The 57,671-nt window shown below is 66.3% G+C and carries 47 protein-coding genes and 2 pseudogenes (1 of these 49 running past the window's edge); 19 read left to right on the plus strand and 30 right to left on the minus strand.

All coding sequences use genetic code 11. The annotated features are described in order from the left end of the window. Positions 1-91: 91 nt before the first annotated feature. From ABZU25_RS16810 to ABZU25_RS16830, 5 genes and pseudogenes are all read right to left on the minus strand, one after another. Positions 92-984 (minus strand): annotated as a pseudogene (locus ABZU25_RS16810) (IS5 family transposase). Between the two features lie 412 nt (positions 985-1,396). Continuing rightward, positions 1,397-2,281, minus strand: coding sequence for a bifunctional diaminohydroxyphosphoribosylaminopyrimidine deaminase/5-amino-6-(5-phosphoribosylamino)uracil reductase RibD (gene ribD, locus ABZU25_RS16815; protein WP_355030238.1), 885 nt, complete (start codon positions 2,279-2,281; stop codon positions 1,397-1,399). Continuing rightward, positions 2,281-3,432, minus strand: coding sequence for a hypothetical protein (locus tag ABZU25_RS16820; RefSeq protein WP_355030239.1), 1,152 nt, complete (start codon positions 3,430-3,432; stop codon positions 2,281-2,283). Before ABZU25_RS16820 ends, ribD begins: the two co-directional genes overlap by 1 nt. A 380-nt stretch (positions 3,433-3,812) precedes the next feature. After that, positions 3,813-4,007, minus strand: a complete 195-nt coding sequence (locus ABZU25_RS16825; protein ID WP_355030240.1) for a DUF397 domain-containing protein — start codon at positions 4,005-4,007, stop codon at positions 3,813-3,815. Next, positions 4,004-4,930 (minus strand): helix-turn-helix transcriptional regulator, encoded by a 927-nt coding sequence (locus ABZU25_RS16830; RefSeq protein WP_355030241.1) that lies wholly within the window; start codon positions 4,928-4,930, stop codon positions 4,004-4,006. Before ABZU25_RS16830 ends, ABZU25_RS16825 begins: the two co-directional genes overlap by 4 nt. Before the next feature lie 392 nt (positions 4,931-5,322). Between ABZU25_RS16830 and ABZU25_RS16835 the strand changes: the two genes are divergently transcribed. The 7 genes from ABZU25_RS16835 to fxlM all read left to right on the plus strand — a co-directional run bounded on the left by ABZU25_RS16835 (position 5,323) and on the right by fxlM (position 11,078). Beyond that, entirely contained in the window at positions 5,323-5,580 is a 258-nt protein-coding gene (locus ABZU25_RS16835; protein ID WP_355030242.1) for a hypothetical protein, read from the plus strand. After that, positions 5,577-5,852 (plus strand): hypothetical protein, encoded by a 276-nt coding sequence (locus ABZU25_RS16840; protein ID WP_355030243.1) that lies wholly within the window; start codon positions 5,577-5,579, stop codon positions 5,850-5,852. The genes ABZU25_RS16835 and ABZU25_RS16840 overlap by 4 nt, the downstream gene beginning before the upstream one ends. Positions 5,853-6,153: 301 nt before the next feature. Continuing rightward, positions 6,154-6,816, plus strand: coding sequence for a GPP34 family phosphoprotein (locus ABZU25_RS16845; protein ID WP_355030244.1), 663 nt, complete (start codon positions 6,154-6,156; stop codon positions 6,814-6,816). A 38-nt stretch (positions 6,817-6,854) separates the two neighbouring features. Further along, positions 6,855-8,348, plus strand: coding sequence for an APC family permease (locus ABZU25_RS16850; protein WP_355030245.1), 1,494 nt, complete (start codon positions 6,855-6,857; stop codon positions 8,346-8,348). 17 nt (positions 8,349-8,365) lie between these two features. Next, positions 8,366-9,028, plus strand: a complete 663-nt coding sequence (locus ABZU25_RS16855) for a GNAT family N-acetyltransferase (protein WP_355030246.1) — start codon at positions 8,366-8,368, stop codon at positions 9,026-9,028. Between the two features lie 158 nt (positions 9,029-9,186). Beyond that, positions 9,187-9,708, plus strand: coding sequence for a GNAT family N-acetyltransferase (locus tag ABZU25_RS16860; RefSeq protein ID WP_355030247.1), 522 nt, complete (start codon positions 9,187-9,189; stop codon positions 9,706-9,708). A 62-nt stretch (positions 9,709-9,770) separates the two neighbouring features. Next, positions 9,771-11,078 (plus strand): methyltransferase, FxLD system, encoded by a 1,308-nt coding sequence (gene fxlM, locus ABZU25_RS16865; protein WP_355030248.1) that lies wholly within the window; start codon positions 9,771-9,773, stop codon positions 11,076-11,078. A 703-nt stretch (positions 11,079-11,781) separates the two neighbouring features. Here the strand turns inward: fxlM and ABZU25_RS16870 are convergent. From ABZU25_RS16870 to ABZU25_RS16885, 4 genes are all read right to left on the minus strand, one after another. After that, on the minus strand, positions 11,782-12,441 hold the full coding sequence (locus ABZU25_RS16870; protein WP_355030249.1) for a hypothetical protein: 660 nt from the start codon (positions 12,439-12,441) through the stop codon (positions 11,782-11,784). Beyond that, positions 12,423-19,040 (minus strand): polymorphic toxin-type HINT domain-containing protein, encoded by a 6,618-nt coding sequence (locus tag ABZU25_RS16875; RefSeq protein ID WP_355030250.1) that lies wholly within the window; start codon positions 19,038-19,040, stop codon positions 12,423-12,425. Before ABZU25_RS16875 ends, ABZU25_RS16870 begins: the two co-directional genes overlap by 19 nt. Before the next feature lie 563 nt (positions 19,041-19,603). Then, positions 19,604-23,143: a LamG domain-containing protein gene (locus ABZU25_RS16880; protein WP_355030251.1), complete on the minus strand. Its 3,540-nt coding sequence runs from the start codon at positions 23,141-23,143 to the stop codon at positions 19,604-19,606. Between the two features lie 504 nt (positions 23,144-23,647). After that, positions 23,648-24,238 carry a hypothetical protein gene (locus ABZU25_RS16885; RefSeq protein ID WP_355030252.1) on the minus strand — a complete coding sequence of 197 codons (591 nt, stop codon included), beginning with the start codon at positions 24,236-24,238 and terminating at the stop codon, positions 23,648-23,650. Between the two features lie 271 nt (positions 24,239-24,509). Between ABZU25_RS16885 and ABZU25_RS16890 the strand changes: the two are divergent. Then, positions 24,510-24,605 (plus strand): annotated as a pseudogene (locus tag ABZU25_RS16890) (VOC family protein); the annotation flags it as partial. A 51-nt stretch (positions 24,606-24,656) separates the two neighbouring features. Here the strand turns inward: ABZU25_RS16890 and ABZU25_RS16895 are convergent. From ABZU25_RS16895 to ABZU25_RS16910, 4 genes are all read right to left on the minus strand, one after another. Further along, positions 24,657-25,973 (minus strand): hypothetical protein, encoded by a 1,317-nt coding sequence (locus tag ABZU25_RS16895; RefSeq protein ID WP_355030253.1) that lies wholly within the window; start codon positions 25,971-25,973, stop codon positions 24,657-24,659. Beyond that, the gene (locus ABZU25_RS16900) at positions 25,970-26,275 is read right to left on the minus strand and encodes a hypothetical protein (RefSeq protein WP_355030254.1); all 306 of its coding nucleotides are present in this window, start codon (positions 26,273-26,275) and stop codon (positions 25,970-25,972) included. Before ABZU25_RS16900 ends, ABZU25_RS16895 begins: the two co-directional genes overlap by 4 nt. A gap of 9 nt (positions 26,276-26,284) precedes the next feature. Next, positions 26,285-26,854, minus strand: coding sequence for a hypothetical protein (locus ABZU25_RS16905; protein ID WP_355030255.1), 570 nt, complete (start codon positions 26,852-26,854; stop codon positions 26,285-26,287). Positions 26,855-27,321: 467 nt separating this feature from the next. Continuing rightward, positions 27,322-28,383 carry a S8 family serine peptidase gene (locus tag ABZU25_RS16910; RefSeq protein ID WP_355030323.1) on the minus strand — a complete coding sequence of 354 codons (1,062 nt, stop codon included), beginning with the start codon at positions 28,381-28,383 and terminating at the stop codon, positions 27,322-27,324. Here ABZU25_RS16910 and ABZU25_RS16915 point away from each other — a divergent pair. Further along, positions 28,273-28,521, plus strand: a complete 249-nt coding sequence (locus ABZU25_RS16915) for a hypothetical protein (RefSeq protein WP_355030328.1) — start codon at positions 28,273-28,275, stop codon at positions 28,519-28,521. The two genes, ABZU25_RS16910 and ABZU25_RS16915, sit on opposite strands and share 111 nt — an antisense overlap. Before the next feature lie 52 nt (positions 28,522-28,573). Here the strand turns inward: ABZU25_RS16915 and ABZU25_RS16920 are convergent, their stop codons facing one another. From ABZU25_RS16920 to ABZU25_RS16940, 5 genes are all read right to left on the minus strand, one after another. Then, a complete protein-coding gene (locus ABZU25_RS16920; RefSeq protein ID WP_355030256.1) occupies positions 28,574-30,040 on the minus strand; it encodes a hypothetical protein in 1,467 nt (488 codons plus the stop codon). A gap of 221 nt (positions 30,041-30,261) precedes the next feature. Beyond that, positions 30,262-31,398 carry a hypothetical protein gene (locus tag ABZU25_RS16925; protein WP_355030257.1) on the minus strand — a complete coding sequence of 379 codons (1,137 nt, stop codon included), beginning with the start codon at positions 31,396-31,398 and terminating at the stop codon, positions 30,262-30,264. A 230-nt stretch (positions 31,399-31,628) separates the two neighbouring features. Then, positions 31,629-32,045, minus strand: coding sequence for a hypothetical protein (locus ABZU25_RS16930; RefSeq protein ID WP_355030258.1), 417 nt, complete (start codon positions 32,043-32,045; stop codon positions 31,629-31,631). 59 nt (positions 32,046-32,104) lie between these two features. Beyond that, a complete protein-coding gene (locus ABZU25_RS16935) occupies positions 32,105-35,458 on the minus strand; it encodes a LysM peptidoglycan-binding domain-containing protein (RefSeq protein ID WP_355030259.1) in 3,354 nt (1,117 codons plus the stop codon). Between the two features lie 86 nt (positions 35,459-35,544). Then, positions 35,545-35,946 carry a TadE/TadG family type IV pilus assembly protein gene (locus ABZU25_RS16940; protein WP_355030260.1) on the minus strand — a complete coding sequence of 134 codons (402 nt, stop codon included), beginning with the start codon at positions 35,944-35,946 and terminating at the stop codon, positions 35,545-35,547. A gap of 195 nt (positions 35,947-36,141) precedes the next feature. On the opposite strand from ABZU25_RS16940, the gene ABZU25_RS16945 reads away from it, so the two are divergent. The 4 genes from ABZU25_RS16945 (at position 36,142) to ABZU25_RS16960 (ending at position 40,407) form a co-directional block, all read left to right on the plus strand. Beyond that, entirely contained in the window at positions 36,142-37,227 is a 1,086-nt protein-coding gene (locus ABZU25_RS16945) for a tyrosine-type recombinase/integrase (protein WP_355030261.1), read from the plus strand. 4 nt (positions 37,228-37,231) lie between these two features. Continuing rightward, positions 37,232-37,573 carry a helix-turn-helix transcriptional regulator gene (locus ABZU25_RS16950; RefSeq protein WP_355030262.1) on the plus strand — a complete coding sequence of 114 codons (342 nt, stop codon included), beginning with the start codon at positions 37,232-37,234 and terminating at the stop codon, positions 37,571-37,573. A 71-nt stretch (positions 37,574-37,644) separates the two neighbouring features. Next, positions 37,645-39,315 carry a hypothetical protein gene (locus ABZU25_RS16955; protein WP_355030324.1) on the plus strand — a complete coding sequence of 557 codons (1,671 nt, stop codon included), beginning with the start codon at positions 37,645-37,647 and terminating at the stop codon, positions 39,313-39,315. Between the two features lie 294 nt (positions 39,316-39,609). Next, on the plus strand, positions 39,610-40,407 hold the full coding sequence (locus ABZU25_RS16960) for a class I SAM-dependent methyltransferase (protein WP_355030263.1): 798 nt from the start codon (positions 39,610-39,612) through the stop codon (positions 40,405-40,407). 148 nt (positions 40,408-40,555) lie between these two features. On the opposite strand, the gene ABZU25_RS16965 is transcribed toward ABZU25_RS16960, so the two are convergent. From ABZU25_RS16965 to ABZU25_RS17010, 10 genes are all read right to left on the minus strand, one after another. Further along, positions 40,556-41,029 carry a TadE/TadG family type IV pilus assembly protein gene (locus ABZU25_RS16965; RefSeq protein ID WP_355030264.1) on the minus strand — a complete coding sequence of 158 codons (474 nt, stop codon included), beginning with the start codon at positions 41,027-41,029 and terminating at the stop codon, positions 40,556-40,558. Beyond that, positions 41,026-41,367 carry a TadE/TadG family type IV pilus assembly protein gene (locus tag ABZU25_RS16970; RefSeq protein ID WP_355030265.1) on the minus strand — a complete coding sequence of 114 codons (342 nt, stop codon included), beginning with the start codon at positions 41,365-41,367 and terminating at the stop codon, positions 41,026-41,028. The genes ABZU25_RS16965 and ABZU25_RS16970 overlap by 4 nt, the downstream gene beginning before the upstream one ends. 83 nt (positions 41,368-41,450) lie before the next feature. Next, positions 41,451-41,651, minus strand: a complete 201-nt coding sequence (locus tag ABZU25_RS16975; RefSeq protein ID WP_355030266.1) for a hypothetical protein — start codon at positions 41,649-41,651, stop codon at positions 41,451-41,453. Positions 41,652-41,682: 31 nt separating this feature from the next. Beyond that, the gene (locus tag ABZU25_RS16980) at positions 41,683-42,540 is read right to left on the minus strand and encodes a type II secretion system F family protein (RefSeq protein WP_355030267.1); all 858 of its coding nucleotides are present in this window, start codon (positions 42,538-42,540) and stop codon (positions 41,683-41,685) included. After that, positions 42,537-43,439, minus strand: coding sequence for a type II secretion system F family protein (locus ABZU25_RS16985; RefSeq protein WP_355030268.1), 903 nt, complete (start codon positions 43,437-43,439; stop codon positions 42,537-42,539). Before ABZU25_RS16985 ends, ABZU25_RS16980 begins: the two co-directional genes overlap by 4 nt. Then, on the minus strand, positions 43,436-44,752 hold the full coding sequence (locus ABZU25_RS16990) for an ATPase, T2SS/T4P/T4SS family (protein ID WP_355030269.1): 1,317 nt from the start codon (positions 44,750-44,752) through the stop codon (positions 43,436-43,438). Before ABZU25_RS16990 ends, ABZU25_RS16985 begins: the two co-directional genes overlap by 4 nt. Positions 44,753-44,957: 205 nt before the next feature. Then, positions 44,958-45,764, minus strand: coding sequence for a ParA family protein (locus tag ABZU25_RS16995; RefSeq protein WP_355030270.1), 807 nt, complete (start codon positions 45,762-45,764; stop codon positions 44,958-44,960). A 1-nt stretch (position 45,765) separates the two neighbouring features. Next, the gene (locus ABZU25_RS17000) at positions 45,766-46,446 is read right to left on the minus strand and encodes an SAF domain-containing protein (protein ID WP_355030271.1); all 681 of its coding nucleotides are present in this window, start codon (positions 46,444-46,446) and stop codon (positions 45,766-45,768) included. After that, complete coding sequence (locus tag ABZU25_RS17005) at positions 46,443-47,327, minus strand: hypothetical protein (RefSeq protein WP_355030272.1); 885 nt, start codon at positions 47,325-47,327, stop codon at positions 46,443-46,445. The genes ABZU25_RS17000 and ABZU25_RS17005 overlap by 4 nt, the downstream gene beginning before the upstream one ends. After that, a complete protein-coding gene (locus ABZU25_RS17010) occupies positions 47,321-47,893 on the minus strand; it encodes a hypothetical protein (RefSeq protein WP_355030273.1) in 573 nt (190 codons plus the stop codon). The genes ABZU25_RS17005 and ABZU25_RS17010 overlap by 7 nt, the downstream gene beginning before the upstream one ends. A 303-nt stretch (positions 47,894-48,196) precedes the next feature. Here ABZU25_RS17010 and ABZU25_RS17015 point away from each other — a divergent pair, with 303 nt between their 5' ends. The 6 genes from ABZU25_RS17015 to ABZU25_RS17040 all read left to right on the plus strand — a co-directional run bounded on the left by ABZU25_RS17015 (position 48,197) and on the right by ABZU25_RS17040 (position 56,179). Beyond that, positions 48,197-48,646 carry a hypothetical protein gene (locus tag ABZU25_RS17015; RefSeq protein WP_355030274.1) on the plus strand — a complete coding sequence of 150 codons (450 nt, stop codon included), beginning with the start codon at positions 48,197-48,199 and terminating at the stop codon, positions 48,644-48,646. Continuing rightward, positions 48,646-49,266 carry a hypothetical protein gene (locus ABZU25_RS17020; RefSeq protein WP_355030275.1) on the plus strand — a complete coding sequence of 207 codons (621 nt, stop codon included), beginning with the start codon at positions 48,646-48,648 and terminating at the stop codon, positions 49,264-49,266. Before ABZU25_RS17015 ends, ABZU25_RS17020 begins: the two co-directional genes overlap by 1 nt. A gap of 84 nt (positions 49,267-49,350) precedes the next feature. Next, on the plus strand, positions 49,351-49,860 hold the full coding sequence (locus tag ABZU25_RS17025) for a hypothetical protein (RefSeq protein ID WP_355030276.1): 510 nt from the start codon (positions 49,351-49,353) through the stop codon (positions 49,858-49,860). 23 nt (positions 49,861-49,883) lie between these two features. Further along, positions 49,884-51,164 (plus strand): MAB_1171c family putative transporter, encoded by a 1,281-nt coding sequence (locus ABZU25_RS17030; protein WP_355030277.1) that lies wholly within the window; start codon positions 49,884-49,886, stop codon positions 51,162-51,164. A gap of 102 nt (positions 51,165-51,266) precedes the next feature. Beyond that, positions 51,267-51,785, plus strand: coding sequence for a hypothetical protein (locus tag ABZU25_RS17035; protein WP_355030325.1), 519 nt, complete (start codon positions 51,267-51,269; stop codon positions 51,783-51,785). Between the two features lie 323 nt (positions 51,786-52,108). Continuing rightward, positions 52,109-56,179, plus strand: a complete 4,071-nt coding sequence (locus tag ABZU25_RS17040) for a tetratricopeptide repeat protein (RefSeq protein ID WP_355030278.1) — start codon at positions 52,109-52,111, stop codon at positions 56,177-56,179. A gap of 132 nt (positions 56,180-56,311) precedes the next feature. Here the strand turns inward: ABZU25_RS17040 and ABZU25_RS17045 are convergent, their stop codons facing one another. Together ABZU25_RS17045 and ABZU25_RS17050 are read right to left on the minus strand one after the other, a co-directional pair. Next, a complete protein-coding gene (locus ABZU25_RS17045) occupies positions 56,312-57,367 on the minus strand; it encodes a C40 family peptidase (protein ID WP_355030279.1) in 1,056 nt (351 codons plus the stop codon). Further along, positions 57,364-57,671 carry the 3' portion of a hypothetical protein gene (locus ABZU25_RS17050; RefSeq protein ID WP_355030280.1) on the minus strand. It continues 283 nt past the right edge of the window, so only the last 308 of its 591 coding nucleotides appear in the window; its start codon lies beyond the right edge, outside the window — the gene reads right to left on this strand; it ends in the stop codon at positions 57,364-57,366. The genes ABZU25_RS17045 and ABZU25_RS17050 overlap by 4 nt, the downstream gene beginning before the upstream one ends.

Genomic DNA, 57,671 nt, shown 5'->3' on the forward strand with positions numbered 1-57,671 from the left:
CACAACCGAAAGCTCATCAGGAGTCACCGCAACATCGAACTACCCGGACGACTCCGATGACCCCACGACACGCCGACCTAACAAAGCACTACTAGGTTCTGTCTCGTAGATCTTGGTGGTCGGGGACGGCGCGTAGCCAGTCAAGGGTTTCGACCAGGTCAAGGGTGGCCTGGAAGTGAGAGCCGAGCTTGTCGTAGCGGGTGGCGAGGCCGCGCCAGTGTTTGCGTCGGTTGAAGCCGCGTTCGACCTGGTTGCGGCGCTTGTAGGCGGTGGGGTCGAAGGTTGGCGGTCGGCCGCCGCGTCGTCCTCGCCGCTTCCGGTTGGCGATCTGATCGTTGGGCTCGGGGATGACGGTGGTGATGCCTTTGTCCCGCAGGGCTTTGCGGTTCGCTCGCGAGGAGTACGCCTTGTCGCCGGTGACTGAGTCAGGTCGCTTGCGTGGTCTGCCGACCTGGCCGGGTCTGGGTACCCGGACCTGGTCGAGCAGTGGGATCAATTGCTGGGTGTCGGCAGCCTGACCTGGAGTGATGCGGGTAGCCAGAGAGCGGCCACGTCCGTCGGCCAGGGTGTGGATCTTCGTGGTCAGTCCGCCGCGGGACCGGCCGATGGCTTGCGCTGCCCGCGCGTCGGTACTGCTCAGCCCCCTTTTCGGGCACCTACCGCGTGCTGATGGGTACGCACGATGGTGGCGTCGACCTGGGCGTCCCAGTCGATGTCGTCATCGAGTTCGGCCAACGCGATGACGTGAGCCTTCAGGCTGGCCCAGGTGCCGTCGGCCGCCCAGCGGCGAAACCGTTGGTACGCGGTCTTCCATGGCCCATACCGTTCGGGCAGGTCACGCCATGACGAACCGGTCCGCTTGACCCAGCAAATCGCGTTGATGACCTGCCGATGATCACGCCACTGGTTACCCCGAACGGGCTGCGCCGGCAGCAGCGGCGCCAGCACAGCCCACTCGTGGTTCGTCAGATCTCCTCGTGCCACAAAAGGCCTAACGAGCGAGATTCATGATCCGCGAGACAGAACCTAGACAGTCCTCGGTCAGGTCCGACTGCACGTCGAATGTCGCGCCCCTACACAGGGGCTCTGCTGACGGGCTTGTTTGCCCGGCCGGAAACCGGCTGGTGTGACTGCTGCCGCTGCTGGAGCGCACTCCAAACCGACGTCAGTGCGGCGTAGTCTCACAGCTTGACAAGCCCGGATCTCGCCAGCACAGCGCGGATCGCGGCTCGAGAATTTGATCTCCACGCCTGCCGTCGGACCCCACATGCACTTTTGATCCAATGCTTATTTCGATACGACGGGTGTCGTGGCCCCTAAAATCACATGCTTGGTTCGCGCCTGCTGGGTCACAGCGCAACTGATCAGCAGATGACCGGATGAGCCCTATCCCGCGCTACACGCGGGAGCATCGCATGCGGGCCGTCAATCCGTACTTGTGAGCCGCGACTTCGACCAGTCGGAAGCCGATCGGCATGAGGTCGGAATGGACCACTTCCAGCGCTTGAGACGGATCAGTTCGCGGCATAGCGACGACGAGCTCGTCGACGGCGTGCAGGCGCGGTCGCAGCGCGGCACCCTGCTCGTGATCAACTACAAGTACGCGGCGTGCGCCGCCTTCGTAGGCAGCTGACAGCCACTGGGAGAAGCCAGCGCCAATATCGATATCGCTAGGCAGCGCGAAGTACGCGCTAGTGTGGCCTCCTGGAATGCCCTCGTCGAGGATCTTGCCCGCGATGACGAGGTCAGCATTCGCGCGAAGGTCGAGCAGAAGACGTTCTTCCGCCGCCGATTGATGTCGGCCCTCTGCTGCGAACGCCCAAGTCAGGTACGGCCTACGGCGCACGGTCGCGGTCAGCCACGGCTCAAGGACGGTCAGGGCTTCGTCGCGCAACACGTCGGTCTCGACCTCGACACCCGCGGCCGCGAGCATCGAGGCGCCACCTTCACCACGGGACGTTGGGTCCATGACGGCGATGACCACCCGAGAGACGCCGGCGTTGATCAGCTCCTGGCGACAAGCTGGCGTGACGCCGACGTGGTTGCAAGGTTCAAGCGTGACGACAGCCGTACCGCCGCGAGCCGCATCTCCCGCTGCATTGAGGGCGTTTGCTTCGGCGTGCGGCTCTCCTTTGCGGCGGTGAAAGCCCGCCCCAACTACCGTTCCGTGGTGATCCAGGATCACGCACCCGACGGGCGGGTTCGGGCTTGTAGTGCCCAGCCCAAAGGCGGAGAGGGTGATGGCATGCCGCATCGCAGACAGCTCAAGGTCTGACGCCATCAGACAGTCTCCACAAGGTCATCGAGGAACGCACGAACGTCGGCTAGGTGACGGTGCTCGTCAACAGCAGAGCCGATCTGGCCGAGTTGGTGCAGGATCCGGCGCGAGCCTGCTCGGCGGGCGATCGGTAGCGCGATGTGGGCCGTGGCAGCAGCTTGCTCAGGTTGGTCAGCCGCTACATGGGCTGCCGCTTTGGTCAGAAGGGCTGCAGTGAAGTCCTGCCGGTGAAGCGACGGGATCGACGGCAGCGCGGCATCGAGAACCGCGATGGCCTCATTCGGCCGGCGCCCGATCCTCAGGCAGGTGCCTCGGTGAACCTCGATGTAGCCACTCGTGCAGTAGGAGGCGTGCTCGCCTTCAGGCTTACCTGGACGGCGGTCCGCCGCCCAGTCGTGCGCGCTGTCCAGAAGCCGCATGGCCTTGCGGTGCTCGCCAACGGTCGCAAGCGCATGGGCATGCTGGACGCGAAGTGCCGCCCGCACCGGGCTGGGCACCTTCTTGTCTTGGAGCATTGCGGCTTCAGCCTCTTCCACGGCGCGGTGCGGCTTCCCGGCGTTAAGCCAGTGCTGGCTGCTGCGGTACGTCGCCCAGGCCGTCATTGTCGGATCAGCAATCTGCTCCGCCCAGGTGAGCGCCTTACGGGTCCACTGCTGGGCGGATGGCGCGTCGTTGAGGGAGTGGTTCAACCATGCCGCCGACTCGCCGTACTGGGCAGCGAGGCGTACGAGGCTGGGGCGGATCGGCGATGGCGCCTCGTTGAGGAGCCGGTCGAGCAGCGTGAGCTGTGCTGTGACCCCGATCAACGCGTACTGCGGCCCGAACAGCTTGTCGTTCTGTACCAACAGGTGCCACTGCGCCCGTAGCTGATAGATCGTCTCATCCCAGCTCCCCGGCATCGGTTGACCAGTGCCGTGACTGGCGGTGCTGGTGACGTCGGTACGCCGCGGGCTGTAGAGGTCGAGTTGACCGTCGCTGGCGGCACCGAGAACGTGGCGGAGGGCAGCGCGACGCTCTTCGCTGGGCCAACGGTGCTCGCCGCGTTCGAGCTTGCCGATCCAGCGCGAGTCGACGTAGTGGGCGGTGAGGACCCTACCGGGGTAGAGCCGGTCAAGAGCGGCGTTGACGGCGTCGGCCAGCTCGCTGCGCGACATGGATTGCCCTGGGCGCCGAGGTGAGGCTAGACGCCGGCGGGCGCCGCTGAGCAGGGTGTTCGGGCTGATTACCGTATCCGGGTGGCGGGGCATTACCGGTCCCGGCACGTTCGCAGGTGAAGGCCGAGACCTTCGTCGCCGTCACCTCTGGGCTGCCGACCGAGTTCGACAACGGTATCGGGATGACGTGACACCGGCTCCCCCTTTCACGTCCACCCGTAGCGGGTGCTTCGCTGCTGCTGGTCGGCTACTCGAGCCATGTGGATTCGATGTCCAGGATGCCAACATCGGGCCCAGAGGGCCACGGTTCCGTTGGGATCAAGCCCTCGATGCGAAGGTCGAGCCACACCCTATGCCGCTGCAGCGCACTCTGGACAGGGTCAACGGCTGAACTTGCCGGCCCGGATGCCGCCAGTGAACGCGCTCCAAGTTTCGGGTCGGAATTCCAGTATCGGACCGGTGATGTCCTTCGAGTCTCGTACGCCGACGGTGCCGTCGACGGCGTTAGCGAGCTCGACGCAGTTGCCATCGTCGCTGTGGGCGGATTTGCGCCACCTCAAGTATCGCGAGGTCATGCGGAAACTCCTTCGATCGGTGATAGGTCCTGCGCCGCGACACGGAGCAGATGGATGCTGATGTCGGGTGCAAGCGCCGCGGCCTTCAGCCGGCTGTGCAGGCTCAGATAAGGCTGGACCTCATCCGGCTCGGTGTAAATCAGATCACTCGTGAGCGTGTCGGCGGCGACAGCCACGGAGTCCGGCGTGTCGCGATAGCGGTAGATCGAGTACGCGGACCTGGGCGCGCTGTGGCCCTTGATAGAGGCGTCGATCGGTAGCACCCGGACGGTCACGGTTGGGTGTGCAGCGCAGACGGCGACGATGTGCCGGAGCTGGTCGGCGACGATGTGTGGGTCGGCGGCGCAGCGTCGGATCGCGATTTCGTCGAGCACGACGTCGTAGCGTGGCCCGTCAACGGCCAGCAGCAGTTGCTGCCGGTACGCCCGGGCAGTGACCGCTGCGGCAGGGTCGAAGGTCTCGGCGTGACGGGCAGGGTCACTCCGCAGCCGGGCATTGGCAAACGCCGTTGTCTGGAGCAGCCCGGGCACCAGCGCCAGGGCGTACTCGGTGATGGTTTTGGTGCCGCTCTCCAGGTCGGCGTAGGCGGCCTGCCGGGCACCCATTTGCTCCGCGTCGGCCATCCACCAGCCCTGAGCCCAGCCATCGGTCGCCGCGTCCATGATGGCCGTCCGCCGATTGGCGCCGACGGCCAGGTAGTCACATATCGCGCTGACCAGATCGATGTCGGGGCCGAGGCGCCCATTCTCCACGGCACTGAGCTGTTGTCGCGGGAACCCAACGGCGCGCGCGAGTGGTTCAGCGGCCAGCCCGTGCTCGTTACGCAGGCGTCTGATCTCGCGTCCAAGCCATCGTCGCCGAACGTACGGACTGGGTCTGCTCACCGGCGGCCTCCACGGCTTCGTCTCAGCCAGTCGGCCCACACGGCCGGCTCGGTGATCTCAATGTAACCCCGACAAACGGCTAATAGATCTTGGCGGTGGTGGCGACCCAGCCATGAGTGCGCAGCTCAGCGGGCGGTCGGACCGGAGGTCGGTACACGAGGTCGGACCAGAAGTCGGCATTCCCAGTCGCACAGCAATCCGTGACCGTTAATTCGCAATCAATTATCCGCCGGTGGGCCACAGCCCACATGGTGGTTGCTCGATCGCCGAGACCCGGCGGGGGCAGGTGCCTGCTACGACACTACCCGGTCGAGCAGGGTGCAGGGCCCGTCACGTCCCCCACGCGAGACGGTCCCTGCACCCGCCGGACAGGTGCGCGGCCAGGGCCGGGGAGGGTCCGGCCGCGCACCACCGAGTGAGGGGAGATGACGGTGGCGAAACGAATCAAGTGGTTCGTCCCGGCCCAGGACGATCGGCAGTACCGACCGTTCGGCATCGACTGCGAAGGCGCGGCGACGCTGTTCGGTCATCAAAGCGGATGGAACCGGACCGGCGGGGCCGGCCCGAACCAACCCTCGCCCCGGCAGCTCGCTGCGGAGAACCGTGCCTTCTGGGCCGGTCTTGATCGGGCGCCTGCCGATGCGCAGATCCGCTCCAGGCCTCATGGCGACGAGAAGCCCGCGCCATGAGCGTCCCCGGCAATCTGCCAACCGCCGAGCCCGGGGCGTTGCTGAGGCTTGGTCCCGACGATTGGTCTTTCGGCCGGGACCTGACCCCTGGTACGCACGTCGACGTCGTCGTCGCCTGGCTCCGCACCGACCTCGCGCACCTCAGCGAAGAGTGGGTGTGGGTACGCGGCCACCGACCCCAATGCGACTACCCCAAGGATGACCTACACCCGCCCTGTATGGAGCTACGCGTCAGCGTCGCCGCGCTGCGCCGGATTGCGCCGACGCCGTGACCGGCACCAACGAAAGCTCCCGCCCCGTCGACCGGTTCGAGTCGGCCCGACGGACGGTGCTCCAGCATGTGGACGACGGCACCTGCTTCCACTGCAATGACAACGAATGCCAACAGCTCACCTGGGCGATTGAGGAGCTCACCCACCACGCCGGGGGGCGGCGCCTCCTCTGTCAGCTCGGGCTCCTTCCCACCGCCGACAACTCACCTTCCAGAGGCGGGCCGCGGTGAACAGACCCCTCGGCGCAGCCGATGAGCAGGCCACCAGCGCCCACAACGACCCGGCACCGCCCCGTCGGCCGGTGAGAGCAATCGGTACTGCTGCCGCAGTCACCCCTCGCATCGCCGACGAATTCTTCTACATTGCGCACGACGACCAGACTGGCCGGCCACGCCTCTTCGATAGGGCACTGGCCTCGGGCCTCGCCGCCGCGCTACTCATCGAGCTCTACTACGAACGCCGCATCACGTTCGAGCACGGGAAGGTCCAAGTCCTCCAGACAATCCCGCCGAGGGATTGGCTGCAACACCTCGTCCTCGACCGGTTGATCGCGCAGCCGCACCACACCGACACGCGAACGTGGCTGACGTTTCTGGCCACCACCGCCTACGAGCAGATCGCCACCCGCATGTGGCAGGTCGGGCTTCTTCAACAGCAGCAGGTCAGCCGGCTCTGGCGACAGCGCACCGTCTACGTGCCGACCGACATCAACACTGCTGCCTGGTCGTGGGCACGACTGTCGCAGCAGGTCCGCAACTACCGGCAGCTCGACCACTTCGACATTGCACTTGCCGGCCTGACGCTGCATACCCAACTGGACACAGCCCTGCTCGACGGAGCGCCGTACAGCGCTTACGCGCACCTACGCCAACTGGTCAACCAATCGTGGCTACCGCTACGCGACCTCCTCGCCGACCTCAGCAGCGTCATCGGCGCCGGCGTTCTCAGCCACCGCACCTCCTGACGTGCGTTCACAAGCCACCCCTAAGGCGGAAGAGAACCATGCCCCACTCGAAACCTGACACGGTCACAGCTGTCCTGGCACGCGGCCGACTCGGAATCCCCTCCGTGGTGTTCTTCGTGATCGCCGCAGCCGCGCCACTCACCGTCATCGCCGGCGGAGCAACCACCGGGTACGCCGTTACCGGTGTGCCAGGTATCCCCGTGTCGTACCTGGTCGTCGCAGCTGTGCTCGCCTTGTTCGCGGTCGGCTACGTCGCCATGTCCCGGCGGATCGTCAACGCCGGCGCCTTCTACACCTATGTCACCCGGGGACTCGGCCGCCCGGCCGGCGTCGCCGCAGCCATGGTCGCGCTACTGGCCTACAACGCCATGCAAATCGGCCTGTACGGCGGGTTCGGCGCGGTCCTCGCCCAGTTCCTGCAGAGCCAGTACGGCTGGAACACCACTTGGTGGCTGTGTGCCCTGATCGCCTGGGCCGCCGTCGCCGTTCTCGGTCTACTGCGCATCGACCTGAACGGCAAGGTCCTGGCAGTCATGCTCATCGCCGAGTGCGCCGTCGCCCTCGTCTTCGACGCGGTCATGGTCGGCCACCCCGCCAGCGGGACGGTCACCTTCGACACCCTCGCCCCGTCGCACATCTTCGCCGCCGGCATCGGCGCCGCATTGGTCACCGCGATCACGGGCTTCGTCGGTTTCGAAGGCACCGTCGTCTTCAGCGAGGAGACCAAGGACCCGCGCCGGACCGTACCGCGTGCCACGTACATCACCGTGGCGATCACCGGTCTGCTCTACGGCCTGTCGGCGTGGGCCATGTCCGTGGCCACCGGTCCTGACAGGATCGTGGGAGCCGCCCGCGCGGACGGGACCGATCTGATCTTCAACCTCGTCTCGCCGCACCTCGGCACGAGCGTCGTCACGATCGGCCGCGTCCTCTTCATCACCAGTCTGTTCGCCGCGCTGCTGTCGTTTCACCACACCGTGGCCCGGTACCTGTTCGCCCTCGGGCGTGAGCGGGTGCTCCCCGCCGCGCTGGGTCGGACCAGCCACCGCACCGGCGCACCGAAGGTCGGTTCGATCATCCAGAGCGTCGTCGCCGTGGCCGTACTCGTCGGCTACGCGGTGGCGAACGCCGACCCGATCGTGCATCTCTTCTTCTGGGTCACGGTGACCGGTGGCCTCGGCGTCCTGGCCCTGATGACCGTGACCTCTGCCGCGGTGATCGGCTTCTTCGCCCGGATCAGACACACCGAGGGGGCCTGGCGGGCCGTCGTCGCGCCGCTGATCGCCACGATCGCGCTGGCGGCGATCCTGGCTGTCACTGTGCAGGAGTTCGACACCCTCCTCGGCGTTCAGCCGCACTCGCCGCTGCGCTGGCTCTTCCCGACCACGTACGCCACCGTCGCCCTTATCGGCGCGACCTGGGCGCTGATCCTTCGCGCTGCCAAGCCGGACGTCTACGACGCCATCGGCCTCGGTGCGGAGAGCGCCACCGCGTCTCTGCGCGGAACTGACGCCATCCGCCAGCCGGCCTGACCCGAGCAGGAGTGACCATGACCGACATCAGCACTACCGTGACCGTGCGCCAGGCAACCCACAGCGATGCGGCACCCCTCATCGCCGTCCTCGTCGAGGCATTCTTGGACGGGCAGGTAGCCGACTGGCTGGTCCCTGAGGCCAACGATCGCCGCGCCGTCTACCGCCGGTACTTCGAGCTGGTCCTGAACCACGGCCTCGAAAACGGCCACGTCGACACCACCGCAGACCTGTCCGCAGTCGCGATCTGGTACCCCCGCGTTGAACCACCGCCCAAAGGCTCGCTGGAATACCAACCAGCCTTGGAAGAGGCCACCGGGGTTTACGCAGCAAGGTTCGCCCTTCTCGATGCGGTGTTCGAGGCTTTTCACCCAGGCGAGCCGCATCATTACCTCGCCTACGTCGCGGTCAGCCCGGAGCAGCAAGGCCACGGCGTGGGCGCCGCGATGCTCGGCCATTACCACCGCCAGCTCGACGCACTCGGCATTCCTGCGTACCTGGAGGCAAGTAACCTTCGCAATCGCGACCTGTACGTCCGACTCGGGTACCGTGCCGGGCCACCGCTGATCCTGCCTACCGCCGGGCCGACAATCTGGCGGATGTGGCGCGGACAGCCAGAGGCCCCAGCGCCGGCCGGCTTCCCCGCGAGCGGACCGCTGTCGCGCCGGCGGTCCCTGTGACCTCCGCAGCGACCACTCCACTCGTACGACCGGGGCGACCCGGGGATGTCGCCGCTATCGCCGCCATGCTGTCCCAGGCCCTCGCCAACGACCCGGTCGCCGAATGGCTGGTACCCGACCCAGCCGAGCGGCGGTCCGTGTTTCAAGGGGTCTTGGCGATGGAAGTCGACCACGCGGTCGACTGGGGCGATGTCGATGTGCTGCTGGACATGAGCGGTGTCGCGGTCTGGCGCCGGCATCCGGCCGACGACACGCCGGTCTTGTCGGATCACCACCTAAGTACCTTCACGAGAAGAGCGTTGCCCCGATTTCAGCAGCTCAACGCCCTGGTAAACAGCTACCGGTCCGACGCGCCGCATCACTGGTTGGCATGGCTATACGTGGCGCGAGACCGCCGGGGGCAGGGCCGTGGCAGCGAACTACTCGCCCGTCACCACCAGGTCGTCGACCAGTTCGGGCTGCCGGTCGACTTAGTAGTGACAACCGAGATGGCCCGCGACTTCCTGCTCTTCCACGGCTACGTCGCCGGGCTGCCCCTGCATCTGCCAAGCGGACCACGACTCTGGCCACTACGCCGTGTCACCCCGCGCGCAGCCCGATCCGGCCACGTCGGCCGAAACGGGGAGACTCCGACTGCGGCGGCTGAAGCGAGCCAACGGCGAAGCGAGACGGCCAACTGACACGCCCCTCGTGGTGCGTCGGCGACTAACACGTGTGGGCACTTCCCCTCGCCGCACTCGCGGTGGGGATCGTCGTCGTCCGGAGCGCAAGGAGGAGCATCGTGTCGATCCCAGAATCCACGTCCGCGAGGGTTAGCGTCGGGCGAGTGACCACGCTTCGTGAGGCCTCCGACCTGCGAACCGACCTCATCGACGAGCTGTGCGCCGAAAAGATCATTCGCACGCCCGGCGTCGAGGCCGCGATGCGCGGGACCCCGCGGCACCTGTTCCTGCCCGGGGTGCCGCTGGAGCAGGCGTACGCCGACGAGCCCGTCTACACCAAGACCGACACCCGTGGCACCTCGATCAGCGCGGCCTCGCAGCCGCGGATCGTGGCCATGATGCTCGAACAACTCGACGTACGCCCCGGTCAGCGGATCATGGAAGCCGGGGCCGGCACTGGCTACAACGCTGCCCTCCTGGCGGCCGTCGTCGGTGACAGCGGACGTGTCGTCACGATCGACGTCGACGAGGACCTCGTTGAGGGTGCGCGCAAACACCTTGCCACCGCTGGCGTTGCCAATGTGGACGTGGTGCACGGCGACGCGGCGCTCGGCCACCCCGAGGGCGCCCCGTACGACCGGATCATCGCCGCCGTCGGCGCCTACGAGACGCCGACCGCTTGGTTGAAGCAGCTCGCCCCCGATGGACGACTCGTCGTGCCGCTCCGCCTGCGCGGCGCCGCCTCGCGTTCGATCATTTTCGAAAGGTACGACGGCGGGTGGCGCGATCAGGGCAGCGAGTTGGCCGTGTTCATGCCGCTGCGCGGCATCGGCGACGACGCCCGCCGAATCGTCGTCCTCACCCCCGAGCAGGACGTGATCCTGCAGGTGCACAGAGATCAGCAAGTCGGCGCCACAGAACTCGCCGGCGTACTCGAAACCGAGCGCCGCAAGATCTGGACCGACGTGTTCTTCTCGCGGATGGAGCCGTACGAGTGGATGGACCTTTGGCTGGCCTGCCGCCTCGACAGCGCCATCATGCGGATGAACGTGCAGCCCACGGCAATCCAACGCGGCGCCGTCGCGCCGATGTTCCAGTGGGGCGCGATGGCGACCACTCGCGGCGCGGACATCGCTTACCTCACGACCAGGCTGGCCCTGGCCAGGCCGGACGGCAGCAGACGGTACGAGGTGGGCGTCATCGGCCACGGACCCAACGGGCGCGACCTCGCGCACCACGTCAGCGAGGAGATCCGAACGTGGCATGCCAGCTACCGTTCCCGCAGAGTCTGCTTCGAGATACCCGACGCCCACGCTGAAGCGGACCCTTCGGTTGGACGCTTCCTCCTCGCCCGCCCGCACCACCCCATCACCGTCGCCTGGCAATGAACGTGGATCCGGACACCGCCCTTGCGACGCTTCCCGCTCGTCGCCTGACAACGGCCCATCCGGCTCCTTAATCCACCCGCGTCGACGACCTGCGTGGTCTGACCGGCCGCGCCGGGCGAGAAAGCGGCGGAGAGGATGTTTAGCTGCGGACCTTCGTCGAGGATCCGGGGTCCACTGTGACCGCGCTCGGCCCCGTCTCGGGCGGTCCGCCGGTCGAACGGCTCGTGCAGGCCAGGTCCCGGGTCGCGGCCCACCCGGACCTCGCGTGGCCGGCAATCGACGATTTTCGGCGGTTCATCGGGGTACCGCTCGTCGAGCGCGAGCCTTAACCACCTCTGGCCGGCGCGTGGGTTCGGCGGCGGTAGCGCACCGCGGATGGCCTGGACGATCGCGGCCAAGGGCGGCGGTGGCTGGGCCGGCCAGCACGCCGCTCTTGGCGTCGCACCTTCGAGTGCGCTGTTCTCGACATCTGCGGATGCTCTCTGACCTACTCGAACATGGAAAGCCGTTAGGTGGGTCGCTTTGAGAGCCGCTCGACGTCTTTCGAGGCGGCCGCTCCCAAACTTGCTCCTCCCGCAACAGGCTCGAGCCGACCGTCGACCGTCGACCGCAGCGCCCCTCGGCAATGACTGGCTTCTGGCCACGGACACCCGCACGCCAGAACAGGCCCAGACGTATCTCCTGCTGGCGCACACATGAATGATTATCCGCCTTGAAGAACAAATGGTAGCTGATCTTCGATTCCGAAATGGCGAGCGAACGCACGGATGAAATTCTTGGACTGGTCAGCGACCGAGCCGGCCTGAACCTGCGCTGCCCGACCGAAATGCGTCAGACTGGCAACAGCTCGCTCCATCCTTCCATCAACAGCATACAAGACCGCTAAGCGTCCAGAATCAAGTTGATTCAGTCCGACTCGATTCAGTTCAACCGCAACATCTTCCACCTCGCGAAATGCGCGTATGTAAGGGACGCCATAGATCGCCAAGTCGGAGGCTAAGGCCTGGAGGATCGTAGCAATGTCTGCCTCCGACCGCACTGACCAACGAGGCACCGGAGCATCGTGATGACCTTGCTGATGCAATAGGTCCGCCAAAGTTGAACCGACGACAGCAGTTCGAGAGGGTGGCAGACCAAGGAAAGCCGTGAACAATTCAGCGGTCTTCGCGTTGTAAAGGCCCACGATTGGATTCAGCCAAGTACGCGCTTCCCTGACTTCGATGTTGATGTGAAGGTCGCAGTCTCCGATTGCAGACCCACCCGTCGTAAAGCGTACGGTTTCGGAATCCTGGCCGAGCAGGGTCCAGCCTTCGCTAGCCATCTTCGCCACGATCCCTATTCGCACTAAGGTTTCGATCCGCATATCGGACACTCCCAAAGATCAAACTCGACTTCCATCGTCACTCGCGTTCCCTGCGGGATACCTACACCCTCCATCTTGCTAGTGTCAAGCACCGCCCCAGTGGACTCGAGCTCTGGGTATCCTACCTGCTGATTGAAACTGATCGTGGCACCAGCTCCGGTCTTAGCCTCAACCGCCACCCACTCCCCATTTGGGCCCCGGGCTACGAAGTCAGCAATGAAAACGTCACCATTGCTGTTTTTGAAACGAACTTGAGAATGAACACTTGTGTAACCTTCTGCCGTCAATCGTTGAGCAGACGCAAGCTCTCCCAGTTGGCCATGGGGAGTGCCGTCGACGGGGCAGGCGCCGACGGGGCCGACGTTATGTACCAGGACCGGCGAATCGCCCGCGAAGACGTAATAGGTGTGAAGACCCGACACGGTTAGGTTGTAGGCGGGATCACGATGGCCCGATCCTGCCTTTAGACCGACGACGGTGACGGGGGCGCCGCTTGTTGAATGCAGCACGTCGCCTTGGTCAAGATCCTCTGCGTCATCCCACCGTTGGTCGCTGTGATTCCAGAACGGGTGGTCCGCAGTCGTGGCGATGGAATCTCCTCCGGAGAGGACGAGATTCACCAAGTCGTCGTCGTGAACCCAGACGTGGCTCACTTCACGCGGGCCTTGTTCCCCCGTCTCTGGCTCAGTAGCCATGACCCGGTCCCCGGCCTTAACGTCCTTGATGGGAATCGCGGTGCCATCGGCCATAAGAACCCTGGTCTCACCACCAAAGCTTTTACAAGACGAACCTATTTCTCCCGCTACGCGCGCCTCGTCCGCCGTACGGCCGGCCTTCGCCGCAAGCCGCAGTTCCGCGGCCGTCTTGGCATAGCCGGCGAAGCTGACACTGGCCCAGAAGCATCCCATGGCCGAACCGTCCAGGCAGCGTTTCGCATCGGCGACCCCAGAGAGTTCGAGAGCCATCTGTAGCAGCATGCGACGCCCTGCCGCATCATCCGCTGCCTGAATCTTGTCGCAAAGCACCTTGTCGTTCGCGCAGATGGTTAGTCGCACGACCTCCACTTGCTGAACCTCGGGGAGCCTTGCGAAAGGACGATCGTTGTACCACCCGGAGTGGCAAGAAGTACCGCTGGTACATTTGCCGGTCTTGATCGTGTCCTGCAAGGTGGTGCCGCCAGGAGCCCCGGTTGGATGGCCCGGCTTCTCTTTATCGACAGAGCCGCCGGGGATGTTCGGTGGAGCACCGTTGCAGCCGTTCATATCGCACCGTTGCCCCCCTCCAGGGTCAAGGCCGCTTGGATCGGAAAGAGTAATGGGGCTGTTGTTGGCGTAGGAGTAGCCCTGCCAGTGAAGCGGGTCGCCGAGGTTCTGCAGCGGGTCAACGCTGATGAAGCGCGCAATCGAGGAGTCATAGGATCGGGCGCCGATATGTGTAAGCCCGGTAGGATCGGCCGCCCCGTCGATTTCACCCCCGACGAAGCCCTTATTAGTGAGCCACACGGGGTTGGCGGAGCCGCGCGGTTCACCGTACGGCATTTGGTACCGCTTAGTGATTGCTTGGTTCCCAGCTGCGACGGCTGTGTTCTGGGTGCCCTGGTGGTCGGTGATCAGCCACGTCCATCCCGAGCCCGATTTGGTCGTGGCCACGGGCTGACCCGCGTAGCTGTAGTACCGAGTCGCCGACTTACTACCGGTCGCCTTTGTATAGCGAATCTCCTGGCCGGGAAGGTAGAGGGTAGAGCCCGTGGGATCGCGTGCGATCAACCTGTTGCCCTCGGCACCGTAGAGGTAACTGTGTTGCTTGGTGCCGTCGACCAGCTGGGTGAGCTTTCCTTCGAGGTCCCAGGTGAGGCTCTGGCTGCCAGTGCCCGTGGGGCAGGTGTTTGTGGATACCGATGGGCCAGGACGACAGTTCATGTTCCCGGCGACGTCGTAGCTGTAGCGTGTGATGCCGGACCCCACCCCGGTAGTAGTGACGGCACCAACTGCATGAGGATGGTCCACGTCGGATCCAGGAGACGGATACTCGAAGGTCCTCTTCGTGGTGGTGGTCGGTGTGACTGTCTCTTGCACCTTGAGGTTCGCGGCGACGGCCGATCCGACGGGATCGAAGGTCCAGGTGGACCAGTAGGGGGCGGGACCGCCCAACGTGGAGACGGTCTTGGCCGCTTTGCAGTCGCCGGTGACTGGTGTCCAGGCCTCGGTCAGGCGGCGGAGGTAGTCGTAGGCGAAGCATTGGTTGTCCGCTGTGCCGCTTGTTGGCCTGTCGGAGATTTTGGTGATGTTCCCGGCATCGTCGTAGTCGTAGTGAAGGTCCGAGACGTACTGGGGCGTGATCTGTCGTGCTGTCGTGGCCTGCTTGAGGCGTCGGGATGCGTCGTCGTAGACGAACGAGCGGTCGAGGTAGTTGCCGGAGGCTTGCTGGAGGCGGAAGGCGGCGAGTTCGCCGTACTCGGTGTAGGCCGTCTCGGATACGTACTGTCCGATGCCGCTGGCGTTGGTAGCAAGGGTTTCCGGGAGGCCAGTGACGGAGTCATAGCCGTACGTGAGCTCCTCTCCGCCGAGGCCGCCCGCGTTCGGGTAAGTAGCGGTCCCGACAGTCATGCCGTCTGCCTTGTAGGTGCGGGTGAACGAGTAGGTGCCTGCCAGTCCGGTTTCGACGGCGGGGATGATGTAGTCCTCGCCAGTGGGCTTGTAAAGCATGCTGTATCCGCGGATGCGGATCCTGTACTCGATGTCGCGATTCGTCCCTGTCCAGCGGCTGGTGGAGGCAAGTTGGCCCTGGGCGCCGGCAGGGTCGTAGGACCAGGTTGCGCGTTTGGTGGTGGCCGAGATCGTGTTGTCGTAGACGCCCGTCTTGCGGCCGAGGTCGTCGTAGGCGTAGACAAGTTTTTGGCCGCGTGCGCGTGCCGTCGCGTCGACGGTCTCGGTGACATCGCCGTAGTCGTTGTACGCGGTGGTCGTCAGCCCTCTGTCGGGGTCGTCTGCGGAGATCTGTCGACCGCGGATGTCGTAGCCGTAGGTCCATTTGTTCCCGGCCGGGTCCTTCAGCTCGATGAGCTGTCCCTTGCCATCGAAGCGGTAGGCGGTGGCGTCGAAAGCGCCGGCGGGCGTGCCTCCATCGTGTTGGCGCAGTTCGGTGACGTTGTTGCGGGCGTCAGTGATCGTAGTGGTGGCGGTGCCGCCGAGGGGCGGTGTGACGTAGGTGCGGTCACCCCCGTAGATGGTGGTGGTGCGCCATTTCTCCGTGAGGGATTTGTTGATTGAAGTGCGGAAGATCGTGGCCTTGACCCGGTTGGCGCGGTCGTACTCGGTAACGGTCTGGCCTTTGATCTTCCATTCATCGATGGTCTGGAGATTGATGCCCGGGTTCAGGGTTTCGTCATAGTGCTGGTTCGTGCTGGTTGCGACTCGTCCGGCGGCGTCGTAGATCTTTTCGGTGAAGATTGTTCCGGTCCCGGCGAGGGCGGCTCGCTGGGTTTGTCTGTCGCGCAGCAGCCCGTCGAAGAGGGCGTATGTGGCGACGTAGTTGCCGTCCGGGTTGAGCACCTTGGACATGATCGCGTTGACGCCCCCCGCGTTGCGAATGGTGTATTGATACTCCATCGACGGGGTGGTGCGGTTAGTGCTTTTTGGGCGGTCGGCAAGCCATACCCTGATGAGGCGGCCGTGGGTGTCGTATTCCAGGTCGGTGCGCTTGAGGTTGGTGTCGGTGGTGGCGGTGGGATTGCCCCAGGCTGGTTCCATTTCGATGCTGCTGGTCCAGGTTTGCGTCCCAACGGTCTGAGTGGTGTCGACCTTGGTTACCGGCCCGCCGAGTAGAGGTGTTGGCGTCGTGCTGGTTTTGTTGCCTCGTACGTCGGTGGTCGTCTTGGTTCGTCCATAGGCGTCGTAGGTTGTTTGTTCGGTGACCAGCCAGCTGGTGGTGCCGCCGTTGGCGGGGCTCCAGGCCTTCAACGTCTCGGCGGTGGTGGCCTCGCCCTTGTCCGGCGGAGTGCCGCCTGGGGTGCCGTCGGTGTAGTACGTATGCCCGTCGTAGCTGGTGCGGTCGTCGCCAAGAATGTGCGCCTCGGTGGTGGGCTCTTGCCCGCAGGGCAGCGCGAAGGTCTGCACGCGCGCGACCGGTGTCAGCAGGTTGATGCTGGTGTTGCGCGCGTAGGAGGTGTCGACGCAGGTTTCGTCTCCGGTGACCGCGAGGTCTCCGAGGTTTGTTGTGTAGTCCGCCATGCCGTAAAGGCCGTACGTGTTGAACATTTTGGTGATACGCCATCCGCGGCCGGCGTCTAGCTTCGTGGCCGACCAGGTGGTATCAGTGCCGGTGTATCGGGCGTACGCGGTGGTTTGGCCCATGTCTCGGGTGGCAGTGGCCGCGGATTGCCAGGGTTTGGTCACCGTCGTCGAGACCGGGTCGGTGTCGACGCCGTTGAAGGTGGTCTGCTGCCGCGTCATTCCAGCCCAGGCGTTCTCGTCGGCGGCTGCTGGCGCGTCGGCGGTGTCTGCCGTGTCACCGTCCGCGTTGATGTCCACGGCGGGTAGCGATACGTTGCGCGTGCCTCCGCCAGGTGACGCTTTGCCGCCGTGCAGGCCGCGGAAGTATTTCGTCTCGGTGAGGGTGTCCTTTCCTGGGACGCCTTGGTGGACGCGGACGGTGTCGTAGCCGCGATAGTCGGCCCAGGTGCGGAATTTGTCCTTGGTGAGTCCGTCGTCGTCGCTGTATCTCCATGCCGCGCCGCCGGGGGGGTACTCGTAGCGTGTGGTCTTGTCGGTGCCCCCGCCGGTCTGGTCGGCCTCGTCGACCTGGGTCACCACGTACTTGTGGAAATACTCCGTCTCGGTCTCCTTGGTGTAGGAGTCCTCGGACATGACGGGGTAGCACCGCAAGGTGTTTGTCTCCGGAGAGGCGGGCATCCGCTGGTCTTTGACGCATTCGGGGTCGGAGTACGTGATGGAGATTTTGGCGCCGGTCTCGGTCCAGATGGTGCCCATCCGCATCCAGTTCATCGGCGGCTTGGTATCGCCGAGGGCGTCGACGCGGTTGGGTTTGGCTACGAAGTCGAAGTTGATCTCGGGAAGTTCGTGGGCGGTGGTTCCGGGGAGCGCGTCTGGGGGGATCACGTGTCCGGTGTTGGCGATGCTTTCAAGCCACATGCCGTCGCGGGAGGCATCGCCGTTAGGCGGGAAGTCGTGGTTCAGGCGCCAAGAGTCAACGGGTCGGTATCCGGCTGGGGTGCTGGTTGGGTTCCAGACCTCGGTGGTGATGTTTGTGAGTCGGCTGGTCGACCAGAAGGTGGGGGTGTGGTCGTCGCAGCTGGTGCCGGTGCAGTCCTTGTCTTTGGGGGTGTCTTTCCAGTTCTCGGTGTTGGTGCAGTCGGTCAGGCACCGGTTGGCGGTGTTGAAGACCACTCGCATGGGGGCACTGGTCGCGGTGTAGGCGGTGTCTGTGCCGCTGCGGCGGTCGGTGCCGTAGTCGATGCGGTTGAGGACGCCGCCTCGGTCGTAGGTGACGGCGTCGGAGTCGGTCATGTTCCGGCCGTACTTGTTCGTCTGGGGGGTGTACCACATCGACATCGTGTTGCCGCGCAGGTCGACGACGTAGTCGAGGTTCCATCGCCAGGCTTGGCTGCAAAAAGAGTCGACGAAGCTGCTCTTGTGGCAGTGTTCGTTGGTGTTGTTGCCGGCGACGGGGACGGTCCAGGTGGACTTGGTGGTGGGCTTGTCCGTGGTCCAGCCGGAGAGCCGGTTGAGTCCGAAGAAGTATTGGGTGCCGTCGGAGGTGGTGACTTTCCAGTATTCGTTGTCGTTGTCGCCGTTGACGGTGTCGGTCCTGCGCTCGATGCGGGTGCCGTTCTCGTTCTTGGCGCGCCAGGTGCCGGTGGCGTCGTCCCGGATCAGCTCGGTGGAGGAGCCGTTGAGGGACATGATGGCGTTGTCTGTGCCCCAGCAGAGGTCGTAGGTGTCCGTGGTGTTGTTGGCGCCGGTGCCCTTGTCCTCGTTGCAAGGCTTGTATTTGCGCTCGATCATTCCGGGCCACAGCTCGAAGCCTTCGCCGACCCAGGACGGCTGGTTGTTGGAGGCGTCGCTGCGACCGTCGACGGCAGCGGAGTTGTAGGACAGATCGAGTGTGGGTGCGGGCCCGCCGAGGGATGGGGGTGTGCGCATCGGGTAGGACCATGTGAAGTTGCCGGAAGAGCCGCCCGCTGACCAGGTCGAGGATGCTTGCAGGGGGGTGGCGCTGTAGTCGCCGGTGGTGCCGGAGGCGGCAGCCGTAACTGCGACGAGAGTGCTCGCACCGGTACCGGCTGCGGGCGCGAGGTCGACGTCGGCGGAAACGCGGTTGGCGGCCACGTCGTTGTGCGTGTTGAGCGGGCGAACTCGGCAGTCGCCTTCGGTGCTACCGGTGAGGACGCAATCGGGTACGAGTGAGAGCTGCAGCCGGGTGGACCAGTCGGCGCCGTAGGCGTTCGCGAACGAAGAGTAGTCGACGGTGACGTTGACACGGCCCCGCTGGGTCAACGCCGCCGGCTGGTCGAGGCGCAGCATGAGTCCGTCACGCCACTCACTGGGCAGTTTAGTGCGATCGATGAGCTGAACGCGCACCTTGGATACCTCGGGCCGGGGTGCTTGCGCCCTGAACGTCCCTGGGTCGACACCAGCGCCGGGGCTGCCGATCCATACTGGAAGCGGTCCGGCTTTCGCGGAGACACTGACGTCATTTTCCCCCGCTGCACGTGCCGTCGCGGCGTCAGCGATCGGCAGGTTGACTTCGGCGGTGCCAGGGCTAGGCCATTTGGGCGCCGGTGCGGCTCCTCGAGGTACTCCTTGCGAGAGGTCCTCGGGACGAGGTTTGGCTTTGACCGGCCGTGCGTCTACGGACACCGGGGTTTGCGCGGTCAGTGCTGGTGGGCCGGGTGATTCGGCGCGCGCTGGGACGACCGCCAGCGTTGACGCCCCCACGATGACGGCAAGCGCTGACGCCAGGCCCACTCGGTTCTTGACCGTGGCCAAGCCCCGCACACGCATTGTTCGCAAGACCCGTGCCGGTTGACGACGTTGGTGAGGTGAGCGAAGGAGCATGACGGGGACCTCCGTGATATGGAGCGGGCGAGCCCGTGGCTGAGGTGGAAGTCAGTCGGCAAGCAGGCGGGGTGGTGGCGGGACGCCTAGCGTGAGTCGCCGTAGAGACGTTTGGCCTGCCGCTCGGGCATGGCGCCCGCGTAGATGTTGAGCTGATCCAGCTTGCCCGCCATGTTCGCCCCGTTGCCGGCGTAACCGGTCCCGACGTAGAGAACCTTGCTGGAAGGTCTTCCCACGGCATCGGTTCCCTCGGTCGCTTGCCGAGTTCCGTTGACGTAGAGGCGGGTCTTAGCCGCAGTGGCATCGAAGACGCCGATCAGGTGGACCCACTCGCCGGTCTGCGCCGGGGCGTCGGAGAGGGCAGTTGACCATGTGCCGCTGGGTGATTGGACAGCGAACTGCCACTTGCCGTTGGTGCTCGTCGCGAGCTTGACGGCGCCGTCGGACTCCCTGAGTACGACCTGCTCAGCGGCGGTCACCGCGTTCAACTGGACCCAAGTGGAGATTGTCAGGGATTGGCTAGTGGGAACGATCGGGCCGTAGGTAACGGCATGTCCCTTGCCGTCGCCGGCAGATCCGTAGCCTTCCGGCTGGGTGCTGTTGAGCCACAAGGCGCCGTCGCTGTCGTGTGCCTCTGCCGTGTAACCGGCCGTCTGTTGCGGGGAGTAGGGGTAGGTGCATCCGACCATCTGGAGTTGCGGGGACGGCGACCAGTAGGGCCCCGTGCTCTCGGGGTCGTCGCAGAAGTCCAGGGCCATGTTGAAGTTCCACGCCGCGACCGGTTCGGCCGCCAGGAGCCCCGGCCGGTCATCGGTGCCGATGGCGGGGTTCGCGTCGGTTCCGTTCATATCATCGGCAACGATCACTCGGTTCCAGAGGCGGAGATCGCGGACTTCGCCGGTGAACGCGTTGCCATCGACGCCGGCAGCGCGGTCACGTCCGACGATGACATTGCCGTCGGCTCTCCAGCCGCTGCCCCTGGTCGAAAGCCACGTGGCCTCTGGTTTGACCTCGGACACGAGTTGGCCATCGACGTACAGGCGGGCGCGCTGTTCCGCCTCATCCCAGGTGCCGGCCAGGTGGATCCATTGATCCATCGGCAAGGTGGAGGTGATCGCGTCAGTGAGCAGAGGGACCGTCTGATCGAGATTAGGGATGCGTAGCAACCACTTGCCGGTGGCGCAGTCCAGGCTCAGGCGGAACCCGCTGGTGTTGACGCCGTCAATCGAGACGGCGCTCTGGTTTCCGGTGCAGGCGCCGGATCGTTTGACCCAGGCGGCGACGCCGAAGGAGCCCGATGTGTCCAAGCCAGTGCCGGAGGCACTTGCCCAGCCCTTCTGCCCACCGGCCACCGCGTCGAGGCGCAGTGTCTGCTCGCCCAACACCCAGCTGTCCGGCGTCCACGAAGCGTCGTTGGAGACGCTGTCGATCGTGAGATCGTGGCCACCGACTAGATCGGTAAGCCCTCGGGACCACATACTGGTAAGGGGCCAATGGGCGATCATCGCACTCGGCGCCGCGACCAGAAACTGGTACGTCTCTCGGGCTCCCGGCACCCCGGCGGCATTCCTACCCTCCACGTTCAGGGTATTGAGTCCGTATCGCGGCGGCGTCAGCTGCGTGGTGTAAGAACTACCGGGCGACACGCTAACGGTCGTTCGGGCCAGCCCATCCCACCAGTAGCTGTAGCTGACGATGTTGACGGAGCCAGCGTCCCCGGGCTCGGGTTCGAACTTGAACAAGCCCGGCACGCCGGGACCGCCACGGGCGGTCTCATCCGCCGGGTAGGTGGTGGAGGTGACCCTCACCGCACCGGCGGTCGTGTTGATGGTGAAGTTGCACCACGCCGTGATCGGCGACGAGTCGCCGAGTGAGTCCTTGGTTTGGACGTGGAAGGTGTAAGTCTTGCCGTTCGCGCCCGCCCCAAAGTCGAGCGTCACCTCGCCGTAGTTGTTCGCCGGCCGCACCACCGGATCACCCACCGACTGGTGCGTGGCGGCGGAGGCTTCCTTGTAGCCGTACCAACCGCGGATCGTGTTGGCCGCGCCATCGGCGTCGACATACTGAGCCCTGAGCTTGACGACGGTGGTGCCGATCGTGGATCCGCACGGCTTGCCAGCGGCGGTCAGGTTGACGGCCATACCCGGGACGGTGTTGTACGTCACCTCGAGCCAGGCCTTGTCGGTGTAGAACTTCTTCCACCGGTCCTCGGCGGTCTCCCACCCACCTGTCTCGTTGCACGCGCACAGCCCGACGGTGAAGACGTCCCAGCCCTTGGTCGCGAACTGCTGCAGATCAGTGGTCAGCGCCGTGTTGGTGAACTCAGCGTCCGTGTCCGGCTGGGCCTTCCCGCCGCAACCGCCGGCCTCGTTGGCGTTGCCCTCCCACGAGTCGAGCCACACTCCCGACGGCAGCGGACGGGTGGTCCACGCCATCCTGCCGCCGGACGAGACGGTGATCGCCGAGGTCCGGTAGAGGTGCACCCAGGTGGGCGTGCACGACGACGAGTGGTCGAGCGTGATGCGGGTGACCGCATCGAGGACGTGTTTGCCATTGAGAGCGTTGACGTCGAAGCCGTAGTAGGACCGGTACAGCTGCCCGTTGCTGCTGTACTCGTCCGGCGGCTGCTTGCCCACTCGCGCCGCTGATCCGTCGTTGTTCTCGCCATTGCTCGTCGAGTACGCCCACTTGTTGCGCTGCTTCTCGAACGGCGGGTCGATGAACAACGGATACGTCAGGTTCGGATCGGCCATCATCGTCGCGTCGGTCGATACTTTTAGTTCGCCAGCGGCAACCGACACGTCCGCCTCGGCGACGCGGGAGGTGACCGCTGGCTCCGCCGCTGTGGCCGGTTCGCCAATCGGCTCGGTGCCATCACTGATCGAACTCGACCGCTCGCCCGCCAGCAACGGCAGCACTTCGCCACCCCTCGCCGGGTCCGCCGACGAATCCCACATTGTTGCGGCACGACTCACCGCCACCGTCCGGCCGGCACGGCTGGTCATTCGCAACGTTCGATCCCCGGGCGCAGTGATCCGCATGTCCCCGCCCGTGAGGTACCGCAACGTTCGAACCTCGGCGCTGTGCGCGGCTGTAGCGCTCTTGACCTCCACCGTGTGCCGGTAGCCATCCCGGGTCGCCATCACGTGCAGATTGACGTCCGGAAGCACCGACTCGTAGATGGCCGTATCGCCCTCAATCCGCGGCGCTGGCAGCGGCGTCGGCCAGGACAGGGTGAAAGTGGATCCGTCCTCCCGCCAGGTCACCAGGGGCCCACTGCCGCCTCCTGAGAAGGCAACATCAGCCATGCTGACGGCAGGACGATAAGTGCCATCAGATCGACGGGACAGGTCTGTCGCGATCGCCGCCCACGAGCCATCGGCCTTGCGTACCCGCTGCGGCACCACCGACGTCCGCAACCGCCGCACACCCGACGGCTCCACGAACACCTGAGAACGCTCCGTGCGCCCAGAGACAGCCTCCACCGCGCTGCCGCACTGGACCGCCAACCGACCCGCCGCCGCCTCGTCTGCCGCCTCACCAACACAGGCCTGGGCTGCTGCGGCAGGCTTCTGCAGAGCGGGCATCCCGACCGCCACCAGCGTGCCGGCGATCAGCGTCAACACCACGGCAGCCGCTAAGGCCTTACGATGCTCCCGGCGGCGCGACCGGACCCGGGCGCCTGCCCTGACCTGTATGGAGAACGCGCCGCTGAAGCATAGCGGCGGGTGTGCCCCCACCTCACGTCGCGCATGCCAGACCGCCACAGCGTCTCCCCCGGTTCGACACAGCTAGCAAAGTGATCGACACATTGAGCTATGGAAGATCCACGTGTCAAGAAGCTGATCCGAAGATCATGTGAACTGCTTTCACAGAACGGGCAGAAAACTATCCAAAGGAGTTGTTCGGTCTTAATTGAGCAAGGCAGGCTGTTCAGGGCACCCCGGGCCTTGTCGACCTGCTCCCCCAAGCCGGACTCGCCGCCGGCCGCCGGCCGATCGTCAGATGCCAGCACCGCGCTTGGTTGGCACCAACGCTGGCTCGAGCAGCCGCATCGGTCGGCCGGGGAGCGCAACCGGGATCGCCGCGCCTTGTCATCAGCAGATCCGGATGTCGGCTGGGCGTGGAGTTCACCGTCGCATCAGGCGTTCGATCGTCCAGTCGCCGAAAAGCGGGCCCCACGGCAAGCCGCCGTCGCCTTCATCAATGAAGGTCTCCGTCGGATCTGTGGCACGCACTGACTGCCACAACGTCAGCACGGGGTCCTCGAGCACATCCAGCTCCAACTCGCCGACAAGAAAGGCCTGAAGCTGATCGAGATCGGGGTGAGTTCGCCGCATTCCTTTCTCGAGCCAGGCTTGGGCTCTACGCATCTGGTCGAGGTCTCCGCCGCCTCCGGAGAAACCGAGCAGGTCATGCCAGTTCGGCATCGCGACGATGGTTGCCAGAGTGATCGCCAAGCTCGATCCAATGAGGCCGGCGTCGCCTTCTGAGGACGCGTACAGGACGGGACGGGACGGCGCTTCCGTACCCACCAGAAAGAACCGCCCCGCCGTGCCGTCACATGCGATCACACGCAGACTCACGCTCGAAGACAGCCGCGCCGTGGAATCGTGAACGGACGCCACATCTTCAACGTCGAACTCGACGAAATCGCGCAACACATCCGAGACCGATGGTGCCGCAGCGATCCTGCGAAGCAGGGAAATGTCGTCCAGCATCCGCAGAGAGTACAGCCGGCCGACGAACTTAATTAAGCAGTCCAGGGTGCCAGGTGTCACGGGACAACGCGACGACTCGTCGCGTGCCTGCACGCACTGTCTTCGGCAGATCCGGATGCCCGATCGTGGCGAGACATATGGCAGGCAGAAAGGCACCGCCGATGGCTCGATTGGGCAGCGTTGCGTCCTCCCTCGGCCGATCAAATGACCGAAGGCGATGATCGGCTATTTCGATGGGTGACGGACACCCTGCGCCGCTTAGGAAGGAGGCATGACCAACGAGGTGACCGTTCCCCTGCTGCCGTGCGCATCCATTGACGACATCAAAACCTTCTACGGAATTCTCGGTTTCCGCACCACGTACAGGCTGTCATGCCCGAAACCGACCCACTAGACAGTGAGCACATCACCCGCTCGATCAGGTTGCCGGTCGGTCCGGCCGGGGAGCCCACTTGCCGCCGTCCAACCAGGCGTTAGCTCCCACCTCGGCCTGCGGGAACGGCGTCGTGTTGTGGCTGCGGGTGCCGAGGTCGGGGCGTTCCTTGCGCTCCTGCTCGTCGATCTTGATCAGATCCGACATGGCTTCGACGTGCCGGCGCTCCGCGTCCAGCAAAAAGGTCACGAAGTCCTTCACCACCGCCAGGAGAGCCGCTTCAGGGTTCGAGCAGGACGAGAAGAGGCCGTTGACGGCTTCGATGTAGCCCTTGAGGGCCTCGATGAGCTTGCCGATGTGCTGGTAGCCGAGGCCGGCGTACGCGTTGCGGAGGCCTTCCAGCATGGTGGCGGCCTTCTTGCCTTCCTCGGCCATCCAACGCGTCTGGGTCTCGAGCTGGAGCAGGTAGGCCGAGGCGCGTTCGGCGTACTGACTGAACGCCTGCGAAGCGCTTCCATCCCAGTACAACTTGAGGTTCTTGAGCTCACCGTCCATCTCGGCGCGCAGCTCCGCGTAGGTGCCGGCTGCTGAATGCACGAGGTCGGCGCGGTTCCAGATCACCTTGGGGGCGGAGCGCCAGGCATGGACCATCAGGTCGCTCAGCGGGAGACGCTGGCCGGTGCCCAGCTCGATCAGGATCGCCTCCAGCTGGAGCAGGGTGTCCCGGTGCTCGTGGATGAACGTGTCGAGCTGGTCGCCCTCGCCGTTCTCGTAGTAGGTGCTCCGGCCACCGGAGAAGCCGAGGTTGTTGCCGTCGGTACTACCGATGGTGATCGGCTCCTCGACCACGCGAGTGCTCGGCAGCCTCTCGTTGCGGGTGGCGCCCAGCCGTTCGTTGCCATCCGGAATGACCAAAACCGGTTCGTCGCCCGGAAGTTGGCGCTCGTAAGGCTGGGACAGGATGCCTGCACCACCCGGACGTACCCGGACGCTGCTGCCGTAGGCGTCGCCGAGCGGCAGATAGGGTCCCAGGTCCCGGTTGAACACGTCGAAGTTGGTGGCGACGTCCAGCTCGGTGCCCTCGTAGTCGGCGGCGATCTGCAGTAGCCCGTCGGCGATGCGCTCCATCTCGTTGCGGGCGATGTTCGCCTCAGACAGCCTGCTGCCCAGGGCCGTCGCCCAGTCCCGGTTGAGCTTGTCGGAGATCCCCTCGAGCGTGCCCCAGGCGGCGACCGGGATCGCGCCGACGTCGCCGACGTAGCGGCGAACGGCGCTATAGGTCACCGCGTCCTCGTAACGCTCCACTCCGAAGGCCACCAAGGCCCGCGACTCGACCCGCAGAGCCGACGTGTCCGTGGTCATGCTCCGTGTCCCTCCCCGTGCGGTGGCTCGATCGGCGTGAACAGCTCGACGCCGATGGGCGAGCCGAAGTAGTCGATACGCAGCTGGCGGTACTGCCGCCGGTGATCCGCCACGGCCGCGAGCAGGGCCGTCCGGATCTCGGACGCCACCTGGTCCGGTCCACAGCGGCGCAGCATCCCGGGCCGAATGTCGACCTTCAGGTCTCCGTCGTGGTCCCGAAGGACCGTCACCCAACCGTTGGTGGAAATACCTTCGGCCTTGATCCGGGCTACGTCCTCGAAGTAGCGCTCCAACTTGCCCACGGCGTGCTCCTAGTCGGTGGACTTGAGCGTCATTGCCCGGTCGGTGATGCGCTGAGCGCTGGTGTTCGCGTACGCGACGAGCTGCTCGACCGCTGAACCGGGGTTGCTGAAGTCCGCGTAGACGTGCGCGTACCGGTCGTCGGATGCCACAAACACGCCCGCGAAGATCTTCTCGTTGATCTTCTCAAAGCAGGACCGCGCGACCCGGTACGTGGCAGCGCTCGGGTACGGCACCGCCTCGCCGTAACAGGGGCCTTCCGTCGCCGTCTTGCGCAGATATGCCTCGTCGTCGCTTTGGGTAAGGCTCACGGTGATCTTGCCCTGATACGACGGCTCGGCCGACGAGAAGTCGAACTCGCAGCTGACCACGGACTTGCTGGACTCGCGTTTCGGCTCGGCACGTGTCAGGGTCCACACCCCCTCGACGACACTCGGCAAGGCCCCCGCCAACTCACTGCACGACGGAACGGCCTCATCGTCGCCGAACGGCCCCCACCGCCACGCGCCGAGCAACCCGAGGGTCACGACGACAACGCCAGCCACAACGGCCAGCATCCTCCTGCTCATTCGACCGGTCACCAACCAGACCGCTGTTCGTCCACCTGAGGCTCCCCATCGCGTACCCGCGGTTGCAGTGACGCCAACGCGACCCTGGCTGCGGCCCGCACCTGCCGGGCCAGCGACTCGTCCGTATGCCGGTGCAGGCCGTCTACCTCCACGGCGATGTCACCGCGACTCGTCGCGGCGATGCGAACGGACCTGTCCGGCGAGTAGACATCCACGTCAGGGACAGGGGCAGCCACGTCGGAATCTGAGGGCTCGCGTGAGCCGGGGATCATCGGGCAGGTCCTTTCCGGAGGACAGCGCGGACTGTCACCATCGAGTCGTGCGAGCGCCCGACGGACGCGCCCTCCTGTCGCAGCATGGCGATGACCCTAGCAACGGGCGTCACCGGCTCGCTGCCCTGAGTGATCACCGCAGATCGATGCACCAGCGCCGAGTGAGGCAGCACTAGCCCGGCTACAGTCTTGCCAACCCCAACTGCATTAGCGCGGCTGCTGCGGGTAGCCACCTGAGGGCACCTTGTCGAGCGGTTCGTCTCGCGCACCTGCCTGGACATCGGCCTCTCGGCCGCGGCGGCGACGGTTCCAGATCAGGAAGATCGCCAGCGCCAGCAGGACCAACAACACCAGGCCGCTGCCGGCGGCGATCACGACAACCTGCTGATCGGTGGGGCCGCCCTGATCGCCGTACTTGGTCACGTCGAAGGTGTCGGCCTCGGCTGGCTGGGCAGTGACGCCTGCCGAGGCCCTGGTACCAAGCAACGGGTTCTCGGGGACCGTCGGCACGTCCGCCGTCAACGCGGCCACGGGGTCGATCCGACCGAACCCGTACTGCGGATCGCGGCCCGCCGGGCCGGCGTCGCGCGCTGTTCGGATGATCCTGTTGATGACGTTCGCCGCGTCCAGGTCCGGATACTTCGACCGAACCAGCGCCGCGACGCCCGAGACGATCGCGGCGGAGTCGGAGGTGCCGTCCCCCCACCCGTATCCATGGTCCGGGCCAACGTTGAGGATGCCATCACCAGGCGCTGCCACCACGGCCTCCGGTCCTCGCACCGAGCCGGACCAGAAGGCTCCGCCACGGGTTGTGCCCGTCACGGCGATCACGCCTGGAATGTTGGCCGGTGAGATGACCGCGTTCTCTCCCTTGGCGGTGTTGCCAGCGGAGGCAACCACGACGACGTCGCGTTCGAGGGCGTACGCGATGGCCTGCTCCTCCTCCGGCGAGGCGGCGCCCGGCCCGCCGACGGACAGGTTGATCACTGTGGCGCCGCCGTCGACCGCCATCCGGATGCCCTGGGCCTGCGCCTGGTCGCTAGCCGGACCCCTACCATTTTTGATCTTGATGGGTAGGACCTTGGCGTCCGGGGCGATCCCATCCACGCCGTCGGTGGCGGCGTTCGTCGCTGCGATGATGCCGGCCATGTGCGTGCCATGGCCGTCCTCATCGGCACGGCCGTCGCCGGACGCGCCATAGCTCCGACCACCGGCAAGCACCTGGCCCCGGAGGTCCGGGTGGGTGGCGTCGACGCCACTGTCCACCACCGCAACGGTCACCCCACGCCCGGTGGAAAGCTCGTGCGCCTGGCCGATGCGGAGCTCGTCCAGGTACCACTGCTCGGCTCGCTGCGGCGCGGCCACGGCAGGTTGGGCGGCGGCACCCATCAGGAGCACAGCCAGTAGGCCGGCCGCGACAGGCCGGAGCACGCCGACGTTCACACTCATTCGCCCGCCCTCATCGCAGGATGCCTGGGGAACCGGTGTCATCGGCACGCCACGGGTCGTCGTCCTCAGTCAACCACGACGACCCGGGCCCGGATTCGTCGTGCTCGGCGCCACCGTCCCGCCCAGCAGCACCGGTGCCGCCGAGCAAACCGCCGGCGCTACCCCGCGAACCACCCGCGCCGACGCCATCGCGGCCGGCACCGGTCGCATTGCGCACCGCTTTGGCCGCACTGGTCACCGGCGGCACCCTGCCGTTGCCACCGCCGACCATGCCAGGGAGGCCGCCCGTACCGATGCCGCCGCCCCCGGCACCGAAGCCGCCTCCGCCAGCTCCGCTCGGCGAGCCGAGCCCACCCCCAACGCCAAGGGGGCTCTGGCTGCCGAGCCACGAACTCGCCGAGCCGCCGTAGCCGCCGCCCACAGTGGTCGGACCGCTGGCACCGGCCAGGCCGGTGGTGCCGAGGTCGAGTTCCGATCCGGGGCCGTCGTCGCGCGACGGGGGTGTGACGTACGAGCCGGCAAGGACGTCAGTGTGGTCGCTACTGCTACCAACTGTGGTCGGCACCGCGGCGGCCGATTGGCCATCGCCGTAGGCAGCACTACCACTGATGCCCGTGCTGCCGCGACCGGAGCCATCAAGACCTGGGCCGCCACCGAAGCCGGCGCTGCCAGCAGTAGAGCCGCCGTCTGACCCGCTGGGGGTGTAACCGGCCGGAGGAGTGCGAGGCCGATATTCGTCGTGACCGGTGACATCGTTCGCTCCCGGCACGACGAGTCGCGGCCGCTCGACCTCTATCGCCTTGTTCAGCGGAGCGGCACCGTCGTTGGCCGCCTGCTGGTTGTCGCGGTACCAGTTGTTCAGGTGTGAACTGGTATCCCAGAAACCGCCCCGCTTGTTGTCGTTGGCCTGGCCGTCGACCTTCATGGTCGCCTCCAGGCCGTCGGCCTTCTCGCGGAAGGCGCCATCGGCGTACGACGACGGGTCGCTCTGGTAGTCCTTGCGCAAGGCTGTAAGAAAGGCGGAGGCGCTCTCGCCGTCCTTTGCGCCATCGAGCTCTCCGCCGTTGGGCAGGCTCCACTCGTTGATGCCGAAGTCGTCGCCAAGCGGAATCGGGATGCTCGCGAGCGCCTTACGGACGTCACCCTCGATCCGCGACAACGCTCCGCTGACGTTGCTCGCGTTGGTGATCAGATCTTCGATGCCCCTGCCGATATCGCTCAGGTGCTCCCGGTACGCGTCTCCCCCGCTGCCCTTCCAGCCGACGAGCAGGCCCGGAAGACCATCGGTGTGTGGGCGCTCGGTGCCTGACGCGATCGGGCCCACAAACGACCGTCCGACCAACGCGTCCCTCAGATTACTCAGCGAGCTCGAGAGGTTGTTCCACCTTCCGCTCAACGCACCGACCGTCTCCGGGTCCGCCGACAGCGTTACCTCGCGGACGCAACTCTCCCACGTTCCAGTCATGACCGCCCCCATCAAGCCGAGTACAGGCGGAGAGGCATGTAGTTCGCCAGGGGCTGAGCGGCAGACTCAAGCATCTCGTCGCAGAGGTCATCCATAACCAGCGCACCATTGTCCGGCGGCTGCGGTTCACCGTGAAGTTCCGTCATTGAATGCCTCCCCCGAGCTCACGCGAGCCTACAGTAGTCAAACCAATCCGGTGAGCAGCGAAAAGTGAACGGTTAGTTAGCACAAGATCACCGTGACCGACGAACGGTCGGCCCGGCCTGTGGATCGAACTCCGACCGGTACGAGCCAGTCACCGGCGCTCTGGGCCGGGGCGGGCCCGGGAAAGCGCGTGACGACGGGCTGACGGGTTCGCTTCTACGGTCGGCGTCCTGCCCCTGGACCAGCGCACGGGCGAGATCCTGCACGACGTCGTCGACTCTCGTAGCGGGACGCCATCGCTCCGCGGCGCGGAAGACGAGAGAGCCGGCAGGGCGCTGCAGCACTCCCTCGTCCTTGACGAACAGATCACGGCGCTGCAGGGCAGCCGAAAGCGCTTTGTGGAGCGTGGCCGCCATGATCGGAAGATCCGAGTTGAGGCGCGAGATCTGCTGGAGGTGCCGCTCACCCGGCTGGCCATGGCCGCCCTTGCCGAAAGATCGCAGCCAGCGTAAGACCTCTGTCAGTTCGGCAGCAGCATCGCGGGCTGGGCCAACCGGAGGGATGGCACGCAACTCAGCAGCCGCAATGGCTGCCTGACGCCAGCCGCCAATCATCTCTGGGCCGCCGGTGCTGGATAGGACACGCACCGCCAGGCCGAGTTGAGTACCAAGCTGCAGGTGGACGCTCGTCAATTCCCTTGGGTTTTGCCACATCCAGGTTCGCGCTGCGTCGACGGCTGCGACCGCGTCATCCGCAGTGCTGACGGCCGGTGCGGGATTCAACGGAGGCCGGGCAACGTTGAGCCCGTGTAGCCGGGGTTGCCCGCGGCCTAAGGCGATCAATTCACGGGCGACTGCGCTCAAGCGGCTGCTGGCGGTCCACTTGGCGGCTTCCGCCGCCGGCCGGTAGATCTCGGTGAGATGGCCCCTCCTTTGGTCGAGCCAGCCCGGCAGCGCAATGTCGATCATGATCGCGGCCGAGGTGAGCCGGGCGATGTCGGCGAGGCCAGATTGGACGCCACCGCCGGCTCGAACCGCGAGCCCCTCCGGAGTGCGAGGTGTCTGCCCCGGCGGAACGTGACTGGCAAGAATGTCACCGATCACACCGATGGCGTCGGCAGCCCGACGCAGCGAACGCGCCGGTCCGGCGACCACGGCGGCGGGAGTGGGCGGGAACTGCCGATCAACGACCGCGGCGGCCTGGAGCCCAACGTAGAGCTGGGTCAAATTCTGCCCATGTCTAGCCAGAATGGCCGTGGCACGGGCTCGATCTGGCGCCTCCGCTGCCGGACGGCCACCAACGAGCAGCACAGTCGCTCGAGCCAACTGTGTGTAGACGGCAGACCTGGCAATCACGGCGGCATTGACGTCGGCCGCAGCCAGGGCACGGCTCCGACCCATTGCGGTAGACGCGGTACGTAGAGCCTGGGAGGCCTCGTTGTACCACTGACCGATGGTCATGCCAGGGCCGCGACCGCGCGTCGCAACTGTTGGGCGCCGGCGTCATGGCTCAGCCGTCGAGCCAGGTCGTCGCGATCGTCGGCGGCCAGACGATCGTGATACCGCGCGAGTTGCTTCAGCAGCGACGTCACGGCGAGGCGAGTCTCAGCGTCATCCCGGACCGGCGCCCTAGCGTCAACAACCACGTCGTCGTGATCCGAGTAGAGCCTCGCTCGGACGTCAAGCAGCTCCAGGCCGAAACGGTCCCAGGCGAAGTCGGTGCCTGCCAGACTCTTCCACGCCTCGATTGCCAGGTGGATGGCTCCCGCGGCGACGGTGTCATCGAGACCGTGTGCAAGTCGAGCTGTGATCTCTCGTGCCGCCTCGGCGTAGTTCATGCCATGAGCTTGGTTCGGCGTCAGCATCAGGTTCATTCCCCTCGTGATTGACGTATCGCGGCCAGACGGAATCCGCCCGATGCGTACTGGTCGGTCTATCCGGTCCCACTGGTCGCGGAGAGCAGATCTGGCAGGAGTTCGCGCAGCAGGGCATAGGTGACCGGTGTCAGGTCTTCGGGCACCTCGGCTTCTCGGGCGCGCATCAGTTCACCCAGAAGGTTGCGCAGCTCGGCGGTATGTCCCTCGGCGTGCGCGGCACGCATGATGTCGTGCCAGGGCCCGTCGTCACCGCGCTCCGGATCGGCCAGCCAGGCCCGCTGTACGGCCCACCGCGCACCCGTGGGGTCGCCCGCCTCGAGGTAGAGCTCGGCAAGTTCGTGGGCGGTGTCGACGATCGCAGAGGTGATGTGTCCTGGATAGATGTCGGACTCGGGTAGCCAGGTGAAGGGGTTGCGGGTGCCGGTGGCGTACGCGCGGTCAGCCCCGTCGAGAGGGGCACCTTGAACGAGCTCCAACGCGGCTCGTAGGTCCTTCACGCCGGCAGGACCACGACTCTCGCCGCGGCTGCGCAGCCGGCGGAACAGGTGCCAGTCCAGCAGGTAACCCGGCGTCAACCGATACAGCCGGTCGGATCCCATCTCGGGGAGCCAGGGGGTGCCGTCGCTAGTCTCTCCCAGCCACCGCCGGGCGCGGGTAATGGCCACCCGGCGGCTGGCGTCCTTGACCTGCTGATCGGGCCACAGCGCGTCGCTGAGCTGCTCGGCCGATGCTCCGCGGGCACCGCGTTGGGCGAGGTAGACGATGAGTTCCGCGTGGAATCGGCGACGCTGATCGGGCACCGGGCCCGGCGCTTCGACAGCGACCGCGCCGAGAATAGTGATTCGGAGACGGTCCCTGTCCTGCTCACGCCAGGCCCGCAGGTCCGCATCGAGCTGTGGGTCGGCTTGGCGGCGGCGCTGGCGAATCGCAGCGGTGACCTCGCGCGGCGGGGCCGCGGCGACGGTACGAGCGTGTTCGATGCGGGGCACCGCGACGATCGGGTTCGGCGGAGTTGAGGTGTCACCGGCGCCAATCGCTGCGTCGTCGGATGTGGGCGCCGTCGTCGTACTAAAGAGGTTGAGCACTGAGCCGGCGGCGTCGGTGTCTTCCGCCCACGACTCCAGCTCCACAGCCGGCGGGGTCGGCTCGTCCGTGGCAGCCCGCGCCTGCGTCATGATCTCGACGAGCGGTTCCAGTTCTCGTACGGGTAGTCCGGCTGCGGTGCCCTCGACAACGAGGAACGGCAGGGCGAGGCGCAGCAGGCCGTCCTCGTCGATGGTGGCGGTGGTCGGGCCAGCGGCGACGGGGTCCTTGGTGGTGCTGGCCACCGCGACAGCGGACCGTCCGGCCTCCCGCAACTCCTTCCCCAGCTCATCGAGCACGTCGATGTCGTCCGCGTTCGGATCGGCGACGAGTAGCACCTGTGGCGCCCAGGCTTCGCCGACGTCCAACATGCGACCGGCGAACGTGTCGGCTGCTTCGGTAGCACTGAGGGCAGCTGCCACGGCTGCGGCACGCCGCCGAAGCCGCGTGGCAGCCTCACCAACCGACGAGACAGCGCGCACCCGGTCCGGGTTAAGGGCGATGAGCAGCTCGGTCTCCGGCACCGGGAAGCCGACGACGATGACCTCGACCTCGTCGGACCAGGCATTGCAGGCCAGCTCGCAGGCGAGGTAGCGCAGCAGGGCGAGGGCGCGTTCGCTGTCGCCGGCGATGGTGAGGCTGCCAAGACGTTCGAGGTCGATCAGTAGGTGTCGACCGGGCTGGGATCCGATGGCGACGAGAGTGGGCAAGGGGGCGAGTTGCTCGTTGACGGGCGGGATGACGGCGTCACCTGGCAGAGTCCAGTCCCTGCGATTGACGATCCATGGTGCGGGCGGTTGCGGGACGGGCTCGCTGAGCACCACCGTGACGTCGCGGCCGACGATCCAGGCAGCGGTGATATCTGGCAAGGGCTGTTCCCGCTCTGCCAGCGCTGCGGCGAGGCTGCGTAGGGCGAGGTCGAGCCGGTCGACGTCTGCGGGTTGCTCGGCCACCCGCAGGGCTCGCTCCGTCGCGCCACCTTGAGGGTGCGGCAGCCGGCGGCCGGGCCGACGGTGCTGGCGTTGCTGGCGCCGGCGACGCATCACGGTGGCGAGCAGCAGTGCGGACAGCAACCCTGCGCCGGCCAACGATCCCAGGACGACCGCCTCGTCGACGTCGCTGTCGTCGGCCGGGGCTGTGGGCTCGTCGTTCGGTGCGGAAGGGCCTGCAGTCACTCCTGTTGTGGTCGGCGGTGCGGGTGTCATGGACGGGCTGGCCGAGGCGGTTTGCGTAGCGGCAGGCGCCGCTGAGGAGGCCGACGGCGGAGCTGTTGCGCCAGGCTGATTCCCACCTGTGTCCGGTTGCCGAGGCACGATTGGCTGATCGTCGATTTCTGGGGCACCCGGAGTCGGTTGGTCGCTGTCGTCGGCCACAAGTTGACCCTGGGCGTGGTCGGCAGGGCCACGATCGCGGGCATCGTCGGGCAGGATGACGCGCCAGCCGCGCTCGATGTGGTTCGGAAATCGGTGGTCACGTTGTTCGAGATCCGGGTTGATGGCTGAGATTTCGGAATAGCGTTCGGCGTCGCCGAGAAAGCGTTGAGCGACAGCGGCCAGCCAGTCGCCGCGCGCCACCTCATAGACCAAGGGCGCGGCCGTTGTGGCTGGTGCCGTCTGCGTCCTGTTAGCTGCTACGAGAGAGACGTTTACCGGGATCCGCAGTGTCCAGCCGGCGTACACCCGGGTGTTGCCTGGCTGGAGGCTTCGACCGTCTGGTTGCGCGAGGCCGTGGTTGGTCTCAGCTAAGCGCTGCCAGGAAACGTTGTACCGCTCCGCGATGTCGAGCAGGCTCTCCCCTCGCTCCACCGAATGCTCGAGCTGATCGGTGGCGCTCGGACCATCCGCCGGCATGGCCGTGCGCGGTGCGACCTGCTCAGGGCTCGCCTGCTCGAGTGCGACCGAGGGAGGGCTGGCGATAGCGGCAGGCACTGATGCCGATGCCAAAGCCGGAGCGGCGAGCGCACCGAGAATCGCGGCGACCAACGCGGCCGCGGCACGCTGCTGCAGTCGCATGCCGGGGATGCGAGCTGTGTTACGCGGGACCAGACCGCGCCGACGCCCGCGCAGTTGAGCGATGGTCTCCACGACCAGGGCGACCAGAAAGGTGACCCAGGCCCACGCGGCCAGCAGGACGGCGACCCAACCGATCAGCGCCAACGTCTGCAGGAAGAGGTCTCCATCGTCCCGGCTGCTGACGGCGTGCCAGATCTGGGCGCCGGCTGCGCTCGGATCTTCAACCAGGTCCCTGAACCATGCTCCCAATCCTGGCAGCGGGTTACCGGCGGCCCAGACGAGAAGAACCGGCAGGACGACGATCAGGGCGACCACGGCGAGGGCGCCGAGGCCATCGAGCGCCTGCCTACCCCGACCGATCGTTGGTACGGTCCGCGCCACGGTTACTCCTTCCCGGTCTGCTATTGAGCGATGAGGGTCGCGGTGGCCCGACCGGTCACTGTCGTGCCCGCTCCCCCACCGAACAGGTCGAGCAGGATCGGGTTGTAGGTGACAGTGACGGTGACGGTGAGCTGCTGGACGTCGTCCACGGTGACGGTGCCCGTGACTCCGTCGAGATCGCCGAGGTACGCCTGAACCGCGTTGGCGGCCATCGAGGTGTCGATCTCCTTGGCGCCACCGTCGATGGCCTGCCCCGCCTTGATCGCCTGTCCGCCAGCCCGGGCCGCCTCGGCGGCGATGTTGTCCGCCCGTTGGTATGCGCGCACCTTGGCACCGCCGTCGACGACCAGGCCGATCAAGGCGAGGAAGGCCGGCGCGAGGACGGCGAACCAGATCGTGATCCGGCCGTCGTCATCGCCCAACCGGCGCCTACACGTGGTCACTGCCGTGTCAGCCAACTCTTGGGTTCTTCCCGGCTTCCTTCGCCTCCCCAGGCTGCTGACCTGCTCGTCATGGGTTTCCCCGATCGTGCATCGATGTTGACGTTTCGTCGGGATTCCTGAAGGATCTCCTCGATCTTTGAGGCATTCGGTCCTCCGATGAACTGAGGTGCGATCGTGGGGCTGGCGGTGGTTCGCTCGATCCGTTCGCCGCGGCAGCTGGGCAGCCAGCAGGAGATCGAGGACTTCGAGCAAGAGTTGGTCGACCAGTACGCCCTCGCGATGGCGGCGGCGGGGATCACCGATCACCACATCTCGCATCAACGCAGCGTGCTGTTCGACTTCATTCGCTTTGTCGGCCGTCCGGTATGGACCGCCGAGTCGGCTGACGCCGACCGGTTCCTGGTGTGGCTGCGTACCGAGCAGCGGCAGGCGCAGAGCACTCTGTTCAGCAAGGCGATGTTTTTGCGGCAGTTCTTCGACTTCCTGGAGTTGCGCTACCAGGGCGACATCCACGCGTTGACCGGGTACGTGGTCAGCCAGCCGATCGACGAGTTCAATCGGCCGAGTAAGCCGTACCACGACGTGCCGCGGGTTCCGCCGGCTGAGGCGGAGGTCGAGCAGCTGTTCACCGGCTGGCGGGAGTCCTTGCCGCATGCGCGCAAGTTCCTGCCGGCGGCCCGGGACTATCTGGCCGCTTCGCTGTGGCGGCGGGCCGGGTTGCGCATCACCGAGACCGCGATGCTCGACATTCGCGACTGGCGGCCGGATGTGGGTGAGCTGGGCAAGCTGCACGTGCGGTTCGGCAAGGGTAGCGGCGGCCGGGGCCCCAAAACGCGGCTGGTACCGGCGATCAATGCGGTCGATGATCTGCTGACCTGGTGGCTGACCGATGTCCGGCACCAGTTCGGCGACGACTGGGCCGACCCCGACGCACCGTTGCTGCCCAGTGAGCGTCGCGACCGGCAGACCGGACGGTGCCTGCGGGCAGGGGCCAACGCGCTGCGCACCGGCTTGGCCGACGCGGTCGCGCGGTGGCTGCCTGCCTGGCAGGGCCGGTTGACGCCGCACGGGTTGCGGCACTTTTGCGCGTCGTCGCTGTACGCGCGGGGCGTGGACCTCAAAGCCGTGCAGGAGCTGCTCGGCCACTCGTGGCTGTCCACAACAACCCGTTATATCCATGTTCATGACGGGCACATCGAGCAGGCGTGGGCGCAGGCTAACCATCGGGTGGCAGCCCGCCTGACCGGGATTGGAGGGTGAGCCGGTGCGCTGGAACCTGCGGCTGAAGGCTGCCGAGCGCGGTATCTGGAAGTCGACCGAGATGCGTCGGCGGCTGGCCGAGTACGGGCTCGAGATCAGCGCGGGCAAGATGTCGGCGTTGTGGACCACGACACCGACCACGATTCGGCTGGACGACCTGGACGTGATCTGCACGGTGCTCGATTGCTCTCCGGCCGAGTTGCTGGTCCGCGAGCCTGAGCAGGTGGAGGCTCGCCGCACGCAGACCCGTGCCGCCCGCACGGCCGGTGACCCGACGGCCGCTGGGCTGCCGTCGCCGACGGTGACGCCCCGGTTGGGCCGCAACCGGTCGCTGCCTCCGGCATGACGCCCAAGAAGCCGGGCGCTATCGCCCGACGGCGCCGCAAATGCAGCGTCTGCCGACGCGCCCCGGCGGCGATGGCTGGCGTCGAGTTTTGCTTTGGTTGCTGGCCCGGCGGGCCGGTCAATCCGCCGCCGTGCCTGCGCTGCGGCTCCCGGACCGGCTACTACACCAGCGGCTTGTGCAACCGCTGCCACAAGGACGGCGACCCGGGCGTCGACTCCTGCCGGGAATGCCAGGCATGGGGAGCGACCCGGCACCACAACTGGCTGTGCCGGGCCTGCGTGACCTGGTGCCAGAACTATCCGGCGGTCAAGCCGTGCACCGTGTGCCTGCAGCCCAGGCACGTCGGCAACTGGGGCCGCGAGGTCTGCCGGCTCTGCTACAAACAGGCCAGCATGCTGCGCCATCCCGACGAGAAGCTCGACCTGACCAGCGCCAACCGCTACGGGCAGCAACTGTTCATCGCCGACACCTTCCAGGACGGCCGCGCCAACCGCCGGCCGCCCGACACCGGGGCGGTCGCCGAGCCGCTGTCGGAGTTCGCGGTGACCGGCGACCACGAGCAGCTCGTGCTGTTCGGGATGCGCCGCGACCTCGCGGCGCACGGCCGCACCGGGCTGCACTTGCGCGCCGACCCTGCCCGCGCCGCTGACCTTGACCGGCTCGCGCACGACATGGCCGCCGAGCTGGGTTGGACCGCCCGGTTGCTGGAGGGCACCTGCTACGGCCTGCGGATCGTGCTGGGCATCCAGGACCGACCGAACGCGCCGATCAACGCCAGCGACGTGACTCTGCTGCGCGACATTGACCTGCCCATTTGGCCGGTGATGAAGGTCCTCGCCGCAGCCGGTGACCTGGTCGAGGACCGCACCCCCGCCCTGGATCGCTGGTTCACCCAGCAGATCGGCGACCTCCCGGACACGATGGTCACCGAGCTGACCGTCTGGTACGAGGTGATGAAGCACGGCAGTCCCACCCCGCCGCGGCGCCGGCCCCGCGCCGAGATCACCATCAGGCTTCACCTGCAGTGGGCGTTGCCGATGCTGGGCGTGTGGGCCGCCGCTGGTCATGACTCGCTGCGGGAGATCACCCGTGAGCAGGTCCTCGACGCCTTGCCGCCCTCGGGAAACGCGCGCTCGACCGCAGGTCAGGGCCTGAAGTCGATCTGCCGGTTGCTCAAGGGCCGCAAGGTGCTGTTCACCGATCCCACCGCCCGCGTCAAGACCGGCTACCACGAGGTCAAGCAACCGCTGCCGGTCAACGTCGAGCTGCTGCGGGCCGCGTTGATGTCCGACGAGCCGGCCCGCGCCGCGCTGGTCGCTCTTGTCGCGTTCCATGGCCTGCGGGCAGGGCAACTGCAACGCCTGCAGCTGACCGACGTCCGCGACGGTCGGCTGCACGTCGAGGGCCGGATCATCATCCTCGCCGAACCCGTCCGCGAACGCCTGCGCGCCTACCTCGACCTGCGGCAACACCGCTGGCCCGACACCGCCAACCCGCACCTGTTCCTCACCAAACACACCGGCCGCCGCACCGAGGAATGCAGCAAACGCTGGATCTGGCTCACCATCGGCCCCGACCTGTCGATCGCCGCCATCCGCGAAGACCGCATCCTCGACGAGGCCCACGCCACCGGCGGCGACGTCCGCCGCCTGGCCGACCTGTTCGGCCTGAGCATCCAAGCCGGCACTCGCTACACCAACGTCATCAGCCATCCGCACCTCAGCGGCAACGACCAATCCTGACCAGGAACAACTGAAATCCGTCGCCAACAGCGGACCCCCGCTGGGAAAATGCCGCGCGTGCCCGCGGACCCCATCCCCGACATGGAGTTGTGCCACCGGCCGAGCGACGGCCCCGTCACGGCACTGCCGTTGCGGCAACATCCCAGAGCCGTTAACTGCACGGCGGTGTTCGACGGACTCAGGATCCTCCCGCAGAGGGCACCTGACCACGACTGGGCGTCGCGGGTGCGCCCGTTCCTGCCCGGGGCACCCGAGCATCCCAGCCTGCGCGACTTGAAGGGATAACCAGCCACCATGACCGACACCAACCGAGAAATGCTGCGCACCACGTTCGGCCAGGACGCCGAACTCTACGACCAATGCCGTCCCAGCTATCCACGCCCGCTGTTCACCGACCTCGCCACGCTCGCCGGTCTCGGGCCGCACGCTCGGGTGCTGGAGATCGGATGCGGCACCGGCCAAGCGACCCTGCCCCTGGCACAACTGGGATGCACCGTCGTCGCGATGGACCTCAGCCCCGACATGGTCGCCATCGCCCGACGCAATCTCGCTCAGTTCCCGAACGTCACCGTCGTCGTCTCGTCGTTCGAGGACTGGCAGCCCTCGGACGGAACCTTCGACGCGATTCTCTCCGCGACCGCGTTCCACTGGCTTGACCCCGAGGTGCGCATGATCAAGGCAGCGGACATGCTGCGTCCCGGCGGATCTCTCGGCATCGTCTCGACTCACCACATCGCCGGCGGAACGAACGCCTTCTTCGCCGACGCACAACGCTGCTACGAACGTTTCGACCCCACAACACCGCCCGGCATGCGACTGACGACCGACGACGAAACCCCCGAGGAGGCAGCAGAGTTCGATCGATCGGCACGATTCGGGCCAGCCGAATTCCGGCGCTACGAGTGGCAACAGACCTACACGGCCCCCGAGTATCTGAACCTGCTCATGACCTACTCCGGCAATCGAGCCATGGCACCGCAGGCACGCAGCGGCCTGTTCACGTGCATCACTCACCTGATCGACGACATCTACGGCGGAGCAATTACCAAGCAGTACCGGACTCGGCTCGCCATCGCGCATAAGACACCGTGACTCGGCTCGGCATCCGATCTGCGCACTGCTGTCACCTCGAACAGACGGCGAACGAACGCCGGCTCTCCAGCTTTGCCGCGCCGTCCGAGCCGCCGCGCCAGTTCGCGAACCCGAGCGCTCAACGGTGGTCATACTGAGGGTGGACACGTCAGTTCCCACCTATCGGGGCTTCAGAATTCGCGAACCCGAGAGCTCTGCTCCGGTAGGTGTCCAACGGGCTGGTGAAGGAAGCGGCCAGCGGCACGGTGCCGGGCATCCCGGGCAGTGCGACGTCGGAGAAGGTAGCGGTGCAGCTAACTGTGGCGGTAACGGTGGCGGGTTGGCCGACAGGAACGCCGAAGCCTGCGGTGGAAACGGTGACGTCCAGGTTTATGCAGCTCAGCCCTTGGGCGTCGAGGGTGGAGTTGGCAGCGGCCAGCGCCTGCGCGTTCGCTTCACTCGCGGTACGGGCCAGGGACGCCGTACGGGCAGCGTCGTAGGCGGCCGTCTCGAGCGCCTGGCGGGCGAGGTTTACCCGACCACCGATGACGACGCCGGCGAACAACGCCAGGATGGCCGGTGCCACCACCGCCATCTCGATGCTCGCCGAGCCGCGCTGATCGCGGATCCGCCAGGTGCTCATGGTGTGGTGGGCCGTTCGACGGGTCCATGGGCGGACTTGCTGATGGTCCAGCTGAACCCTGGTAACACCGTGATCGCCTGGCCGGTAACGGTGACTCGCACCTCGGTCGCGGTGCGGATAACGGTGACCTGCTGGTTGTCCAGGCCCGCTCCCGCCGCAGACAGGAAGTTGGTGGCCCGCGACTCTCCCGCTGCGGCTGAGGACTGGTAGCACCGGGCGGCGTTGACCCCCTGAGTCGCCGCACCCAACGCGATGGACTGGGCAAAGAAGATCAGCCCGGCCTGAATGACGGCGAAGGTAAGCAGGATCATCGGCAGCGCGATGATGGCGAACTCCACCGGTGAGCTGCCACGATCGCTGAGCCAGGGACCCATCTGCCTGCGTCCGGTCGGGCACGGGCGGACGGTGGGCTGCCTCCGGGTCACGGCTGGGTCGGGATGAGGGCGACCCAGCCGTTGGCGACGGCGACAATCGCACCGGCGACTACCACGGCGCCGGCGACAAGGATCGCGGTGATGACGGCGGTACCGACTGGGCTGTCGCCGCGGTCGGCGTGCGTCGGATCGGTCAAGTCCTGCCAGCGAGTCGTCAGGTAGGCGACGACGCCGTGGATGGTGAGCATGGCGGGTTCCTTCCGTGAGGGTGGTGCGGGATCAGCGGACGAACAGTCGGGCCATGAACGGGTAGCCGATGAGGACGAGGAGGACGAGGATCAGTGCCGCAGCGGGGATGTCGAGCTTGTTGGTACGCAGCTCGGCCTGCGCGAGAGCCTCGGTGCGGATCCGGTCTCGCATTGAGTCGGCGCGGGCGCGGAGCGTCTCGTGGACGTTGGCACCTTCGCTGCCGGCGGTGCGCATGATGTCCGCCAGGTCACCCAGCTCGATGACCTCAATGTCGTGGGAGAGGACCTTCAGTTCGTCCCACGGCGGTCGCAGTTGCAGTTGGGCGCTGAGCAGAGCTTCTCGGATGCGGGCGAAGACCCAGCCGTGGCAGACGCTGGCCGCGCTGTCGAGCGACTCCACTGGGCCATGGCCACCGAGAACCTGATGTGCCGCGAGGTCGAGGTAGGTGCACATGGCTCGGGTGAACTCGGCCCGTGCGACCCCGGCCTTGGACACAACCTCTCGGTGAGCCAGTACTGCGCCGGCCAAGGCGGCGGCGATCGTCGCGCCCACGGGGATGAACACCGGGATTGGCAGAGACAGCACAGCAACGGCGACGGCGATCAGGGCGGGCAGGACCATGCAGAACAGTGCCGACAGCCCCAGGGTGAGGAAGTACTGGTCGATGCTGCGGTCCAGCAGCCGCAAGTCGGCGTGAGGCACTGTGAACCGGCGCCGAAGCCAGCTGATGCCGGCCGGGGTCGTACTCGCGGCGCTCAGCGGGTGAAGCCGCCGGAGCGCGGGCCCCAGCGCCGGTGGGGCCGGAATCAGTTGTACGACCAGCAGGAACACCCCAAAACCAGCCATCGCGCCGGCGAGGAGCATGGCGGTGAGGTAGCCGTTGTTCATGCTGCCGCCAAGGTCTGCACCTCGACCGGTGGTAGTAGCCGTTCCCGCTTGGGCGGCAGGCTGAGCTTGCGGACCGAGGTCATGAGCACGACGTACAGGCCGGCGAGGAAGAGCAGCACGAGCTGCCCGAGCACGCTGCCGTACGGCTGCAGATAGTGCGGGTTGATCGCCCCGTAGCCCAGCAGCAGGATGGTCATGCCCGTCAGGAACCGAACGGCGAAGCGAGGGCCCTCGCGCTTCGCATCCACCGTCGAGCGCATCTCAATCTCGGCGGCGATGGACCGGCTGATCCCGGTCAGCACCTCGTGTAGACCCTCACCGCGGTCGGTGACGTGGAGCATGAGCGGGGCGATGACCTGGTCAGCGGTGTAGTCGTTGAGGTCGTCGGCCATCTGCTGAAGGGCGGCGATGGGGTCGGCGCTGCCTTGCAGACGCGCCGCCAGGTCGCGGACCTCCTGCTCAATGAGGTGCGGCGCCGTCGCGGCGGTGGCGACGACGGCCTGCTGCAGACCGATTCCCCGGGCGACGATGTCGGCCAACCGGCGAGTCCAGGCTTCCACGGCCTCCAGCCGGGCGATCGCCTGCTTCTCGGCGCGACCTCCAGCGAACAGCCACGGTATCCCTGGAACGGCAATGCCGATGATCATCCCTGCGGCCGGCCAGCCGGTCAGCAGCCAGGTCAGGGCACCAGCGCCGATCGCCGTACCCACCCTGATCTGGTGGGCGCGGTGCTCCCGGCGCGTGCGTCCAGGCCCGGTCCACCAGCGGCGCGCCTGCTGTTGAAGGGCCGATGCAGGTCGGGGCGGACGGGTGGTCCCCACGACGCCGAGAACACCGAGGACCGCGCCTGCGACAGCCAGCATGCCCGCAAGCACAGCGGCGAGGTCGAGCAGGCTCATGGCCGCCTCTTCAGGGTGTCGAGACCGGCCGTCCATGCGCCGTGGTTGTGTTCCCTCTGCTGGATGTAGACGGTGAGTTGGCGCGGGTCGTATCCGACGCGCAGCAGGGGTTCGAGCAACCGCTCCGGCAGGTGCCGGGGCACGGCTCGTCCGTCCGAGCCCGGACCGAAGATTTGAGTAGTGACGAGTTGATCACCACTCATCCCGCCCACCTCGAGGACTTCTGAGACGTAGCGGTGTTTCCGACCACCGAGCTTGGTCTCGTCCTCGACGTTGACGTACACGATGAGGTCGATGGCTCCACCGGCCATCCGCCGTGCCAGTTCGGCGGTCATCTCGGGTCCGTGCTGTAGCGCCAGCTCGATGACGCGGTCCATCACGGCCCGGGGGTGCCGGGCGTGGATGGTGCAGAGGGAGCCCTTGCTGGTCGCCATGGCCTGCAACATCGGCACGATCTCCCGGGATCGGACCTCACCGACGATGATCCGCTGGACGGACATCCGAAGGGTCAGCGGGATCATGTCCATGATCGTGACCTCGCCTGCAGGTCGACCGTCGGCGCCGCGTGATCCGTGGCCCTCGCGCGACTCGAGACTCATTGCCCATCGGTGTCGTCCGGTGGTATGCAGACCGAGCTCGCGGGACTCCTCCAGGGTGACGAACTGCTCCCGGTCCGGGATTTCGCGGGCCAGACCACGTAGCAGGGTTGTCTTGCCGGCATCGGCCAGTCCGCCGACCATGATGTTGAGACCGGCGGCCATGGCCGCCTTGAGGAACTGGCAGATCAGGTCGTCGATGGCACCGTACTTGTCGCGGAGGTCCTCCAGGCTGACGTCCATGAGGGTGTGCCGGCGGATGGCCGCGTAGGGGCGCACCGACACCTGCATGAGTACGGTGAGGCGACTTCCGTCGGGCAGCTGCATGTCCAGCCACGGTTTGGTCGACGACAGTGACCGCTCGGTCGCTCCGGCGCGCATCGCCAGGACCTGGAACATGTCGATGAGTTCTTTGTCGGTCTCGGCGACCGGCTCGCCTACCGTGATCCGACCGTCGGTGTGCTCGATCCGCACGTTGTCGCAGCCGAGGATGTGGATGTTGACGATGTCCGGACGATCGAGCAGCTGCTGGAGGCGGCCGAGGCCGAACATGTCGGCCGCAACCGCGTCGAGCAGGGCGTCTTCTTCCGCCTGCGGGATCGGTTGCCCGGCCTGGTGCAGAGCATCGACGTGCTCGCGTACCAACCGAGCGGCGATGCGCTCCGCTTCGGCGTGGCGGTGGGCCGTAGAGACGTTGGGCGTCTCCCTGAGTGCCACGGTCAGTTCCGCGCTGACCCGGGCGCGCAGCAGTCGTACTGCCGCGTAGTCGATGCTCGTGGGCGCAGGTTGGTGCGCAGCAACGGCGGGCGGTTCGGGTGCCGGCCTGAAAGCGGCCGCACTGCCGTTCGTGGGCCAGCGACGGCCGTTCGTGGCAACACGGTCGACCGCTGCCGGCCACGTCGGGCCGCTGGAAGGACGTTCATCAGGCACGGCTACTTCCCCTCGACGACGTAGGTGCCAGGTGTGCGCGCCGCCGCGCGATCGCGTCGCGTACCGCCGGCTCTGCACTGGCTGCGGCCCGAAGCAATCGCTCGCTGCCTCGCAGTCGGCCTCCGCCGTCGCTCAACACCTCGGCGGTACGCCGGTCGTCGGGGAGCTCAATCGCGGTGGGTAGCTGCAGGCGCTGTTCGATGTCCCGTCGGCTGTAGGGACCGTCGTCAATCAGGGCCAGGGCGAGCGAGCGGGTCCCTTGGCCGTACTGGGTCAGTTCCCGGCGGAGCATCTCTGCCGCGCCGGCGGCCGGCGCGATGGTCCGCAGGTTCGTCGCGCGTACCACGAGCAGCAGAAGGTCGGCGCCGAGCAGCAGCGGCCACGGCGGTGCACTGGTGGCGAGTCGGCCGCAGTCGGCAATGACGTCGTAGCCGGGTTCACGGTGCTCCAACTGGCCGAAGAACGTGGTCAGTGGCTCCCAGGTCGGTCGGATGGTGCCCGCCTGGACCGTGTCATTGATTCCCGGCAGGACGAGACGCTGACCCGGGTCTTTGGCGTCGAGATCGACGAGTTGGTGGGGGAAGGTGTCGGCGAGCTGGTCGCGGAGGGCCGCTGCGGCCAGCGGCAGGAGGCCGATGGGTGGGATCTCAAGTCTGGACAGGTAGCCGCTCAGGACGCTGCCGCCAGCCGGGTCGCACTCGGCCAGGACGGTGCGTCCCTGCCAGGACAGGGCGCACGCCAATGCGGTGGTGGTGACGCCGGGCGAGCCCTTGGCCGAGACCATCGCGATGATGGCCACGTCAGCTCCCCGTGGTCAGTGCGACGACGATACGGCCGGCGGCCGCACGGGAAGCGATGAGCGGTCCATCACGATCGGGGACAGCGACGTTGAGGAGCGTTGTTCCTTCCTTGACCCCGGTCCGCACGTCCACCACGGTGGCCTCGATGCTGATTGGCGCAGCCGTTGTCTGCTGCTGGCTCGAGACCGAACCGTCGTCCGGGGTGACGACGAGTAGCACCCGAGCGCCGGGCTTCACCCTCTCGGCGGGCATGCGCTCCTGCGGCAGGCTGAGTCCCACCAGCTGCTCACCCTGCCCCGGTACGGCCGCCTCGGTGAGCTGTGCCCTGGTCAGCAAGGTGCCGGGTACCAGCCCAACCGCCGCGAACTTGCCGATGACCTCGTCAGCGGCGCCGGCTCTGATCGGCTTGAGCGCCGGGTCGACGGTGATGCGTACCGTAGTGAGATCCGACCGATCGATAGTTGAGCCAACCTCAACCGTGCTGCTCACTGCCAGGTACTCGGCGGTGGTGCCAACCTTGCGTAGTACCGCGGCGGCGATCAGCCCACCGGTAGCGACGAGCGCTACCGCCAACCAGACGAGTGCTGGCCGCCAGCGGCGTTGCGGTGCGACGCGGGGAACGGCGTAAGGAGCAGCGACCGGCGAGACAGCGCGGGGGGATTTCATCGGTGCGCTGGTCATGACGTGATCACCTGCAGTTCGTCGACGTCGATCGTGGTGGTGGAGGACAGGTCGACGGTCTGGGAGCCGGTGGCTCCGCCCCCACCACTCCACGTGACCAGCCAGGACGTGGTGGCCGTTACGGTGTAACGACCTCCGGCCTGGGTGCTGCTCGGATCGGAGTAGCCGTCATAACCGCAGTCCGGCGACTTCTTGTTGCCGTAGGAGGGCTGATAGGGGGTGCCCGGCGTAGTGCAGGTGACCGAGTTGCCGTCGCCCATGCTCCAGACGATCTTCTGCGCTCTGGCGGTGGCGGTGACCGACCGTCCTGGCACTGCCGCCGTCCGCGTGATCGGGCCCCACGTGCTGGGACTCACGGTGTTCCAAAGCCAGATGGGCAGTCCGACCAGGCCGGCACCGTTGGTCTGCGGGGCGATTCCGATGTTCGGACCGTCGAGGCTCATCTGAGCGATGGCTCGTTCAGCAAGCTCCTGGTACGAAGGCAGAATTCCAGCGGGCGGATCCGCTGACCAGGTCGCCGGTGTCTGTGAGGCGACGCCCCCAAAGACGCCGCACGTACGAATGCTCCAGTAGCCGTCGGTCCGGCCGCCCGGCGGTGGGGGGATTCGGTTGACGTAGCAGGACCCGTCCCACACACCGAGCCCATCGACCACGCACGGCACGGCCTGGCCCTCGTAGCTGCAGCCCTTACCGGCGCCGCCACCAGTGTTGTTGTCCCCGCCGCCGTTTCCGCCACCTCCGGTGCCGGGGTTCTCGACAACCCAGTAGCAGTTGCCCAACGCGTCGCAGTGCTCGTAGTCCGCGTACGCCACGCCCGGTGCCATGAGACTGCCACCGCCGATCGCCAGGGTCGCAGCCACAAGCGCCCTTCTGATCAACATGGCCTCTCCCGTTGGGCGCTGACCTCTCGGATACGCCACTGACCGTCGTCGAACAACTCAGCCTTCGCGATCACCACGTACCTTGTTGCCTGTCCCGTGGTCCGCGCCGATTTGCCGGTCTTCTTAGAGACGACGTCCCACGTGCCGGTGTCGAAGCAGTCCACGACCTCGGCGGTGAAGGGGCGTTGGCTCGTGTCGACCTTGCTCACCTTGGGCGTCGAGGTGGGTTCACCCTTCGTGACAAGTCCTTGCTGAAACTTGATCAGCAGGTCCTGGCGCACAGTCAACAGCGCCGGATCGGCCACGAACCTGTCGAGTTTTGCGTTGTAGTCGCCCTTATTCGACGCGCTGACGTAGGCCCGTACGTAGTTCCGGTAGGCGGCAAGCGTGGACGCACTCGCACGGGCGTCCTCCGCATCGGTGCTGGGAGGCGGTTGTGAACTGACCGGTCCTGCACTCGGTGTGGCAGCGTCATCGTCCGAGGTGCATGCGGCCAGGTTCAAGGCGAGGGCACCTACCGCAGCTGCGATGGCGGCGCGGTTCGTGATCAGTTGGATCTGGCGCAACGACGCGTCCCCCTTTGACTCGGTGCCCAGCCGGTGGACTTAGCCCCGGCAGCGGGGCAGGCTCTGTCGCAAGCCCGCATTGAGATGACGGCGGCCAGCGCGTAGGCAGGCGCGGCAGGTGTAATGGCGCTGCAGCCGCCAACCGGGAGCACTCTGGCAGCGGGCAATGACACTGCAGCCCCGTTGGCCACACCCGCTGCCAGAGGCTCGTAATGTTACGCATACAGTGTGTAGCCGTGTCAATGCTTGATTCCATCAAGGACTATCGTGTAAACCTTGTGTTCCAACTCGCGAGGAGTCCCGATGGTCGAGGCCGACGATTCAGCCGGCGAGACGTTCGCCGAACGGCTCGACTGGCTATTTCTCCATGTCACGGACCCTGCCGGGAAGCCCTACAGCATCCGTTACGTCGCGACCGAATTAACTCGGCGGGGTTGCAAGATCTCCCACACCCACCTGAGCAACCTCCGCCAGGGTCGATCGCCTGACCCACGGCGTTCGATCGTCGACGCCATTGCGGCCTTCTTCGGGCAGCCGCCCGCCTTCTTCGCTGAGACGTCCGAGGATCAACATGAGCACAGGCTCGCCCAGGCTCTGACCGATCCGCATATCAAGCAAGTAGCTATGCGTCTGATAGACGCACGGTTATCGCCTGAGGGCCATGCGGCAGTTGTCGCCATGATCGAGCAGGTGCAGCGACTGGAGGCTGCCGCCCGTGGCCGGCTAGGAAGCACCGAACGGCAGCGCCGCTGATGGCAGACGTCTTCAAACAATCAAGCCACCGATCGCCGGTCACCGCCGGCTGCGTACGGTTACAAAGCTGGTGGTGGTACGACGACCAGACCACAGCGTGGAACGAGCGGCAGATTCGCCGATGCGATGAGGTCCTGCACAGCCTTTCCATGCCAGCGACCTTCACGGTGGGCGAGTTCTGCGCCGCATTGCAGCGTGCCCGAGGCCGACCGCTGGTGGTGAGGGCTGTCCGGACGCGCCAGGCAGAGGCTCGCGCCATGTGGTGTCGCGGCGCGACGACGGATCACATCCTGATTGGATCGGATCTCCCTCTCCTCCACCGGGACCATCTCGTCCTGCACGGCATCGGCCACATGGTCTTTGCTCACGTCGGTAGTCCCGCCGTCGGCCGCGATATCAAGAAGGCGCTTCACGCAGCTGACATGGCCAACCTGCGGCGAGGTCTCAAGCGCGTCGTCTACACACATCGCGAGGAACACCAGGCCGAGGTGTTCGCCAGCCGGGTGCTGCAACTGGCGAATGGTTGGGTGGCACCGAAGCCGCCTTCGGGATCTCAGACACTGTTGCTGGAACAGCTCTCCTCCGTTCTCGAGTACCACCCGGGCAGGGCAGAGCGGTGAGGCCGCTGCGATCTCGCCACGGGACCAGACCATGCCGAAGCCTGATGAACAGGGAACTCGATGCAACGTCATACCGATAGCAGCGTGAGCCACCTGCGACAGCAGGCAGCGCAGCTCCTCGCCGCACTCAAGCTGCCTTCGACCTTCACCTTCGCTCAACTTCACGACCGGATCGAACATCGCCGTGGACGCCAGGTTCACCTCATGCCCCGGCATCTGCCAGCCCTTGCCCCCCACGGCCTCTGGGTAGCCGGCGAGCTCGCCGACTATGTCTTCTACGACGCCAATGCTGGCAAAGTGCGCCAGAGCCTCATCATCGGCCACGAATACGGGCACATGATGTTCGATGACGTCGCCGTCCCGAATGATCTTGAATGCCTCGCGGCCATGCTCATGCCGTCGGTGGATCCATCCGTACCCGAGATTGCACTGGCGCGTCTGGCGTATGACGAGCCGATCGAGCGCCGGGCAGAAGTCTTCGGGACGGTCGCCGTGCAACGCGCCGAGTCGTGGTCCACGATTCCGACCTCCGCGCCAGCTGATCCTCGAATCTCCGCCAGGCTGGTGGCAACGCTGGAAGGCCGGGCGGCCTGATGGTGAGCCTCGCTCGAGGCCTCATGATCGTCGTGACGCTCATCTGCTGGGGCATGAGCCTCTACAAGTTGCGCGACCTGGCGCGGGATCGAGGCAACCGCCCTCTTCGCGCGCTGTGCCTTGCCCTGATCGCGATCACCATCTCGATGACCCTTCAGCCGCTCATGCCAAAGATCGACCAGCTGTTTGGGACTCCGGATGTCACCCGACTGATGTCCAACTGCCTGTCGCTGGTGTGCGCCACAGCGGCGCAAGCATTCCTTCTCTACATGACCAGTCGCGACGTCAGCACCCGGCGGCGGGTGCGGCGGCGGACCATCGCTCTGGCGCTCACCATCACTGTCATGATCATGATGTTTGTCGTGACGCTCTCGGACGGTAGTCGCTCCGACCCGCGCGTTCGCGCCGCCGAGTACTACGGCGAGCCTTTCCACCCTCCATTTCATTTCGTGTACCTGGCATATCTGTTCGTGTACCTGGCGTACCTGGGCTGGTCACTGACGCAAGTAGTGGTCTTGGCGAACCGTTACGCCGGCATCGCCCATCGGCCGTTGTTGCGCTTCGGCCTCCGGATGATCACGGTTGGCTCGCTGTGGGGGCTCGCATACGTGGCCGCCAAGCTCGTGGCCGTCGCCTTGGGAAACAGGTCCCCAGACTTTGCTCTGATCACGGACGCGGTGGTGGTACTGACGTTCAGCACGTCGATCCTGCTGGTCCTGATCGGGTCCACAATTCCGTCCTGGGGTCCTCGCGTCGGCCTGGAACGGCTTTGGGTAGGGACCGCAGCGTTCCGGGACTACTACCGGCTGTACCCGTTGTGGACGCGGATCCATGCCGTGCTGCCTGAGATCGCGCTACTCCCGCCGCCGTCTGGTGTGCGCGGCGCTCTATCGATCGCCCGGGACGCTTCCCTGCGACGGGTCAGGATCACCGTGGAGATTCTCGACGGCTACGCCACCCTGAGGCCGTGGATGTCGACGGCAGTCCTCAGGCAGGCGCAGACCGCTGCTAGGGAAGGCGGCCTCCTCGGTGAGCAGCAGACCGCCATGGTCGAAGCCGTCGTCATCGGTGCGGCACTGGCGTCCCGGCTCAATGGCGCACCCCCCTCCAGTGAGGCCACCGAAGCACTCACCCTGCCGCTGGGCCCGCCCCGTGACTCGGCCGCTGGTGACCTCGATGCCGCGGACCAGGTGACGTGGCTCGCCCAGGTAGCCCGAGCGATCGCATCCCCAATGGCCGAGATAATCATCTCGCAAGCCAGATCCGAAACGTTGCCTCTTACTCCGCAGTCGTCCGAGAGGTAGAACCTCATCGTGTCCGCACTCGTTGACCTGCCTGCCAACAGCACCTCCCGAGTGGCACGGGTCGTCACCGAAGCATTTGCGCCGGCAGTCTTCGCGGCCCTGATGCCGCTGATCATCGCCCTACACAGCACCGCCCCCGCCGTAGTGACCGGCCTCGGCTGGGCACTGCTCGCCATACTGTTCTGCTCCGCCGTCCCGTACGCCGTCATCTGGGTCGGAGTACGGCGAGGACGACTCACAGACCACCACATCGGCGTACGCGAGCAGCGCCGCATGCCTTTGGTCTACGGACTGTTGTCCGTCCTTGTTGGTCTCGCCGTGCTCGTCCTCGCCGGCGCGCCTCGGCCGCTTGTCGCCATGGTCGTGGTGATGTTCGCCGTGCTGCTCATCGTCACCGCGATCAACCAGGTGTGGAAGCTCAGCGCACACGCTGCGGTCGCCTGTGGCTCGATGTCCGTACTGATCATCGTGTTCGGGCCGGCGCTGATCCCATCGCTGGCGATCGTCGTCCTGGTGGGGTGGTCCCGCGTGCGGCTGGGCGATCACACGATTGGCCAGGTTGTCGCGGGCGCGGTGGCGGGCATCCTCATCGCTGTACCGACGTTTCTCCTCCTGACCTGAAGCGAGATCGACCACTGCAGACCGTCGACAGACGGCTGTTCGGCTGTGAGTGCTATGGATGATTGAGCCCGACGTTTCCTTGCGGTGGCGCTGTCAGTCTTCCGTCATTGCAAATTCCGCGTGCCGCCGGTAGCGCGTTCGTGGGGCGCCGACAGTCGTCCGAGGTTGCCGTCCGGACGGATGTTGATTGTGGTGTCTGTCGATTCCGGTGACTAGGGTGGGATGATCGGGTGGTTGTGAGCTGTAGTGCGGTTCAGGATTCGCTTTGAAATGCAAGGTCGCTAGGTTCAATGGCTGGGCGATCTGGGTGAGGAGCGACTGGCGTGACCGGTCTAGTGGTTGATGGTTCGGGTTTCGAGGTTCTGGTCGGCGGGGAGCGGATCGGGTCTCGGCGGGTGTTGACCGACGCTGATGGGGCGCAGTTGGCGGATCTTGGGGTTCGCTATGTGCGGGCGGTTCACTCCGGAGCACCTGACGAGGTTTTCGTGGGGTTGGGCCGGGAGCTTTGGTCCTGGTTGGATGGTGATCAGGGGCAGTTGACGGCGTTGTTGGACAAGGCTTCGGCGCCGGTGGTGTTCGAGGTTCGGGGGCCGAGGTCGCCGTCAGATCGGGCCTGGGCGGTGTTGCGGGCGCCGTTTGAGTTGTTGGCGCCTCCGGGCGGGAGTTTCCTGGCGGCGGACCCATTGATCCGGTTCTGTGTGGTGCGGCGGCTCGGTGTGCCCGGGATTTTGCCGGAGCCTGATGGGTTCCGGTTGGGTTTGGCGTTTATGGCGTCGTCGCCGCGTCGGCAGCATGAGCTGGACTTCGAGGCTGAGGAAGCGGCAATCCTGAAGGCTGTTGATGACACTCGGGTTGATCTGATGGTGGAGGACACCGGCAACCCGGAGGAGTTGGGGCGACGCCTGGCGGACTTGGGTGGGATGCCGGTGGTGCACCTGTCCTGTCACGGGGTGAACAGGTGGCCGGTGCGGCCTGGTCTGCCGGGTGTGCCGGTGTTGATGATGGAGGACGAGGTCGGTGATGATCTGCCGACCACGGCGGCTGAGCTGGTTAGGTTGATGACCACGGTGCCCCGCTTGTTGTTCGTGTCGGCCTGCCTGACTGCGACGGCGGCTGACGCGGGAGGGTATTTGCCGGCGGGCGGTGGGCGTCGCGGCAGGGCGGGATCCGGCGGCGATGGGGACGTCCCGGTGGCGCATTCGATGGCCACGGCGTTGGTGTCGGCAGGTGTCCCGGCGGTGCTCGGCTGGGACGGCTCTGTGAATGACCTGGCGGCGATCGTCTTCGCCGAGCAGTTGTACCAGCAGTTGAGTAGGCGGGCGGACCTTGCTGTCGCGGTCGGTGACGCTCGCCGTGTGCTGCTGAACTCCGTCGAGCCGCGGTTGCGTGCGGATTGGCATCTGGCGAGGCTGTGGATAGGTCCGCTGGGTGGGGGACCGTTGGTGGCAGGGACCAGGAGACGATCGCGGGTGTCGGCGGTGCACGGAACCAAGGCCTTCCTTGACCGCAAGCACCATGTGCCGGTTGCCGCACCGGAAATGTTCGTTGGGCGCCGCCCCGAGATGCAACGAGCTCTGCGAGCGCTGCGCTCACCGGACCGTGCGGGGGTACTGCTGCACGGACAGGGCCGGCTCGGTAAGTCGAGTCTGGCGGCGCGGATCGCGGACCGATGCCCGCATCTGGTCCCAGCGGTGGTCTTCGGCGACTACAGCGCGGCCGCGATCCTTGACGTGGTAGATGAAGCGGTACGCGTCAACCAGGACGCCCGCGATCTGATCACAAGGCGGCGGTCGGACGTCCGTGACCGGCCAGAAGCACTGGAGGAGCTGCTGATCGACCTGCTGAGCGGGCCGTGCGCGCAGCCCGGCGACGGTCAGCGCCCGCTGCTGCTGATCGTCGATGACCTCGAACAGATCCTGCGATCGGATCCGAACGGCCTGCATCGGGTCGATCCAGGGTTGGCGCCGGTGCTGGCAGCTGTCCTGCGATCCTTCAACCCTGACTACACCGACAGTCGGCTGATCATGACCAGCCGCTTCCAGTTCACCCTCGACGATGTGGAGGGTCGGCTGGAGCAGGTGCCGCTGCGGCCGCTGTCATTGGTCGCCCAACGCAAGCTGCTGAATCGGCAACGAGCGCGGGTCAGCCCGCAGCGGCGGGATGAGCGGGCGGTGCTCGCCGAGCGGGCGGCGAAGGTCAGCCGTGGTAACCCAGGTCTGCAGGACCTCATCGGGCTGCGCCTGGTCTACGGCGACCACGTGGACATCGACCGTGCCGAGGCAGCAGTCGCGGGTATGGAGACATACCTGCGCCAGGGCGAGCAGCCGTCAGAAGCAGAGGTACGCGACTTTCTGGAAAACTTGGCGCTCGACACGCTACTCGACCAGGCTGGTCCGGCCCATCGTGCGTTACTGCGTGACCTCACTTTGTTCGACCTGCCGGTGCCGGTGTCGGTGGCGGATGCATTGGCCCAGCGCACCGGGGGGTCAACCGCCCGGCTCCGTGGGCTGGGACTAGTCGATGTTTTCCCGGACGGCTACGACTCGCAGCAGCCGGCGCTGGCCGCCAACGCACTGGCTGCAGGACGCCTCGACCCGCTCGACGCCGCCGAGATCGCCAACCTTGCCGGCCTGATCACGGAGCCGCTGTTCTCGGCCTGGGGTGGCACCGCCGCGCAGAATCACCGCGACCTGGAGTTGGACCTGCAACTGACCCGGGTTGCCCTGCACGCCGGCAACCCACAAGTCACCGCCACCTGCGCCGCCGACGCCGTGCAGGCGCTACGTTCCGGGCCAGCCACCGACGCATTCCGGCTCGGCCAGGAGGCCATCGCTCTACTCGACCGTCACCAGCACCCGGTACCCCTCCCGCTCATCCGGCGGGTCGCCGACGCCGCGACAACCAGCGGGGACGGTAACACTGCCGGCCAACTCTTCACCCGAGCCGTACAACAGGCCCAGACCGATGACTCCCTGCAGACCATCGACCGCGCACGCGTCACGGCCGAACATGCGACCTACCTGATCGGCCGCGGCGAATTGCGCCATGCCGAACAGCTTCTCCAGCAAGCCCACCAGCTGTTCACCGCCGCAGGATCCGAACGGGAAGCCGCCACCTGCCGAGGAACCCTCGCGGACATCCATTTCCAACGCGGTGAGTACGACGAAGCCCTCCACATCCGCCGCGAAGTCGAGCTTCCGGTGTACGACCGCCTCGGTGACACCCGCTCGGCTGCGGTCACCTGGGGCAAGATCGCCGACATCCTGCGCCAGCGCGGCGACTACGACGAAGCCCTCCGCATCCACAACGAGGAAACACTGCCGGTCTACGACCGCCTCGGTGACACCCGCTCGGCTGCGATCACCTGGGGCAGGATCGCCGACATCCTCTACCAGCGCGGCGACTACGACGAAGCCCTCCGCATCCGCCGCGAAGTCGAGTTGCCCGTCTACGACCGCCTCGGTGACACCCGCTCGACTGCAGTCACCTGGGGCCAAATCGCCGACATCCTCTACCAGCGCGGCGACTACGACGAAGCCCTCCGCATCCACAACGAAGTCGAGCTTCCGGTCTACGACCGCCTCGGTGACACCCGCTCGACTGCAGTCACCTGGGGCAAGATCGCCGACATCCTGCACCAGCGCGGCGACTACGACGAAGCCCTCCGCATCCACAACGAGGAAACACTGCCGGTCTACGACCGCCTCGGTGACACCCGCTCGGCTGCGGTCGCTTGGGGCAGGATCGCCGACATCCTCCATCAGCGCGGCGACTACGACGAAGCCCTCCGCATCCACAACGAGGAAACACTGCCGGTCTACGACCGCCTCGGTGACACCCGCTCGGCTGCGATCACCTGGGGCAAGACCGCCGACATCCTCCATCAGCGCGGCGACTACGACGAAGCCCTCCGCATCCGCCGCGAAGTCGAGTTGCCCGTCTACGACCGCCTCGGTGACACCCGCTCGACTGCAGTCACCTGGGGCCAAATCGCCGACATCCTCTACCAGCGCGGCGACTACGACGAAGCTGTCGCGCTGCAGACGAAGCGGTTACGCGCGCACGAGTCTATGGGCCACCTCGACGGAATAGCTGCTGCCAAGTGGGGGCTCGCCCAGATTAATTTGGTGCAAGAGAACCACCAGGCCGCACTTCCGCATCTCGTTGAGTCATTTCAAGCCCTTCGGCAGCTCGGGCGACCCGACGGCATCGCGGTTGTAGGTAGCGTCCTAGGGCAAGTCTTGCTAGCTATTGGAATGCGTGAACGTGCGATGCTGGTTCTCCAAGAAAGCTTGGCTGCCGCCGAAAAGATCGAGGCTACCGAGATCGTCCAGGGAATTCGCGGCCTGATTACTCAAACCAGCGAGCGTCACGGGGGCGGCCAGCAAGATTGACCACACCAAGCCGAAACGAAAGCACTACCATCGGCAGATGCGGATCGGCTTTGACCATAGGCGCCGCTGGAACGCCTAGCCTGTCCCCGTCAGCGCAGCAAATCATCCGACCGAGCACAGCTGCGGAACTTGTCACGGCGTCGGCCTACGGATGGCAGCAACTTGCCGGCTCCAGTTGCTGACTGCGACGACCTTTACGACGTCACCAGTCTTGGGTGCCTGAATGAGGTACTGCCGTCCGCTCCGATCAACACCGATGTACATCCCGACGTGGCCAGGCCGGGTCATCGTGCCGTCCGAACCGGGGATGAAGATCAGGTCCCCAGGTCGTATCGCTACCAGGGATGGGACGGCGGCGCCGGTGTGGACCTGGTCGGCGGTGACCCGGGGGATCTGCACGCCGCCTTTGGCCCAGGCTGCCATCATCAGGCCGGAGCAGTCGTAGCTGTCCGGCCCTTCGGCACCCCAGACGTAGGGCTTGCCGAGTTGGCCCAGGGCGAAGGCGACGACTGCTCGTAGCTGCGGGTCCGACGGCAGCAGGAAGCCGTCTGGCAGTCCAGCGTTGTCTAGGGACGGCAGCCCGTCTCCGCCGTCACTGGTGCAGACGATGTTCATGCCATCGCTGATGAGAGCGACCAACTGCTGCGCCTCGGGCTGCCACCTGGCGTACGCGTCGGGGAACGCCGACCGCTGCACGGCCTGCGCGGCTCGGGTGAGCTGCATGGCATGCCAGCCATCGACCTTGACCAGGCGCTCGTAAAACATCCGGGCGGCGTAGCGGGGGTCAAGGATCTGCTCGGAGGTGCCCCAGCCCTGGCTGGGTCGTTGTTGAAACAGCCCGAGCGAGTCATGGTCGTTGTCCGCGCCGAGGTGGCCGAGGTTGCGCAGCGTGGACTCCTGCATGGCGGTGGCCAACGCTATCTCCCAGCCGTAGCGCGGCACGTGCAGCTCGGCCCCGACGGAGACGATGACGGCCGCGTTGCTCACCTGCTCGGAGGTCCAGGAGCCCTGACCGGGCCACTCCGGCGGCGCAGCCGAAGCGCCAGGCGAAACGGTCAGCGGGCTGATGGTGCAGCCCGTCGCTGGGCTCAATGGGAGCATTGCGAGGGCAACGAACACGATCAGCGCAAGCGGTGCCAGGACCACAACAGCGAGCCCTCCCGCGATGAATGGCCACGGCTTGCTCATCGCAGACCTGCCTGGCGGATCTCGTATCCGGCGACCCGCCAGCCGGATCCGTCCGGGCCGCCACGGCGCAGGGTGCAGTCGAGCAGGCTGTACTCAGTCCAGCCGCGCCAGCCGTCTTCACTGAGGGGCGTTGCGGTCACCCGGACCGTGCGCCGTGCGGAGATCGCCGTATCTGCTGGTTGCAATGCGTCGACGAAGGGTTCCACGGCGGTGTCGACGTACGCCCGGTGTTCGGCCCAGGTTGCCCACCGACCGTCCCGCCTGGCAGCCGGACTCTGTGCGGCCAGTGTGCCGCTGCCAAACT

The sequence above is a fragment of the Micromonospora sp. NPDC005215 genome, assembly GCF_040607915.1.
Taxonomy (GTDB): domain Bacteria; phylum Actinomycetota; class Actinomycetes; order Mycobacteriales; family Micromonosporaceae; genus Micromonospora.

Bases quoted from the DNA above. Each gene is read 5' to 3' on its own strand.
- ribD (WP_355030238.1), bottom strand. From the start codon at position 2,281: ATGGCGTCAGACCTTGAGCTGTCTGCGATGCGGCATGCCATCACCCTC.
- ABZU25_RS16820 (WP_355030239.1), bottom strand. From the start codon at position 3,432: ATGTCGCGCAGCGAGCTGGCCGACGCCGTCAACGCCGCTCTTGACCGG.
- ABZU25_RS16825 (WP_355030240.1), bottom strand. From the start codon at position 4,007: ATGACCTCGCGATACTTGAGGTGGCGCAAATCCGCCCACAGCGACGAT.
- ABZU25_RS16840 (WP_355030243.1), top strand. From the start codon at position 5,577: ATGAGCGTCCCCGGCAATCTGCCAACCGCCGAGCCCGGGGCGTTGCTG.
- ABZU25_RS16850 (WP_355030245.1), top strand. From the start codon at position 6,855: ATGCCCCACTCGAAACCTGACACGGTCACAGCTGTCCTGGCACGCGGC.
- ABZU25_RS16855 (WP_355030246.1), top strand. From the start codon at position 8,366: ATGACCGACATCAGCACTACCGTGACCGTGCGCCAGGCAACCCACAGC.
- ABZU25_RS16860 (WP_355030247.1), top strand. From the start codon at position 9,187: ATGGAAGTCGACCACGCGGTCGACTGGGGCGATGTCGATGTGCTGCTG.
- ABZU25_RS16870 (WP_355030249.1), bottom strand. From the start codon at position 12,441: ATGCGGATCGAAACCTTAGTGCGAATAGGGATCGTGGCGAAGATGGCT.
- ABZU25_RS16885 (WP_355030252.1), bottom strand. From the start codon at position 24,238: ATGCTGGACGACATTTCCCTGCTTCGCAGGATCGCTGCGGCACCATCG.
- ABZU25_RS16895 (WP_355030253.1), bottom strand. From the start codon at position 25,973: ATGACCACGGACACGTCGGCTCTGCGGGTCGAGTCGCGGGCCTTGGTG.
- ABZU25_RS16915 (WP_355030328.1), top strand. From the start codon at position 28,273: ATGGCCGTCCTCATCGGCACGGCCGTCGCCGGACGCGCCATAGCTCCG.
- ABZU25_RS16920 (WP_355030256.1), bottom strand. From the start codon at position 30,040: ATGGGGGCGGTCATGACTGGAACGTGGGAGAGTTGCGTCCGCGAGGTA.
- ABZU25_RS16930 (WP_355030258.1), bottom strand. From the start codon at position 32,045: ATGAACCTGATGCTGACGCCGAACCAAGCTCATGGCATGAACTACGCC.
- ABZU25_RS16955 (WP_355030324.1), top strand. From the start codon at position 37,645: ATGGCTGGCGTCGAGTTTTGCTTTGGTTGCTGGCCCGGCGGGCCGGTC.
- ABZU25_RS16960 (WP_355030263.1), top strand. From the start codon at position 39,610: ATGACCGACACCAACCGAGAAATGCTGCGCACCACGTTCGGCCAGGAC.
- ABZU25_RS16965 (WP_355030264.1), bottom strand. From the start codon at position 41,029: ATGAGCACCTGGCGGATCCGCGATCAGCGCGGCTCGGCGAGCATCGAG.
- ABZU25_RS16975 (WP_355030266.1), bottom strand. From the start codon at position 41,651: ATGCTCACCATCCACGGCGTCGTCGCCTACCTGACGACTCGCTGGCAG.
- ABZU25_RS16980 (WP_355030267.1), bottom strand. From the start codon at position 42,540: ATGAACAACGGCTACCTCACCGCCATGCTCCTCGCCGGCGCGATGGCT.
- ABZU25_RS16985 (WP_355030268.1), bottom strand. From the start codon at position 43,439: ATGAGCCTGCTCGACCTCGCCGCTGTGCTTGCGGGCATGCTGGCTGTC.
- ABZU25_RS17000 (WP_355030271.1), bottom strand. From the start codon at position 46,446: ATGACCAGCGCACCGATGAAATCCCCCCGCGCTGTCTCGCCGGTCGCT.
- ABZU25_RS17005 (WP_355030272.1), bottom strand. From the start codon at position 47,327: ATGTTGATCAGAAGGGCGCTTGTGGCTGCGACCCTGGCGATCGGCGGT.
- ABZU25_RS17015 (WP_355030274.1), top strand. From the start codon at position 48,197: ATGGTCGAGGCCGACGATTCAGCCGGCGAGACGTTCGCCGAACGGCTC.
- ABZU25_RS17020 (WP_355030275.1), top strand. From the start codon at position 48,646: ATGGCAGACGTCTTCAAACAATCAAGCCACCGATCGCCGGTCACCGCC.
- ABZU25_RS17030 (WP_355030277.1), top strand. From the start codon at position 49,884: ATGATCGTCGTGACGCTCATCTGCTGGGGCATGAGCCTCTACAAGTTG.
- ABZU25_RS17035 (WP_355030325.1), top strand. From the start codon at position 51,267: ATGCCGCTGATCATCGCCCTACACAGCACCGCCCCCGCCGTAGTGACC.
- ABZU25_RS17045 (WP_355030279.1), bottom strand. From the start codon at position 57,367: ATGAGCAAGCCGTGGCCATTCATCGCGGGAGGGCTCGCTGTTGTGGTC.